Origin of the sequence: Parafrankia sp. Ea1.12, from assembly GCF_900465275.1 — a bacterium.
Taxonomy (GTDB): Bacteria; Actinomycetota; Actinomycetes; order Frankiales; family Frankiaceae; genus Parafrankia; species Parafrankia soli.
The window spans coordinates 57,672-108,493 of sequence record NZ_UBIZ01000613.1 but is presented as its reverse complement, the minus strand read 5'-3'; the positions used below and the strand labels follow the sequence as shown (position 1 = coordinate 108,493).

43 protein-coding genes and 4 pseudogenes are annotated in these 50,822 nt (G+C 70.7%); 28 read left to right on the top strand and 19 right to left on the bottom strand.

Going from position 1 to position 50,822, the window contains the following annotated elements; all coding sequences use genetic code 11:
• Positions 1–47: 47 nt before the first annotated feature.
• From FMEAI12_RS33420 to FMEAI12_RS33405, 4 genes and pseudogenes are all read left to right on the top strand, one after another.
• A complete protein-coding gene (locus FMEAI12_RS33420; protein ID WP_112109107.1) occupies positions 48–1,457 on the top strand; it encodes an IS30 family transposase in 1,410 nt (469 codons plus the stop codon).
• A gap of 13 nt (positions 1,458–1,470) precedes the next feature.
• A pseudogene (locus FMEAI12_RS33415) lies at positions 1,471–1,764 on the top strand (integrase core domain-containing protein); the annotation flags it as partial.
• Between the two features lie 349 nt (positions 1,765–2,113).
• A complete protein-coding gene (locus FMEAI12_RS33410) occupies positions 2,114–2,767 on the top strand; it encodes a TetR/AcrR family transcriptional regulator (RefSeq protein WP_112109106.1) in 654 nt (217 codons plus the stop codon).
• Between the two features lie 50 nt (positions 2,768–2,817).
• Positions 2,818–3,270 (top strand): VOC family protein, encoded by a 453-nt coding sequence (locus FMEAI12_RS33405; RefSeq protein WP_112109105.1) that lies wholly within the window; start codon positions 2,818–2,820, stop codon positions 3,268–3,270.
• A 733-nt stretch (positions 3,271–4,003) separates the two neighbouring features.
• Here FMEAI12_RS33405 and FMEAI12_RS33395 read toward each other — a convergent pair.
• Positions 4,004–4,192 (bottom strand): hypothetical protein, encoded by a 189-nt coding sequence (locus FMEAI12_RS33395; protein ID WP_112109104.1) that lies wholly within the window; start codon positions 4,190–4,192, stop codon positions 4,004–4,006.
• Between the two features lie 80 nt (positions 4,193–4,272).
• Between FMEAI12_RS33395 and FMEAI12_RS33390 the strand changes: the two genes are divergently transcribed.
• From FMEAI12_RS33390 to FMEAI12_RS33375, 4 genes and pseudogenes are all read left to right on the top strand, one after another.
• On the top strand, positions 4,273–5,832 hold the full coding sequence (locus FMEAI12_RS33390; protein WP_112109103.1) for a CYTH and CHAD domain-containing protein: 1,560 nt from the start codon (positions 4,273–4,275) through the stop codon (positions 5,830–5,832).
• Positions 5,833–6,041: 209 nt separating this feature from the next.
• Entirely contained in the window at positions 6,042–7,019 is a 978-nt protein-coding gene (locus FMEAI12_RS33385) for an alpha/beta fold hydrolase (RefSeq protein ID WP_306769281.1), read from the top strand.
• A 30-nt stretch (positions 7,020–7,049) separates the two neighbouring features.
• Positions 7,050–7,136 (top strand): annotated as a pseudogene (locus FMEAI12_RS40385) (DUF72 domain-containing protein); the annotation flags it as partial.
• A gap of 11 nt (positions 7,137–7,147) precedes the next feature.
• Entirely contained in the window at positions 7,148–7,393 is a 246-nt protein-coding gene (locus FMEAI12_RS33375) for a DUF6328 family protein (protein ID WP_235014987.1), read from the top strand.
• On the opposite strand, the gene FMEAI12_RS33370 is transcribed toward FMEAI12_RS33375, so the two are convergent.
• Both FMEAI12_RS33370 and FMEAI12_RS33365 read right to left on the bottom strand, forming a co-directional pair.
• The gene (locus tag FMEAI12_RS33370) at positions 7,390–8,358 is read right to left on the bottom strand and encodes a TIGR03557 family F420-dependent LLM class oxidoreductase (protein WP_112109102.1); all 969 of its coding nucleotides are present in this window, start codon (positions 8,356–8,358) and stop codon (positions 7,390–7,392) included. The two genes, FMEAI12_RS33375 and FMEAI12_RS33370, sit on opposite strands and share 4 nt — an antisense overlap.
• A 178-nt stretch (positions 8,359–8,536) precedes the next feature.
• Positions 8,537–8,707: a CsbD family protein gene (locus tag FMEAI12_RS33365; RefSeq protein WP_071059584.1), complete on the bottom strand. Its 171-nt coding sequence runs from the start codon at positions 8,705–8,707 to the stop codon at positions 8,537–8,539.
• Positions 8,708–8,888: 181 nt separating this feature from the next.
• Here FMEAI12_RS33365 and FMEAI12_RS33360 point away from each other — a divergent pair, with 181 nt between their 5' ends.
• Both FMEAI12_RS33360 and FMEAI12_RS33355 read left to right on the top strand, forming a co-directional pair.
• On the top strand, positions 8,889–9,074 hold the full coding sequence (locus tag FMEAI12_RS33360) for a magnesium transporter accessory protein (protein ID WP_112109101.1): 186 nt from the start codon (positions 8,889–8,891) through the stop codon (positions 9,072–9,074).
• Between the two features lie 348 nt (positions 9,075–9,422).
• Positions 9,423–10,946, top strand: a complete 1,524-nt coding sequence (locus tag FMEAI12_RS33355) for a catalase (protein ID WP_112109100.1) — start codon at positions 9,423–9,425, stop codon at positions 10,944–10,946.
• A gap of 83 nt (positions 10,947–11,029) precedes the next feature.
• On the opposite strand, the gene FMEAI12_RS33350 is transcribed toward FMEAI12_RS33355, so the two are convergent.
• The 3 genes and pseudogenes from FMEAI12_RS33350 to FMEAI12_RS33340 all read right to left on the bottom strand — a co-directional run bounded on the left by FMEAI12_RS33350 (position 11,030) and on the right by FMEAI12_RS33340 (position 14,776).
• Positions 11,030–13,618 carry a SpoIIE family protein phosphatase gene (locus FMEAI12_RS33350; protein WP_235014986.1) on the bottom strand — a complete coding sequence of 863 codons (2,589 nt, stop codon included), beginning with the start codon at positions 13,616–13,618 and terminating at the stop codon, positions 11,030–11,032.
• A gap of 198 nt (positions 13,619–13,816) precedes the next feature.
• A pseudogene (locus FMEAI12_RS40380) lies at positions 13,817–13,961 on the bottom strand (YbhB/YbcL family Raf kinase inhibitor-like protein); the annotation flags it as partial.
• Between the two features lie 5 nt (positions 13,962–13,966).
• A complete protein-coding gene (locus FMEAI12_RS33340) occupies positions 13,967–14,776 on the bottom strand; it encodes an alpha/beta fold hydrolase (protein ID WP_235014985.1) in 810 nt (269 codons plus the stop codon).
• Positions 14,777–14,930: 154 nt separating this feature from the next.
• Here FMEAI12_RS33340 and FMEAI12_RS33335 point away from each other — a divergent pair, with 154 nt between their 5' ends.
• Positions 14,931–15,146, top strand: coding sequence for a 2TM domain-containing protein (locus FMEAI12_RS33335; protein WP_112109098.1), 216 nt, complete (start codon positions 14,931–14,933; stop codon positions 15,144–15,146).
• Here the strand turns inward: FMEAI12_RS33335 and FMEAI12_RS33330 are convergent.
• The 5 genes from FMEAI12_RS33330 to FMEAI12_RS33310 all read right to left on the bottom strand — a co-directional run bounded on the left by FMEAI12_RS33330 (position 15,044) and on the right by FMEAI12_RS33310 (position 26,784).
• A complete protein-coding gene (locus tag FMEAI12_RS33330; protein ID WP_255565773.1) occupies positions 15,044–17,197 on the bottom strand; it encodes a BTAD domain-containing putative transcriptional regulator in 2,154 nt (717 codons plus the stop codon). The two genes, FMEAI12_RS33335 and FMEAI12_RS33330, sit on opposite strands and share 103 nt — an antisense overlap.
• Positions 17,198–17,279: 82 nt before the next feature.
• Positions 17,280–19,946 carry an AAA family ATPase gene (locus tag FMEAI12_RS33325; protein ID WP_112109096.1) on the bottom strand — a complete coding sequence of 889 codons (2,667 nt, stop codon included), beginning with the start codon at positions 19,944–19,946 and terminating at the stop codon, positions 17,280–17,282.
• A 63-nt stretch (positions 19,947–20,009) separates the two neighbouring features.
• Positions 20,010–23,369: an AAA family ATPase gene (locus FMEAI12_RS33320; protein ID WP_235014984.1), complete on the bottom strand. Its 3,360-nt coding sequence runs from the start codon at positions 23,367–23,369 to the stop codon at positions 20,010–20,012.
• A gap of 206 nt (positions 23,370–23,575) precedes the next feature.
• Positions 23,576–25,777, bottom strand: coding sequence for an MMPL family transporter (locus FMEAI12_RS33315; RefSeq protein ID WP_112109094.1), 2,202 nt, complete (start codon positions 25,775–25,777; stop codon positions 23,576–23,578).
• Between the two features lie 782 nt (positions 25,778–26,559).
• Positions 26,560–26,784 carry a hypothetical protein gene (locus tag FMEAI12_RS33310; protein WP_112109093.1) on the bottom strand — a complete coding sequence of 75 codons (225 nt, stop codon included), beginning with the start codon at positions 26,782–26,784 and terminating at the stop codon, positions 26,560–26,562.
• A gap of 284 nt (positions 26,785–27,068) precedes the next feature.
• Here FMEAI12_RS33310 and FMEAI12_RS33305 point away from each other — a divergent pair, with 284 nt between their 5' ends.
• Positions 27,069–27,614: a hypothetical protein gene (locus FMEAI12_RS33305; protein WP_112109092.1), complete on the top strand. Its 546-nt coding sequence runs from the start codon at positions 27,069–27,071 to the stop codon at positions 27,612–27,614.
• A gap of 21 nt (positions 27,615–27,635) precedes the next feature.
• Here the strand turns inward: FMEAI12_RS33305 and FMEAI12_RS33300 are convergent, their stop codons facing one another.
• Positions 27,636–28,040, bottom strand: coding sequence for a hypothetical protein (locus FMEAI12_RS33300; RefSeq protein ID WP_112109091.1), 405 nt, complete (start codon positions 28,038–28,040; stop codon positions 27,636–27,638).
• A 15-nt stretch (positions 28,041–28,055) separates the two neighbouring features.
• Positions 28,056–29,510, bottom strand: a complete 1,455-nt coding sequence (locus FMEAI12_RS33295) for a DUF4331 domain-containing protein (RefSeq protein WP_112109090.1) — start codon at positions 29,508–29,510, stop codon at positions 28,056–28,058.
• 190 nt (positions 29,511–29,700) lie between these two features.
• On the opposite strand from FMEAI12_RS33295, the gene FMEAI12_RS33290 reads away from it, so the two are divergent.
• A complete protein-coding gene (locus FMEAI12_RS33290; RefSeq protein WP_112109089.1) occupies positions 29,701–31,080 on the top strand; it encodes a tetratricopeptide repeat protein in 1,380 nt (459 codons plus the stop codon).
• Complete coding sequence (locus tag FMEAI12_RS33285; RefSeq protein WP_112109088.1) at positions 31,077–32,726, top strand: high frequency lysogenization protein HflD; 1,650 nt, start codon at positions 31,077–31,079, stop codon at positions 32,724–32,726. Before FMEAI12_RS33290 ends, FMEAI12_RS33285 begins: the two co-directional genes overlap by 4 nt.
• Before the next feature lie 28 nt (positions 32,727–32,754).
• Here the strand turns inward: FMEAI12_RS33285 and FMEAI12_RS33280 are convergent, their stop codons facing one another.
• Positions 32,755–33,573 carry an SAM-dependent methyltransferase gene (locus FMEAI12_RS33280; protein WP_368672135.1) on the bottom strand — a complete coding sequence of 273 codons (819 nt, stop codon included), beginning with the start codon at positions 33,571–33,573 and terminating at the stop codon, positions 32,755–32,757.
• 599 nt (positions 33,574–34,172) lie between these two features.
• On the opposite strand from FMEAI12_RS33280, the gene FMEAI12_RS33275 reads away from it, so the two are divergent.
• Entirely contained in the window at positions 34,173–34,520 is a 348-nt protein-coding gene (locus tag FMEAI12_RS33275; RefSeq protein ID WP_235014983.1) for a hypothetical protein, read from the top strand.
• Positions 34,521–34,554: 34 nt separating this feature from the next.
• Here the strand turns inward: FMEAI12_RS33275 and FMEAI12_RS38970 are convergent, their stop codons facing one another.
• The gene (locus FMEAI12_RS38970; protein WP_235014981.1) at positions 34,555–34,758 is read right to left on the bottom strand and encodes a hypothetical protein; all 204 of its coding nucleotides are present in this window, start codon (positions 34,756–34,758) and stop codon (positions 34,555–34,557) included.
• Positions 34,759–34,811: 53 nt separating this feature from the next.
• Positions 34,812–35,114, bottom strand: a pseudogene (locus FMEAI12_RS40375) (esterase-like activity of phytase family protein); the annotation flags it as partial.
• Positions 35,115–35,508: 394 nt separating this feature from the next.
• Between FMEAI12_RS40375 and FMEAI12_RS33265 the strand changes: the two are divergent.
• Positions 35,509–36,801, top strand: coding sequence for an endonuclease/exonuclease/phosphatase family protein (locus FMEAI12_RS33265; protein ID WP_235014979.1), 1,293 nt, complete (start codon positions 35,509–35,511; stop codon positions 36,799–36,801).
• Between the two features lie 110 nt (positions 36,802–36,911).
• Here the strand turns inward: FMEAI12_RS33265 and FMEAI12_RS33260 are convergent, their stop codons facing one another.
• Positions 36,912–37,787 carry a hypothetical protein gene (locus tag FMEAI12_RS33260; RefSeq protein WP_131626288.1) on the bottom strand — a complete coding sequence of 292 codons (876 nt, stop codon included), beginning with the start codon at positions 37,785–37,787 and terminating at the stop codon, positions 36,912–36,914.
• Between the two features lie 308 nt (positions 37,788–38,095).
• On the opposite strand from FMEAI12_RS33260, the gene FMEAI12_RS33255 reads away from it, so the two are divergent.
• Both FMEAI12_RS33255 and FMEAI12_RS33250 read left to right on the top strand, forming a co-directional pair.
• Positions 38,096–38,947, top strand: a complete 852-nt coding sequence (locus FMEAI12_RS33255; RefSeq protein ID WP_112109084.1) for a sugar phosphate isomerase/epimerase — start codon at positions 38,096–38,098, stop codon at positions 38,945–38,947.
• A 238-nt stretch (positions 38,948–39,185) separates the two neighbouring features.
• Positions 39,186–40,040 carry a glycosyltransferase gene (locus FMEAI12_RS33250; protein ID WP_112109083.1) on the top strand — a complete coding sequence of 285 codons (855 nt, stop codon included), beginning with the start codon at positions 39,186–39,188 and terminating at the stop codon, positions 40,038–40,040.
• Between the two features lie 48 nt (positions 40,041–40,088).
• On the opposite strand, the gene FMEAI12_RS33245 is transcribed toward FMEAI12_RS33250, so the two are convergent.
• Positions 40,089–40,991: an LLM class F420-dependent oxidoreductase gene (locus tag FMEAI12_RS33245; protein ID WP_112109082.1), complete on the bottom strand. Its 903-nt coding sequence runs from the start codon at positions 40,989–40,991 to the stop codon at positions 40,089–40,091.
• A 138-nt stretch (positions 40,992–41,129) separates the two neighbouring features.
• A complete protein-coding gene (locus tag FMEAI12_RS39400; RefSeq protein WP_255565772.1) occupies positions 41,130–41,252 on the bottom strand; it encodes a hypothetical protein in 123 nt (40 codons plus the stop codon).
• Positions 41,253–41,535: 283 nt separating this feature from the next.
• On the opposite strand from FMEAI12_RS39400, the gene FMEAI12_RS33240 reads away from it, so the two are divergent.
• The 10 genes from FMEAI12_RS33240 to FMEAI12_RS33200 all read left to right on the top strand — a co-directional run bounded on the left by FMEAI12_RS33240 (position 41,536) and on the right by FMEAI12_RS33200 (position 50,701).
• Entirely contained in the window at positions 41,536–42,207 is a 672-nt protein-coding gene (locus tag FMEAI12_RS33240) for a TetR/AcrR family transcriptional regulator (RefSeq protein WP_112109081.1), read from the top strand.
• Between the two features lie 495 nt (positions 42,208–42,702).
• Positions 42,703–43,479, top strand: coding sequence for an SDR family NAD(P)-dependent oxidoreductase (locus tag FMEAI12_RS33235; protein ID WP_112109080.1), 777 nt, complete (start codon positions 42,703–42,705; stop codon positions 43,477–43,479).
• Between the two features lie 93 nt (positions 43,480–43,572).
• Entirely contained in the window at positions 43,573–44,727 is a 1,155-nt protein-coding gene (locus FMEAI12_RS33230) for an ABC transporter ATP-binding protein (RefSeq protein ID WP_235014977.1), read from the top strand.
• Positions 44,724–45,563: an ABC transporter permease gene (locus FMEAI12_RS33225; protein ID WP_235014975.1), complete on the top strand. Its 840-nt coding sequence runs from the start codon at positions 44,724–44,726 to the stop codon at positions 45,561–45,563. The genes FMEAI12_RS33230 and FMEAI12_RS33225 overlap by 4 nt, the downstream gene beginning before the upstream one ends.
• A 73-nt stretch (positions 45,564–45,636) precedes the next feature.
• A complete protein-coding gene (locus FMEAI12_RS33220; protein WP_235014974.1) occupies positions 45,637–47,040 on the top strand; it encodes a sensor histidine kinase in 1,404 nt (467 codons plus the stop codon).
• A complete protein-coding gene (locus FMEAI12_RS33215) occupies positions 47,037–47,642 on the top strand; it encodes a response regulator transcription factor (protein WP_071059593.1) in 606 nt (201 codons plus the stop codon). The genes FMEAI12_RS33220 and FMEAI12_RS33215 overlap by 4 nt, the downstream gene beginning before the upstream one ends.
• Positions 47,643–48,111: 469 nt before the next feature.
• Complete coding sequence (locus FMEAI12_RS33210) at positions 48,112–49,050, top strand: oxidoreductase (RefSeq protein ID WP_112109079.1); 939 nt, start codon at positions 48,112–48,114, stop codon at positions 49,048–49,050.
• A 114-nt stretch (positions 49,051–49,164) separates the two neighbouring features.
• Positions 49,165–49,731 (top strand): cytochrome P450, encoded by a 567-nt coding sequence (locus FMEAI12_RS38965; RefSeq protein ID WP_235014972.1) that lies wholly within the window; start codon positions 49,165–49,167, stop codon positions 49,729–49,731.
• A complete protein-coding gene (locus FMEAI12_RS38960; protein WP_235014970.1) occupies positions 49,728–50,384 on the top strand; it encodes a cytochrome P450 in 657 nt (218 codons plus the stop codon). The genes FMEAI12_RS38965 and FMEAI12_RS38960 overlap by 4 nt, the downstream gene beginning before the upstream one ends.
• Before the next feature lie 110 nt (positions 50,385–50,494).
• Entirely contained in the window at positions 50,495–50,701 is a 207-nt protein-coding gene (locus FMEAI12_RS33200) for an RNA-binding S4 domain-containing protein (RefSeq protein ID WP_198541142.1), read from the top strand.
• The last annotated feature ends 121 nt before the right edge of the window (positions 50,702–50,822 follow it).

Here is a 50,822-nt window from a genome sequence, read left to right as displayed (position 1 = left end):
GGCGGATTCAACTGGTCGTCGCAACACCTCGATCCGGAGGTGTGGGAATGGGGCGGCCGGCGGATTGGACCGAGACGGTCACGGGGCGGGCGGGGATGTGCTCGCCGGGGCGGCCGCCGGTGGCACGGTGGGAGCATCAGCAGCGGTTCTGGGTGGCGATCGCGCGGGGGCTGAGCAGCGAGGACGCCGGTGTCGCGGCCGGCGTGTCGCCGGCGGTCGGGACCCGGTGGTTCCGCAACTGTGGCGGGATGCCCCCTTCGGACTTCCCCGCCCCGTCGGGGCGGTATCTGTCGTTCGCGGAGCGGGAGGAGATCGCCCTGGGTCGTGCCCGCGGGGACAGCATCCGCCAGATCGCGCGGGGCCTGGGTCGGCCTGCGTCGACGATGTCGCGGGAGCTGCGGCGTAACGCCGGCACCCGCGGCGGGACGCTGGTCTACCGGGCCACGCTCGCGCAGTGGCATCGAGACCGCCGGGCCACCCGGCCCAAGACTGCCAGGCTCGCAGGCAACGAGCGGCTGCGCGGCTACGTGCAGGACCGGCTCGCCGGGCCGGCCGGGCCGGTCCGGCGCGGCGACGGCACGGTGGTGCCCGGCCCGTGGACGGCGCCGTTCACCGGCAGGAACAAGCCGCACCGCCAGGACCGCCGCTGGGTCAGCGCGTGGAGCCCGGAGCAGATCTCGCGGCGGCTGCGGGTCGATTTTCCCGACGACCCGACGATGCGGATCTCGCACGAGGCGATCTACCAGGCCCTTTACATCGAGGGGCGGGGGACGTTGCGCCGTGAGCTGGTCGCGTGTCTGCGCACGGGCCGCGCGCTGCGGGTGCCCCGCGCGCGGGCCGGACGGCGCGGCGACGGCATGGTCACCCCCGAGGTGCGGATCGGGGCCCGGCCGGTCGAGGCCGCGGACCGGGCGGTCGCGGGGCACTGGGAAGGAGATCTGATCATCGGGTTGAACCGGTCCGCGATCGGCACGCTGGTCGAGCGCACCACCCGGCTCACGGTCCTGCTGCACCTGCCCCGCATGGACGGCTACGGCCACCAGCCGCGGGTGAAGAACGGTCCGGCGCTGGCGGGCCGCGGTGCCGACGCTGTCCGGGACGCGATCACCCGGGCGTTCGCCGTGCTACCGGAGCAGCTACGGCGGACCCTGACCTGGGACCGCGGCACGGAGATGGCCGGGCACGCCGCGCTGACCGCCGACACGGGCCTGGGGGTCTACTTCGCCGACCCGCACAGCCCCTGGCAGCGCGGCACGAACGAGAACACCAACGGGCTGCTACGCCAGTACTTCCCCAAAGGCACCGACCTGTCCCGCTGGACCCGCCACGAACTCGCCACCATCGCCGCGACCCTCAACGACCGGCCCCGCAAGACCCTCCGCTGGAAGACCCCCACCGAAGCGATGAACAACCAGCTACTCTCACTCCAACAGGCCGGTGTTGCGACGACCGGTTGAATTCGGTCAAGATACATCGGATGCCTACCATCGCGTCCTGAAAAGCCACGGTGTACGCCCATCGGTCGGGGCCACCGGAGTGTGTTGGGATAATTCCGCCGCGGAGTCGTTCTTCGGAACACTCAAGAACGAACTCGTCCACCGGGAAACCTATCCGACCCGCCGCGCCGCGCGTACGGCGATCGCCGAATACATCGAGGTCTTCTACAACCGGCAACGACTCCACTCTGCTCTCGACTACCGCACCCCAGAACACATCGAGCGCGCATACCACGCAACCCAGACCGAAGGGAAGGAAGCAGCATAAAGCTGATGTAGTCCGACTACACCGGTGTCCGAGAAACGGGCAGCACCTCAAAATATCTGGCCGCCTCTTCGGGATGCGCGGAGTCGTGCCCGCGCCGCTCGTCGACATCCACCGGCCCGGCATCGACCCAGCCTGACCCAGGCCCTGGCCGCCGACGCGGCCCGATTCCACACCCAGCTCCCCAGGAAACCGGCGAAGGCCGGAGGGCGGCACCGGGGGGCGGGGCCGGGGAAGGGACCACGCCTCGCCTCATCCTCGCCATGTGACGGCGCCATGCACCAGCGCGGTGGGGCGACAGTTCCCTGACAGATATTGACAGTGTCACTGCCAACTTGGCAGCATCACTGCCATGAAGTCGTCGCTGCGGGAGGCCCGCTCCGAGGTCGTGCGCGAACGCGTGCTCGACGGTGTGGCCGCCCTGCTTACGGCCGGGGAGGACCTCACCTTCGCGAAGGTGGCGAAGGAGGCCGGCGTTCCCGAACGCACCGTCTACCGGCACTTCGCCACAAGGGAAGCGCTGCTTGCCGCGGTCTTCGCCTGGGCCAACCGACGGATCGGGTTCGACGGTGAGCTGCCGACCGACGGTCGGGGCGCCGTCGCGCTCGTACGGCGGGCCTTTCCAGGGTTCGACGCGGTAGCCCCGGTCATCCGGGAACTCCTACTCACTCCCGAGGGCCTGCTCGCTCGCCTCTCGAGCCGGGAGCAACGCCAGAGCGCCGCCGTCACGCTCGTCCGCGCGGAAGCGCCCGGCCTTGGTGCTGAGGACACCCGCCGCGTCGCCGCGGTCGTCCAGCTCCTCACGACCGCGTCCACCTGGCAGACCCTGCGCGACTTCTGGGAGATGGACGGTACGGAGTCCGCCGAGTCGGCCGCTCTCGCCCTCGAGCTCCTCCTCGAAGGCGCCCGGGCCCGAGGTGTCGCCCTTACCGCCCCCACGACTGCCGCCCACGCAACCGGCGGCATCGCCTCCGAAACAAACGCCTCCGAAACAAACGTCCCCTGAACGAAGACCCTTGAACCTTGCCCTGCCCGGGAATGACCGAAGGATCTCACATGTCTCTGCTCGTCGGCGTCAACCACGTCGCTGTCCTCACCGGGAACCTCGACCGGTTCATCGACTTCTATCACGGGGTCTTCGACCTGGACGTCGTCTTCAGCGAGACGACCCCGGCCTTCCGGCACGCGATACTGCGGACCGGCCCGCATTCCTGGCTGCATCCCGCCGAGGTGGTCGGAAATCCCCACAGCGCCGCGCTGCCCGCGATGTTCGACCGGGGCCACCTCGACCATCTTGCCCTAACGGCCGAATCGCCGGAAGCGTTCGAGACCCTGCGCGCCCGCCTCGTCGCGTGCGGCGCCAGCGACGGCACAGTGGAGGATCTGGGTGCGTTCCATGCCGTCTGGTTCACCGATCCCGACGGCATGCGCGTCGAGCTCATCGTCATCGTGGACGCCGAGCTGCGGGACATCCACGAGCCCCGTCCCCTCGCTGATTCCGCCGCCTGACCCGGGTGGCGAGCCGGCCCACGCCGCACACACCGAGCCGGCGGCGTGTCACGCTGCCTCCGGGAAACGCTGGCCGCCTGGCGCCAAAACCGGGTCTGGGTCATCCGGCAGCCGAGCTGCTCCGAACAGAAGACAACTGACCGCCTTCCGTCCGGAGCTCTCATGCCCCGGCCCCATCCCCATCCCTCCTACAGCCGTTTCCGCCAGGCCGTCTTCGGTCTGCTCGCCCTTGTCGCCCTGGCTGGAGCCGTCCTCATGGGCGCCGGACCGGCAAGTGCGGCGGCTGCGGTGGACTGCTCGCCCCACTGCAACACGCCGCGTCCCACACCGCTGCCGCCGTCAGGTCCGGTGACCCTGCCGCCGGTGGACCCCGACATCCACCCGTACGTTGGACCGGTCCCTGCTCAGGACAACGCCGTCGACACCGCCTGGGCACGCCGGTACGCCGTCCAACTGATGTACGAGAACCCGGCCTGCAACGACCTCATCACTGGAAAATTCACCCAGAAGGCAGTGAGCATTCTACGGACCATATCCATCTTCGACGCCACGGCCCCAACCCAGCCGGCCGTCGGGGAGGGTGGAGGACTGCTTCCCTGGCGCGACGGTGGCCGTTCGCCTCAATCGCGGCGGGACGCACCACGCGGAATGCTGTCGGCATTCGGCAGCGGTCCGTCTATGCCGAACAGGACGCTGGCGCCGCCGTTCCAGTAGCGGCCCCCGTCCCGCGCGATCAGAAGCGGAGGTGGTCGCGTTCGTCCTGGTCGAGGTCGTGCAGCAGGCTGGTCAGCAGGCTCACCGGGTAGCTCCTCGTCGCGTTGGCCTGAGCCGGCGCATGATGTTCGCGGCGTTCGTTCGGGTACCCGGACAGCCCCGTCTCACACCGCGCTGAGCCGCCGTACGCCAGGCAGGCACGTCTCACCCCACCCCGCGGGCGGTGGGTTACCGACATCGGAGGGGGTAGGCCCGAAAGGAGAAGTGAAAGCCGACACGGAGGGTGTTATGCGTACACCGGCCCACGGGCATCGGGAGGTAGAGACCAAGTTCGACGTGAGTTCGACGTTCGTCGTCCCGGCCCTGACCGGTCTTGCCGGGGTCGCCTCGACCGCCGGGCCGACGGAGGAGCATCTCGACGCCGTCTACTACGACACCGAAGATCTGCGGCTTGCCCGCAACCGCATCACGCTGCGACGGCGCCAGGGCGGGCATGACGCCGGCTGGCATCTCAAGCTCCAGAACTCGGGGGCCGGCCGGGACGAGATCAGCCGTCCGCTGGACGCGATCGAGCGGGACCCCTCCGCCGAGGGCACTGTCCCGGGCGAGTTCGCCGACCTCGTGGCCGCCACCACCCGCGGCAGGCCCCTGGCCCCCGTCGCGAGGGTGCGGACCGTCCGCCGCGCGACCACTCTGCGCGCCCCCGACGGACGGGACCTGGCGGAACTAGCCGACGACGAGGTCCACGCCCAGACACTGGGCACGTCGACGACGCTGTCCCGCTGGCGGGAGATCGAGGTCGAGGCCCTCGGCGACGACCTCGACGTCCTGCCGGCGGCCGGCGCGGTGCTGTGTGAGGCCGGGGCCCGGCCGGCCGCCGGGCCGTCCAAGCTCGCCCGGGCACTCGGATCGCGGGCGGCGCGGCCGGAACTCCCCGAGCTCCCCGCCGACGGCGCCCCGGCCGGGGGAACCGCGGGTGAGGCCGTCCGCGGCTATCTGGCGACCCATACCCGGGCCCTGCTGGCCGCTGACGCCCGCGTGCGCCTCGGCGATCCCGAGTCTGTTCATGACATGCGGGTCGCCGCCCGCCGGCTGCGCAGCGCCCTGCGCACGTTCCAGCGGCTGTTCGACCCAGCACCGGCGCGCGCGCTCCAGGCCCGACTGCGGGAACTGAACCTCCTGCTCAATGCCGCCCGCGACGGCGAGGTCCAGCTCGAGCGGTTCACCGCCGGGATCGACGCGCTCGACGAACGGGACCTGCTGGGCCCCGTCGCCGCCCGCGTGCAGGGCCATCTGCGCGCACAGCACCTGCGCGGCCGGGAGCAGGCCCTGACCTGGATGCGCGACGCGCAGTACCTGGATTTCGTCGACGACCTGATCGCCTTCGTCGGCGAACCACCGTATTCCGCCCTTGGTCGCCGCCCGGCAGGGCCGGCCCTGCGCGCCCCGATCCGCAAAACCGACCGCAAGCTGCGCCGCCGGGTCGATCGAGCCCTCCACACCCCCGCCGGCGACAGCCAGGACGTCGCCCTGCACGCCGCGCGGAAGGCCGCGAAGCAGCTGCGCTACGCGAGCGAGGCGGCCACGCCGGTCTACGGGGAACACGCCGCGAAGCACACCAGGCGAGCCAAGAAAATCCAGAACAGCCTGGGTGAGCACCAGGACTGCGTCGTCGCCCAGGGCGTCCTGCGCGAGTTCGCGATCGCCGCCAACCAGGCCGGCGAATCCTCCTTCACCTACGGCCTTCTCCTCGGCGGCGAGCGGGAACAGGCACACCTGACCAGGGATGTCTTCGCCGCCCGCTGGCCGAAGCTCTCCCGCCGGCGCCACCGCCGCTGGCTGCACTGATACACCACCCCAGAACGGGGCACAGATGCTTTTATCGCACTGATGGATGTGGGGACGTGGGCCTGGTGACCCGGAAGGCCCGAACGGCTGTCGCTCCACCCGGCATGCGGCGCTCCCCAGCCCCCGTCCCCGGGGCACGGCGCCCAGAGCGAACGCGGCGAACGGCGGAGCCGACGCGGACCGCCGCGCACGCCCTGCGGGAGACGACGGTGATCGCCTCCGACGGGGTGTCCCTGCATGTCGACGAGATCGGCCCGAGCGACGCGACGCTGACCCTCGTCTTCGTGCACGGCTTCTGCATGACCGCGGACGCCTGGTCCTCCCAGCGCCGGAATCTCGCCGATCTGGGACGCACGGTCTGCTACGACCAACGCGCGCACGGCCGGTCGGGCCCGTCCGACGCGGAGCACTGCACCCTCGCGCAGCTCGCCGATGACCTGCTCCGGGTCCTCGACGACCGGGTGCCGACCGGCCCGATCGCGCTCATCGGTCATTCGATGGGCGGGATGACCATCCTCGGGCTGGCCGAGACGCACCCGGAGCTGTTCGGCGACCGGATCGTCGCCGTGGCCCCGCTGTCCACAAGCGCGGGTGGGCTGGCCAGGTCGGTACTCGGCCTGCCGGCCATGGTCGCCACCGCGGCGCGCCGGACGCTGCCCGGTGTGGCCGCCGCGATGCGCCACTCCCCGTCAGTGCTGGAACGGGCCCGGTGGCGGGGCAGCAGCCTGTCGAGGGCGCTGACCCGACGGCTCGGCTTCGGCACCACTCACGTGCCAGGCGAGGTGGTCGACCGCCTCGAGAGGATGATCGCGGACACCCCGATCCCCGTGGTCGGCGCCTTCCTGCGCACGCTGCTCGACCACGACCGGTTGGCGGCGACGGGTGTGCTGCGGGACGTCCCCACGCTGCTTCTCGTCGGCGACGCCGACCTCATGACTCCCCTGGAACACAGCAGGGCGCTGGCCGAGGCCGTGCCGGCCGCCGAACTCTCCGTCGAGGCAGGTGCCGGGCACGCGGTGATCCTCGAACGCCCGAACGCGGTCAGTGCCCGCCTACGCGAGCTGATCGACAGGACGCTGCCGGGCCGCCGGGTGTGCCGGTGCCCAAGCCTGCGTCCGATGACCCCAAGCCTGCGTCCGATGACGCGGACCCGGCGCATCCCCACCACCGGCGATCGACAGCCCTGAGACCCGAAGAAAGGAAGGACGGTACGGCTGTTGGGCGCGCAGGCGCACATCGGTACGTCCGGCTGGAGCTACGCCCACTGGACCGGCGTGCTGTACCCGCCAGGCACGCCGGCGCGTCGACTCACGACGTGAACCACGAGCAGCGTTCGCTGTACCTGGCCATCGTCCTCCTGCCGGCCGGTGCGACCGGCCTGCTCGTGATGCCGGTCAGCATTCACCGGGCCGTGTTCGGTCACCGGGAGAAGCAGACGCTGGTCCGCGTCGCGAGCCGGGTCGCCCGGGTAGGGCTCGCGCGGCTCGCGCTGCTGGTGGTCCTGTGGGCGATCGTCCCGATGGCCGTCCGGCTGCGCGGCAATCGGGACACCGGCCGTTAGGCGGCCGGGGCCAGGGCTCGCAGCGGCGCCGCCAAGGTCGAGCGGAAGAAGTCGAAGAAGCCGTCCGGGTCAGGGCCGGCGTTCATCAGGACCAGCTGGTCGAAGCCGGCATCGGTGAACTCGCGGGCGGCCGCCAGATGCCGCGCCGGGTCGGGACCACAGGCGAACTGCCCCCTCACGTCGTCCTCGGTGACCGTCGTCGTCGCGGCGGCGAAGTTGACCGGGTTGGGTAGCTCGCTCATCACTTTCCAGCCGGTCAGCGCCCACCGGTTGGTCGCGTGTACAGCCTTGGCCGCCTCGGCCTCGTCCGCCGCGTAGGCCAGCGGAACCTCGGCGTAACGCGCCCCGGTTCCGCCCGCGGCCGCGTAGTCCTCGACGATCCCGGGCTTGGGCTCGGTGGCGAACAGGGCATCGCCGCACTCGGCCGCCAGCCGAACCGACGGCCCACCGCTGGCGGCGACAGCGATCTCCGGCAGCGGATCGGGCAGATCGAACACCCGCGCGTCCTCCAGCTGGAGGTAACGCCCGTCGTAGGACTGGTACCCACCCCGCCACAACAGCCGGATGATCTCGACAGCCTCCCGCAGCATCGCGTGCCGCCTGGCCACAGCGGGGAACCCGCGCCCGACGACATGCTCGTTGAGCCGCTCCCCCGACCCGAGCCCCAGCGTGAAACGCCCGTCGGACACGAGGGCGACGGTCGCCGCCGCCTGCGCGACCACCGCCGGGTGGTACCGGATCGTCGGGCACGTCACGCCGGTCACCAGCCCGACCCGGTCGGTGCGCTCGGCGATCGAGCCGAGCATCGTCCACGTGAACGCCGAATGCCCCTGGTTGTCCAGCCACGGGTGGAAGTGATCGCTCAGCTCCACGAAGTCGAAGCCGGCCTCCTCGGCGGCGACCGCCTGACGGATGATCTCCCGGGGGCCGAACGCCTCGGTTGCCAGCTTGTAGCCGACCCGCATCTCTTCTCCTCTCCCTCGTCCGGATCCCTCGTCCGGTCTCCCTCGTCCGGATCCCTTGCCCGGGCCGCCGGCGAGATCGGAGTTGATGTCATCGGCTCTGTCAATGCGACGGGCCCGGCGGGTCTCGAACTCGGCGGTGCCGTTCTGGAGCCTGATGTCACCCGACACCGCGCATCGGTCAACGCGTGGTGTCCTTCAGGTTCTCGCCGGCCTGCTTGATGTTCCCACCGATCTTCTCCGCGGCACCTCGGGCTTCCAGCCCTCGGTCCCCGCTGGCCCGGCCTGCGGTCCGCTTGCCGCGTCCCGTGAACCGCTGCAGGGCATTCCTCGCCTTGTCCACCATGCTCATCGGAAATTCCTCCGTCGGATGACCGTTCGCGCGTGGTTGCGGTGCGGCTATACCCAGCTCTGGCCCGGTGACCCGTAGGAGCAGGCACGTTCAAACGGTGGGAACTCTGCACGATGGCCACCGATCCGGGTCAGGTCAGGATCCCCCGTTACAACCCGCCGTCGCCGGGTAAGACGGCCATATGACCGATCCGAGCATTATCGGCACCCTTGCCGCGATCACGCTGATTGTGATTGGTGTCCTAATTGCTTTCACCTCCGCCATCTCCTGGGACACACAGACGACGTTCGGGGCGTTCGGGATCCTTCTGGGAGCGATTGGCCTGTTTGGTGGCGGCATAGGTTCGTTGATCCGTCACCGGGCCTGAGTCAGGGCGCCGCACGCAGTCGCCCGCGCGTTCATCGTCGGCCTGGAAGCCACGCCGGTGGGTGCACCGGTCGCCGATCGCGACGACCCGGCACGCAACTCCGGGCGGGATCACCAGCGCTCCGTCGGTCCCGACTGCCGCAGGCCTCGTCCGCATCGGTTTTCCCGGTACGGGGATGGGTAGCCGACGAACAGGGGGTGGCTGTCGCACGGCGCTGCCGTCCGGCATCTGGTGACACGGAGCTCGTGATCGCCGAGGCCGGGATCGCGGTCCGGGACGGGTGCCGCGGCTGTCGACCGGGTGGGCAAGTCCCGCGATGTCAAATCCCGCGATGTAATGGAGTGAGTCGTGACCGTTCAGAAGCCTCGTCCGACGACGACCGATGCCGGAATACCCGTCGCCAGCGATGAGCACTCGCTGTCCGTGGGGCCGGACGGCCCGCTGCTGCTGCAGGATCACTACCTGATCGAGCAGATGGCGAACTTCAACCGGGAACGCATCCCGGAGCGTCAGCCGCACGCGAAGGGCGGCGGCGCGTTCGGCACCTTCCAGGTCACCCAGGACATGAGCGCGTTCACCCGGGCGGCGGTGTTCCAACCGGGCACCGAGACGGATGTGATCATTCGGTTCTCGACGGTGGCCGGGGAGCGCGGCAGCCCCGACACCTGGCGCGACCCACGCGGTTTCGCGGTCAAGTTCTACACCAGCGAGGGCAATCTCGACATCGTCGGGAACAACACGCCGGTCTTCTTCATCAGGGATCCGCTGAAGTTCCAGCACTTCATCCGGTCCCAGAAGCGCCGGGCCGACAACAACCTGCGTGACCACGACATGCAGTGGGACTTCTGGACGCTGTCGCCGGAATCCGCGCACCAGGTCACGTGGCTGATGGGTGACCGCGGCATTCCGCGTACCTGGCGAAACATGAACGGATACTCCAGCCACACGTACATGTGGATCAACGCCGCCGGCGAGCGGTTCTGGGTGAAGTACCACTTCAAGACCGACCAGGGCATCGAGTTCTTCACCCAGGACGAGGGTGACCAGATGGCCTCGGTAGACACCGACTACCACCAGCGCGACCTCTTCGAGCACATCGCCGCCGGGGACTTCCCGAGCTGGACGCTGAAGATGCAGATCATGCCGTTCGAGGAGGCCAAGACCTACCGGTTCAACCCCTTCGACCTGACCAAGGTCTGGCCGCACGGCGACTACCCGCTGCACGAGGTCGGCCGGCTGACGCTCAACCGCAACATCACCGATTTTCACACGGAGATGGAGCAGGCCGCGTTCGAGCCGAACAACATCGTCGCGGGCACCGGGCTGTCGCCGGACAAGATGCTGCTCGCTCGCGGGTTCAGCTACGCCGACGCCCACCGGGCCCGCCTTGGTGTGAACTACAAGCAGATCCCGGTGAACTCCGCGAAGGTGCCCGTCCACAGCTACTCCAAGGACGGCGCGATGCGGGTGCAGAACGTCACCGACCCGGTGTACGCGCCGAACTCCTACAGCGGCCCGGTGGCCCAGCCGGAACTGACCGACGACGGCGGCCACTGGTACTCCGACGGCGAGATGGTTCGCGCCGCCTACACCTCGCGCCCGGAGGACGACGACTGGGGGCAGGCCGGGACGATGGTCCGCGATGTCCTCGACGATGCCGCGCGGCAGCGGCTGGTCGACAACGTCGTCGGGCACCTGCTCGACGGTGTCAGCGAACCCGTGCTGGTCCGCGCCTTCGAGTACTGGCGCAATGTCGACAAGGACCTCGGCACCCAGATCGAGGCAGGCGTACGGGCCAAGCAGGACGAGACCGACCCGAAGGCCGCGCAGCAGGCCAACCCGGCCCGGTCCAGCGCGCAGGCCAAGGCCTGACCGTCCGCCACTACCGCGAGTCCGCCACTACCGCGAGCACGCTGAGATCGCCGGTTGGGCCAATGACCTCCAGCTCGGCGAGATCATGCGGGGCCCAGGGTGTTGACCATGACGGCGAGCAGGGCGGTGTCGTCGTCGTGGCCGGCCAGCCGGCCGAGTGCGGCCAGGGCCTGGTCGCACAGCTGGTCGGGGGAAGCTGCCGCGGTGGCAGCCACCCGCAGGAGCTTCATCCCCTCGTCCACTGGCCGTTTGCGGTCCTCGACCAGCCCGTCGGTGAAGAACAGGAGAATGCTGCCCGACTCGAGCGTGGTCTGCGTCTGCGGGTACTCGGGTAGTCCCGTGCTCAGTGGGGGACCTGGATCGACCGGCAGGTAGTAGGCCTCGCCGCGCGGAGGGACCAGCAGCGGTGGCAGGTGCCCGGCGGATGCCAGGGTGAGCCGCGCGTTCGCGGGGTCCAGCACGGCAAGCGCCGCCGTGGCGATCTGTCCCTGCTCGAGACGATTCGCCGCCTCATCGAGCCGGGCCAGTACGGCCGACGGACTGGGATCGGTGGTGATGTGTGCGCGGGCGGAGGCTCGCAGCTGGCCCATGGTCGCGGCGGCCTGGATGCCGTGCCCCATGACGTCCCCGATGACAAGCGCCACCCGACCGTCGTCCAGGGGAAGGACGTCGTACCAGTCGCCGCCGACCAGGGCGCCGGCGCTGCCAGGAAGGTAGCGCCAGGCGAACGACAGCCCACCGATCGTCGGCAGTCGCTGCGGGAGAAGGCTGCGTTGCAGGGTGAGAGCGGTGCGCCGTTCCTGTTCGTACAGCTGAGCGTTGCCCACCGCGACGGCCGCCCGCCGGGCGACCTCCTCGATGGCATCCTGCTCGTCGCGGGCGCGTGGGCTGTCCTCGCGACAGAGCACAGCGAGGACGGCGACCGCACGGCCGCCGACGGTGAGCGGAACAGCCAGTACGGTCTCGTCGCCGTCGGTAGTGGTGGTCGTGGTCGTGGTTCCGGTCTGGGTAACCGCCCTCATCAGGGCAAGTTCCCTCGGGGAGGGATCGCCGATGGAGGTCATCGGCTCGTCCGTCAGGACCGCGACGGCCCGTTCGGCGTACCGGGGCACCAACAGGTCGGTGGTCTGCTCGAGGACGCGCCGTGGGTCCAGCGTGGTGGTGATCCGGTCGGCGAGCGTCGCGAGGAAAGCGCTGCGTTCGAGCGCACGGCGCTCGGCGGCGAACAGCCGGGCCCGTTCCACGGCCAGCGCGGTCTGCACCGCCAGCGCCAGGACAAAGTCACGTTCGTCAGCGTCGAAAAGCCGGGGGTGGTCGAAGGAGAACCGCAACGCCCCGAGCACACGGTCACCGACGAGCAGCGGCAACGCACACATCGACACCACATTCGGTTCCCGCTCGGCCAGCTCCGGGTAGCGCGAGTCGCGGTCCTGGCGGGATTCCAACCAGACCGGCATACCGCCGCGGATCGCATCGGCGGCCGGCAGGCGGTCGTCGAGCCGTTCCGCACGCAGCATCGAGACCACCTCCTCGCGGTACCCGACGGTGCCGGGGACCGCGAGCCGCCCAGCGTCCCGCGCGACCAGCAGGCCGCCCCCGAACGCGCCCAGGGCGGTCACCCCCTCGGAAACCACCACCTCAGCGACTTTCTCCGGCGTCGTCGCCAGAGCGAGGGCCGCGGTGACCCCCTGCAGCCGCGCGGCCCGTTCGGCCGTGCGTTGGGTTCTGACCACCTCGTCGAGAGTGTCCAGCAGATACTGCTCGAAGGTACGCACCGGCTCGGGCACGCCGCCCCGGGCAGCGATCCGGAGCTGTGTCACCAGCGATCCCACATACCAGCGGCGGAAAGCCACATGCTGCGGCGGCGATTCCAGGGTGAGCAGGCGGGCGGCACGGGCGTAGCTCTCGATCTCCTCCAACGCCGCCAGGTACTCCTCGCCGGCGTCCGCGGCATCCAGGGGCAACGCCAGCTGGAGATGGGTTCGCGGCTCCCCGGCCGCGACGGCGGCCAACGCCTGACGCTTGATCGCCTCCCGCGGCCGGGCGAAACGGTTCGTCACCAGCTCCAGTAGTTCCGCCAGCCGCTGCGGCACGGTGCCGCTCGCGCCGGTGGCCGCGCCGCCCGCGGCGAGGGCGAACTCCCGGATGAGGCCGTCCACGTGGTGCTTCGCCGCGAGCAGTAGATCTGTCGGGACATCCCCGAGAGTGATCAGATACTCGCCCCGGTCAGCCCTCGGCGCGCTGGGTGACGGCGCGTCGGACACAGCCCCGTGGTGGTTCCCCGCCTCGCCGAGCTCCGCCCACACGGTCTTTCCACCATGATCGGGTTCGACCCCCCACCGTGTCGCGGTGAAGGCGACCAGCGCCATACCACGCCCGGTCAGACCGCCGCCGTCCGGCGGCGGCCGGACGGGCTCCACCCGACTTCCGTCACTGACCTCGACCCGGATCGCCGAGGCGCCGGAACGGAGCCGGACATGCACCGGAACGCTTCCGTGTAGAACGGCATTTGTCGCGAGCTCGCTGACGACGAGCGCGACATCGGACGCGATCGCCTGCCAGCGGGTACCGGAGAGAGCCCTGGTGGCCGCCCGACGCGCGTGCGCGACCGCGTCGGGGGTGGCGTCGAGACGCAGCTCGGCAAGGGTGTCAGCCCGGCCCCCCACAGTCACCGCCGCCCACCCCGCTCCAGTCCAGGTGGACATGCCACCCCAGCCGGCGCACAAACGCAACCGTGCTACCTGGATTATCAGCACATCCCCTGGCCACAGGGTCGCCCAAGCAGACGACAGCCGCAGCCCCGATACGCGAACGCAGAAGGCACCGGTCGGATCACACCAAGCCGGAGATCATCCTGGCTCCCGCAGCCTGTAGCGGTGCGGGCCGTCGTCAGCCGGCGGGGGCACCGACGAAACGGGCGACCCGAGCGTCATCGGGTAGCTGGAACGCGCCCTGGGGCAGGCCGGAACCGGTCTCGTCGCCCGCGTCCTCCGGCAGGTCGGTGACGGTGGCGGGCTTCGTCAGAGCGTGGCGCGCCTGATGAGATCGGCCGTCGCCGCGGGCTGAACGATCATCGCGACGTGCGAGGCACCGACCTCGACGGTGCGCGCGCCGGCCCGCCGCGCCATGAACCGCTGCGCCGCGGCGGGAAGCACGTTGTCGTTGCGGGCAACGAGGTACCAGGAAGGAACGGTCTTCCAGGCCGGGGCGCCGGACGGCTCCTGCAGCGTGCGCACGTCACTCGGCCGCTGGCCGGCCCACATCAGGTCGGTGGTCGCCCTCGGCACATCGCCGGCGAACACGTCGCGGAAGACCTCTTTCTTGATATATCCGTCGACGCCCGCACCGTGGGGACGGAGGTCCAGCGCCGTCTCGTTGAGCTTGCTTCCCGGGTACTTCGTCTGCAGGCCCAGCAGCGTCTCGCCCTGATCTGGTACGAACGCGGCCACGTAGACCAGCGCCTTCACGTTGGCGTTGCCGGTCGCGGCGTTCGTGACGACGATCCCGCCGTAGGAGTGGGCCGCGAGGACGAGCGGGCCGCTGAGGGTGGCGAGGATGCTGGCCAGGTAGGAGGAGTCGGCGGCAACGCCGCGCAGCGGGTTCGCCGGGGCGATGACCGGGTAGCCGTCGCGGATGAGCCGGGCGGCGACGTCGTTCCAGCCGGAGGCGTCGGCGAACGCGCCGTGCACGAGTACCACGGTGGGTTTCTGCCTGCCGTCGGGCTGGGTGCGTGCCTGCGCGGCGGACGCTCCGAGCACTGCGCCGGCCGTGGTGCCGGTCGCGACCGCGGCTGATCCGGCCAGCAGCGTTCGGCGAGTTGTCGTAGTCAATGTAGACCTTTCGATATCCGTTGCGCTCTAAGCCGCGATCGAGGGTCAGCGTAGAGTCAGATACTTGACGAGCACTGAACGAATTCGGACGCACACGACGGCGGATCCACAAAGAGTTCGCGCCCCGTCAAGTACGTCGACCTAGGCTGCTGGAATGAAATCGAAGAAAAGTGAGACCGCCGAGAAGTGGGGCCTGAGGATCCATCTTCTGTGCTATGTCCTGGCCAATCTTGTCCAGGTCGTACTGTGGGCGGTTCTCACCCCGGATCATTTCTTCTGGCCCCTGTGGTCGATACTGGCGTGGGGCATCGGGCTGGCGTTCCACGTCTGGGCTGTCCGCTCGCCGTCCACGTTGAACTCCAGGCACTGAGCCGTATCGTTCATCCGCTCCAGCGCGTCCGGGACCAGCAGGTGCAGTCGGGCCAACCGCCACAACGGTGTGGTGTCGGCGACCGACTCGCGGACGAGGTCGTGCGCGAAGCGGTAGGAGAACGGCTTCCCCGGCCGGGGTTCGAGCAGGCCGAGTGCTTCCAGGGGTTCAAGGTGGTCGATGCAGGTCCGGACGTCGAGCTCGGAGACGTGGGCGAGCAGGGCGAGGTCGACGTCCCGGCCGATCAGCGCGGCAATCTGTAACAGGTCTGTGGTGTCGTTGTCGAGGCCGGCCATCCGGTCACGGACGACGTCGCGGACGGTGGAGGGCACCCCGGCCTGTGCGGCGGCGGCGTCGGTGAGATCGCCGCTGTCGGCGAGATGCCGGGCCAGTTCCCGGATCAGGAAGGGGTTGCCGGCGGTGCGGGCGTGGATGCTGCGGGCGACGCCGGGGCTGGGAATCTGGCCGGTGTCGCGGCGGACGAGTTCAGCTGCCTCTGCCGGGTTGAGCGGGCCGAGCCGGATCCGGCGGTGCCGGGGTTGCCGGCTCGCGGCGGCGAGCATCCGGGCCAGCTCCGAGCCGGGTGCGGGTAGCCGGTCGCGGATCGCACCGATGACCACGGTGCTGACCGGCAGGCGGGCGGCCAGGTGGCTGAACATCTGCAGCGAGGCGACGTCGGCCCACTGGAGATCGTCGACGACGATCACCACCGGGCGTCCCACCGAGATGTGGCTGATGAGGGCGACAGCTCGTTCGAACAGCCGGAACCGGGTGCCGCTGTCCGACAGCACCGGCGTGTCCGACAGCACCGGTCTGTCCGACAGCACTGGTCTGTCCCGCGGTGCCGGAGCCGCGGGGGTGACGCCGCGGGGCTCCACGAGGCGGCCGAGCTCACCGGCGTGCCAGTCCTCCCGCGCCGCGGCGGACAGGTTGTCGAGGAGCAGGGCGACCGCCTGTTCCCATGGCCACATCGCCGGTGTGCCGTCGCCTTCGAGGCAGCGGCCCCAGACCACGAGCGCGCCGCGCCTGTCCGCCTCCGCGCCGGCCTCCTCCAGCAGGCGCGTCTTGCCCACCCCCGACTCACCCTCTACGACGACGAGTCCCGCGCCGCCGGCGAACGCCGAGTCCACCGCGCGGCGCAGCACCGCGAGTTTCTCGGCCCGACCGATCAGGCCGTCTACGGACGGCGTCCCGAGGGCAGGCGCCCGCAGAGGCACCCGCAGCCGCTCGGAAGGCCTTCCCTCGGCCGATGCCGGCTCCAGCACACGCCGGTGTGCGGCCACCAGCGCCGGTCCGGGATCGATGCCGAGCTCCTCGGCGAGCCGGGCACGGACTGCCCGCAGGACGGACAGCGCTTCCGCCTGCTGACCGGCGGCGGCCAGGGCGATGACGAGACTCGCCTGCACGGTCTCGTGCAGCGGCGCCATCCCCGCGGCCAGGCGCAGCGGCGCGAGCACGCGCGCAGGCCGGCCCCGGGCCACCGCGAGCTCGGCCGCCGCCACGCACGTGTCAAGGAACTCACCATCCAGTGCGGAGAACACGGACATCGCACTCGATCCGTGAGCCAGGCCGTCACCTGCGGGGCCGTGCCAGAGCCCGAGTGCCTGCACGTACCAGTCGAGTGCCGCGTCGGGGCGCTGCTCCGCGACGCCGGCCCTGGCCACCTCGACCAGTTCCCGGAAGGTGACGACGTCCAGCATGACGGGGCCGGCGGCGAACAGGTAACTGTCACCGCGGCGCTGCAGGTACGACCCGGTCGCACGCGCGGGCAGCGTGGGCTCCAGCAGCCGCCGCAGCGCACCGACGTACTTCTGGAGAATGTTGACAGCCGAGGCCGGGACGTCGTCGCCCCAGATCAGATCGATCAACTGGCTCATGCTGGTCGGCCTGCCCGCACGGGCGAGCAGCAGAGCGAGCAGGTACGCCTGCTGGCGAGGCCCGGCCTCCAGCTCGACGCCGCCCCGCCAGATCCGCAACGGGCCGAGAATCCGAAGACACAGCTGTCCGCCGGAGGAGGCCGTGCCTGCTCCGGGGGTGGCGGTGGTACTCACTGCGGGCTCCTCCGTGCGGGCGATGCGCGCAGCATCGCCGAGCAGTCGGTGCCCGCTGATCTGTCAGATGACCTACGTCGTGTCAGCCGCTCTGGAGCGCGTCACGTAGCGAGGCCCGCGACGTGATGCCGAGCTTCGGGAAGACCTTGTACAGATGCGCACCGACCGTGCGCGGTGACAGGAACAGCCGGGCACCGATCTCCCGATTGCTCAGCCCGGTCGCGGCCAGCTCGGCGATCTGCCGTTCCTGCGGGGTCAGCGCGGCCACCGCGGCGCGGTCCGCGCGGGTCGGCCTGCCGGCGGCGCGTAGTTCGGCTCGGGCCCGTTCGGCCCAGGTCGCGGCGCCGAGCAGGTCGAACGCGCCGAGTGCCTCGGTCAGCGTCTGGCGCGCCAAAGTCAGCTCGCGGGCGCGCCGCAGCCACGCACCGTACGCCAGACGGATCCGCGCCAGCTCGAACGGGAACGCCCGACCGGCGGGATGCGCGACCGCGGCGACGAACAGCGCACCGGCCTCCTCCCGCGGCGCGGTGATCGCCAGTGCCCCGGCGGTGAGCAGCGCCAGACGCGGCGACAGCGCCGGCAGGCCCGCATCCCGGGCGGCTTCGGCGTGCGCGAGGGCTGCGTCGTGCCGGCCGGTGTGCGCGGCGGCCTCGACCAGGTCGAGCAGCGTGCGGGTGGCCTGCTGCGAGTAGCGGGAGAACGTGCCCGGGGCGGTGATTCCAGCGGCGTAGGCGTACGCGGTCTCGTACTCGCCTTCGCTCAGTGCCGCGGCAGCGCCGATCGCCTCCGCGTACTCGGTCAGGAACCCCAGCCCGCGCGGCCGCCCCCAGGCGTCCACGGCCGCCTGCAGGTCACGGGCTCGGGCCAGATCACCGCGGTAGGCGGCCAGCAGGCCGAGGAACGCCCGGAACGACTGAGCGAACAGCGTGTACCCGTGCCCGGCGGTCAGGTCCAGGCCGCGACGGCCGGTGCGCTCAGCCTCCGCCCACGCGCCGGCGCCGATCTGGTCAAGCATGACCATCTGGAGCAGCACCATCACGCTGGTGACCGCGCCGGCCTCCGTCTCCCGGTCGACCGTCCGCAGCAGCAGCTCCCGGTGGTCGCCGAGAACGCCCACATAGTAGGCGGAGACGGTCAGCCTCATCACGTCCCACGGCGCGCGAGCGGCGGGATCGGCGAGGGCGTCAGCGATCCGTTCCGGTATGCCGTGACCGCGCTTCACCAGGTCGCCCCACGCGTCCCGGGCAATCGCCGTCGACGGGCCCATCCGGTCGCCGAACCGGTCGAACAGCGCGTCGGTACGCTCCCAGCGGACCGGGTCGGCAGCGAACTGGCTGATCGCCAGCATCAGGCTCAGCGCACGTTCGGTCAGCTGTTCGTCGGCGACTCCGAACTCCAGCAGCGCGGTGATCCGCCGGTGATTCGCGACGACCTCACCCTCGCGGTAAAGCGCCACGTACCCTGCGGTGATCTCTGCGGCCGGGCCGTCCAACGCGGCGTCCTCCGCGAGGCCCTGTGCGGTGTCGAGCAGACCGGCCTGCCCGGCGACGTACGCGGCGTCGGCCAGCCGCCGGGACCGGTCGGCGGGTCGGCGGCTGAGTTCCGCTGCGCGGGTCAGCCAGGTGATCGCGGTCGCCGCACCGCCGCGCCGCGAAGCCGAGACGGCCGCCTCTTCGAGGGCCGCGGCGACGTCGTCGTCCGGGTCGACGGTAGCGGCGGCCAGGTGCACGGCCCGCCGTTCCGGGCTGTCGCGGTGCAGCTCGGCGAGGTCAGCGTGGGCGGCCCGGCGTTCGTGCGGGGTCGCGGCCTGCACGACGGCCGAGCGGACGAGGGGATGCCGGAACACCGGCTCCCCGGTGGCCGGGTCCGGGGCCAGCAGGCCCGCCTCGACCGCCCGGCCGACGCCGCGCATCCGGTACCGGGCCGCGCCGACCCTGCGCGCCGATCCGGCACCGGTGCCGTCCAGCGCCGCCAGCAGCAGCTCGCCGCGCTCGGTCGCCGGCAGGCCGCGCAGCCGCGTGCCGTAGATCTTCTCCAGCCGCCGCGGCAGCGCGATCGCGCCGGTGTCCAGCAGTTCCGCCCGGGGCAGCTCGATCAGCGCCAACGGGTTGCCGGCCGCGGTCTTCAGAATCATGTTCCGGTGGTACGGGCTGAGCCCGGTCTGCTGCAGGTCCAGCAACCGGGTGGAAACCTGCTCGGTCAGCGGCTCCAGGTTCAGCTCCGGCAGCCCAGCCCCGTCGAGCGGTGACGACGCCTCGGGGCGCACCGCGACTGCCACCCGCACGGCCGTACCCGCGAGGCGCCGCGCGGTGAACGCGAGGACCTGTGTGCTGGGTACGTCCAGCCACTGGCCGTCGTCGACGGCCAGCAGCAGCGGGCTGGCCGCCGAGACGAGGGTCAGCAGGTCCAGCACGGCGATGCCGAGCGCCATCACCTGCGGGGCGGCGGCCGTACCGGTGAACGCCGCGTCGATCACCGCCCGGTGCGCGGGATCCAGGCCTGCCGCGTCGGGCAGCAACGGAAAGACCAGCTGATGCAGCCCGGCGAACGCCAGGTCCCGCTCCGCCTCCGCCCCCGCGCAGCGCACGACCCGGAACCCGGCCGCCGCCGCGGCCAGCTCGTCCAGCAACGCCGTCTTGCCGAGGCCGGCCTCCCCCCGGAGCACCAGGACCGGCCCGGCCGCGTCGCCGAGCAACGCCAGGAGCCGGGACCGTTCCTCGTCCCGCCCGATGAGCTTCCCTTGGCCCACGCGGGAACCTTATCCGGCGACAAATCCCCAGACGGCCCTACCGGACACCGGGTGATGTGACGATCAGTGGCCGGCCGGCTCCGTCGCCAGCCCGGCCGACAATTCCTCGGCGCGGTGGGCGAACAGGTGAGCCTCGCGCTCGGCGGACAGCGCGCGAGCCCGCTCGGCGGCGGCCTGGACGACGGCGGTGGGCTCGCCGCGTGCCTGCATCATCCGTGCCCGCAGCAGGAGTATCAGGCCTTCGGGGTAGCGCTGGCCGTAGGTGTCGAGGAACGAGTCGGCCCGGTCGAGGGTGGCGGTGGCCTCGGCCGGCATCCCGGCCGCCAGCCACATCTCGGCGAGCAGTCCGTACCAGGTGGCCAGGCCCGAGCGTGGCGGGTCGAGCAGGGTCGCCGCGATGATCATTTTGGCCTCTGTCGCGGCGCCGGCCGGGTCTTCGCCGGTCACGGCCCGCGCCCAGCACCGGGCCAGTCGCTGGTAGCTGCCGAGGAAGACGAAGGAATGTTCCGGGTCCACCGCGATTCCCCGTTCCGCTGCGCGTAGTGCCCAGGCGGGGTCGCCGGCCAGCGCCGCTACCGTGACGGCGAAGGCGGCCCAGACCGTGATCGCGTAGGAGTCGCCACACGCGGCGGCCTCCAGCCTGTCGAGCAGCACCCGCGCCCCGTCGACGTCACCGTGCAGCGCGGTGTTCAACGCGAGCATCACGGGCGAGAGCAGCTGCAGGTCGTGCCGGAGCGGATCATCCTCGCGCTGGGCCAGGCCATCGAACATGATCGAGTTGGACTGGCTCAGATACCGGAACGCCTCGCCGATGTTGCCGACGTCCCACTGGTGGATGCCCCAGGCGTGCCGGCCGTAGGCACGCACGACCGGGTCGGCGGACGCCTCGCCCTGATCGAGCAGCCGGCGCGCCAGCCGGCCGGCGCGGTCGAGCTGGATGCCCTGGGAGCACGCGGCCCAGCGGGAGAAGAGGAAGTCGGCTGCCTCCCGTTCCCGGCCGAGGTCACGAGCCAGCTCCTCGGCGCGCTCCAGCAGGTCGACCGCGGAGCCGACGTACCCGGACCGCATCCCGACGACCGCGGTGAGCTGCGACAGGGCGGACAGCTCCCGCTCCGACATGCCCGCTGCCCTCGCCACCTGCGCGGCCGACACCAGCTGCCGTGCGGCGGCCTCGAACGCGGACTTGGCCGCGGCCCGGCGCCCGGCGCGCTCCAGCGCGCTCGAGGTCCGGGCCGGGTCCGCGAGTGGGCCGGCGGCCCACAGGTGGTGGGCGAGGCGCTCGGCGACGGACTCGCCGTCGGTGTCGGAGCGCTCCAGCGCGTCCGCGACGCGCAGGTGCAGCCGGGTGGCGCGCAGCGGCGGCGTCGTCCGGACGACCGACTCCCGGACCAGGTCGTGCGCGAAGCGGAACGAGAACGGGTCCCCGGGCGTGGGCTCGAGCAGACCGAGCGCCTCCAGGGGCTCGAGGCGGTCGATGCAGGTCTGTGCGTCAAGGTCGGCCGCGCGTGCGAGCAGGCCGAGGTCGATCTCCCGGCCGATGAGCGCGGCGATCTGCAACAGGCCGCCGGTGTCGTCGTCAAGGCCCGCCATCCGGTCGCGGACGACATCCCGCACGGTGGACGGCACACCGGCCCGCGCCGCGGCATCCTCAGTGAGAACCCCGCCGTCGGCGAGGAGCCGGGACAACTCCCGCACGAAGAAGGGGTTGCCGGCAGTGCGGGCATGGATGCTTTGGGTAACACCGACGTCGGGGGTCTGACCGGTCTCGCGGCGGACGAGCTCGGCCACCTCGGCCGCGTCGAGCGGGCCGAGCCGGATCCGGCGGTGCCGGGGCAGCCGGCTCGCGGCGGCGAGCATCCGCGCCAGCTCCGAGCCGGGCACGGGCACACGGTCGCGGAGCGCGCCGGTGATCACAGCGCCGCCCGGCGGGCGGGCCGCCAGGTGACTGAACATCTGCAGCGAGGCGACGTCCGCCCACTGGAGATCGTCGATCACGAGTACCACCGGCCGCCGCGCCGAGACCTGGCCGACGAGGGCGACAACCCGTTCGAACAGGCGGAACTGGGCGCCGCTGTCCGGCAGCACCGGCGTGGCGGGAACGCCGCCGCGCGGCTCCACGAGGCGGCCGAGTTCGCCGGCGTGCCACTCCTCCCGCGCCGCGGCGGGCAGGCTGTCGAGGACCGTGCCGACCGCCTGCACCCACGGCCACATCGACGGCGTCCCGTCGCCCTCCAGGCAGCGGCCCCAGACAACGAGCGCGCCGCGCCTGTCCGCCTCCGCGCCGGCCTCCTCCAGCAGGCGCGTCTTGCCCACCCCCGGCTCACCCTCGACGACGACGAGCCCCGCGCCGCCGGCAAACACCGAGTCCACCGCGTGCCGCAGCACCGCGAGCTCCTCGGCTCGGCCGATCATGCCGTCGGCGGTCGGTGTCTCGAGGGAAGGAGCCCGCGGCTGCTCGGCGGACGGCTTCCCGGCGCTGCCGACGAGCGTGGGCAACTCGGTCGGTGGTTGCCCTGACAGCGGCCCGCCTGCGTGCCCGCCCGCCGTTCCCGCCGGCGCGCACGCCGTTCCCGCCGGCCCGTCGTCGTCCGCGCCGGCCGATGCCGCCGAGGTCGGTGGCTGGCCAAGGACCCGCAGGTGCGCGGCCCGCAGCGCGGGCCCGGGATCGATGCCGAGCTCCTCGGCGAGCCGGGCGCGGACCGTCCCGAACACTGACAGCGCCTCAGCCTGCTGACCGGCTGCGGCCAGGGTGAAGACGAGGCTTGCCTGCACGGTTTCGTGCAACGGCGCCATCCAGGCGGCCAGACGCAGGGGCTGGAGCACGAGCTCGGGTTGGCCCAGCGTCACCGCGAGCTCGGCCGCCGGTACGCATGCGTCGAAGAACTCGTCGTTGATCGCGGCGAAGAGCGACACGGCGGTCGATCCGTGGGTCAGCCCGCCACCCGCGGGGCCGTGCCAGAGCGCCAGCGCCTGTACATAGCAGTCGAGCGCCGCATCGAGGCGCTGCTCCGCGAGGCATGTCCTGGCCTTTCCGGCGATTTCCCGGAAGGTGACGACGTCCAGCATGCCGGGGTCGGCCGAAAACAGGTAACCGTTGCCGCGGCGCTGCAGGTACGAGCCGGTTCCGCGGGCCGGCAGCGCGGGCTCCAGCAACCGCCGCAGCGTGCCGATGTATTTCTGGAGGATGTTGACAGCCGATGCCGGGACGTCGTCCTCCCAGATCAGGTCGATCAGCTCGCTCGTGCTGATCGGCCGGCCCGCCCGGATGAGGAGCAGCGCGAGCAGGCAGGCCTGTTGCCGGGGCCCGGCACCCAGCTCGACGCCGCCCCGCCAGATCCGCAACGGACCGAGAATCTGGAGGCAAAGATTCCTGCCGGGAGACGGCTGTTCAGGGCTACCGGCACGGACAGGACGCAATGACATGGCCACGCCTGTTGCTACTCCCGAATCGATGAGGACAGATTGCCAGTCGCGCGGGTCCCGTTTGCTCGCAATGTCTGCAGGGCAAAGTTTACGTCCGGAACCAGCCCGCCGAGATCTGTTACTCGAGGTGGCCGCGGACCCGGTACCCAAAGACACCGGCCCTGCGTACCGACCCGCGTCCCGGCGCTGGCACGGCTGACCATCCATCAGTCGGATTGCGTGTGGGCTGGTGCGGGACGGAGATCAGGCGCCGATGGGGGCGGGTCCGCGCCTTCGCGCAGGCCGTGACGGGCGTAGAAGCGCCGCAGTGGCGACGGCGCCCACCAGTTCGTGTTCCCGAGCAGGCGCATCGTGGCCGGTACGAGCAGCGCCCGGACGATCGTCGCGTCCACCAGGACGGCAATGATCATCGCTACCCCGATCAGCTTGATGAAGGTGATGCCGGAGGTCGAGAACAGCCCGATCACGACCAGGATGAGTAGCGCGGCACTGGTGATGATCCGGCCGCTGCGCTGCAGTCCGACCGCGACCGCCGTGGTGTTGTCGCCGGTCCGGTCGTACACCTCGCGGATCCGGGACATCAGGAAGACCTCGTAGTCCGTCGACAGCCCGAACACGATCGCGAGCACGAGGATCGGCTGCGTCGCCTCCAGCGTCCCGGTGGGTGTGAAGTTCAGCGGACCGGACAGGTGGCCGTCCTGGAAGATCAGGACCAGTGCGCCGAACGAGGCGCCGAGCGACAGGATGTTCATCACGATCGCCTTGATCGGCAGCACGACCGAGCCGAAGGCGAGGAACAGCAGGACGAACGTCGCGCCGACGATGATCAACGCCATCCAGGGCAGCAGGTCGGCGGTGGTGTCGAGCTGGTCGGTCAGCTCCGCGGTGAAGCCACCCACCAGTACCTCGCCGCCAGGCGGTGCGGGGACGTTCCGGATCCGGCGCACCAGGTCCCGCGCCTGCGCCGAGATCGGGTCGTCCTGGTAACTGACGGCGACCCGGGTGACACTCCCGGACTGGCCGGTGACCTCGGCTCCGGTCACGCCGTCGACGTCCCGGACCGCGGTGACGTATCGCTCCAGCCCGGCCTGTCGTTCCAGCCCGGCGCGGTCGGATGAGGTCACGATCGCCTCGATCGGCAACTGGCTGTTGCGGACGAAGTCCCGGTCGACGGTCTCGGAGACGACGCGGCTCTCGGTACCCGCCGGGAGCACCCTGGGGTCGACACCGCCGAACTCCACCCGGAGAAACGGCGAACCGGCCAGCAGCAGGACCGCGAGCACCCCGACCGCGTAGATGACCGGGCGCCGCATGATGCTGTGCGCGAGGCGGTACCAGAACCCGTGCTCGACCTCGCCCGCTGTGGGAGCCGGGCGCGGAATGCGACGGAACCGCCGCACGGAGAGCGCGTCCACCCGGTGGCCCAGGACCCCGAGCAGGGCGGGCAGCACGGTCAGCGCCGCCACCATCGCGACCACGACCGCGGACAGCCCACCGAATCCCATCGAGCGGAGAAAGGGCATCGGGAAGATCAGCAGCCCGGACAACGAGACCGCGACGGTGACGCCGGAGACCGCGACGGTGTGGCCGGCGGTGGCCATCGTCCGAACGATCGCGTCCTCGACGCCCAGCCCACGGGCGATCTCCTCCCGGAACCGTCCGGTCATGAACAGGCCGTAGTCGATCGCCAGACCCAGCCCGAGGATCGTCACCACGTTGATCGAGAAGACCGAGACGTCGGTCAGGTAGCTCAGCCCACGTAGCGCGGTGAAGGCCCCGAGGATGGCCAGACCACCGATCACGAGCGGCAGGCTCGCCGCGGCCACGCCGCCGAAGACGACCACCAGCAGGACGAGCAGCACCGGTATGGAGATCGTCTCGGCACGGCCGATGTCTGCCGCCACCCGCTCGCCGATGTCGCGACTGACCGCGGTGTAGCCGCCGACCTGGGTCTGAAGGCCGGGAGCGGCCAGCCCGTCCTCGATCTCCTTCAGCCCGTCGACGCGCTGCACCTCGTCGCCGGCCACGGTCAGCACGGCGTAGGTGGAGCGCCGATCGTCGCTGACCAGCGCCGGGCTGTTCGTGCCCCAGTAGGTGATCGTCCTGGTCACCACGTCGTCCGGGAGCGCGTCCAGTGTCCCGGTCACGGCCCGCCGGAACGCTGGGTCGTCGACCGTCGCGCTCGGGCTGCTGTAGAGAACGACCAGGTCATTGCCTGTTCGGCCAAGTGTCGCCTCGGCACGGTCGAGCGCACGGGCACTCTCGCTGGCCGGATCGTCGAACCCACCGGTGGTCAGCGCGCCGAACACCTGCGTACCCCAGATGCCCCCGAACGCGGCGAAGGCCACGGCCAGGCTGATGACCCATCGCCGCCGACGGAACATCGCCCGTCCCAGTCGCTCGAACATTGCTGCTCCCTGGACATTCTGCGCGACCTCTGGTCGCAGTACGGGCACAGGCGGCAACCTGCCGCGCGCGGGACGGGCGTCACAGGCCTCGATGGGCGAGCCAGGTTAGGGCCTCGTCAGCGAGCTGGCGCCAACCGCGGATAGAGCCGGCGAACCGCCCTGACGGACCCTGGCGGGCACGGTATTGGGCCTTGCCCTCGACGATGAGCGGCGGAAACGGCATGTATCCACAGGCAGTGGATGAAGACCACGGGCTTCCTGATGGTGAGACCTCGCCTCCAGAGCCATGGCTGGACGAACCCACAACAGCCGTGCCCGACCGCATGCACCTGCCTTTGATCACACTAGGTCGACTCTCTTGATGACAACTGGACGCTTAGTGGATTCGGCGCCGCCTCCACCCGGCCCACCGGTCGCCGGACAGGGTTGGTGCGTGGTGGTCGCGGGGCTACGGCCACCGACGGGACGAAGCCGGGGACGACGGAACGCGGACGCGGCCCGGAATACACCGAGGTAGCGGCGCCCGGCGTGAAGGTGGAAGGCCCGGGGCCCCAGACACGGAAGCGATGCACAGATCGTCAACAGCCCGGTGGTGTGCGCGGGCCGCGCCGGGTGTCGGCCGCGCGCGCCGCGTCCATCCCCCACTCGCAGTAGCGCACGCGGTAGCCCACCTCCCCCAGCCCCAACGGCCAATGTGCCTCGCCAGCCCACTCACCAGCTCTGTCGAGGGCGAGCCGGGCGTGAACGAGGCCTCGACCGCCTCCTCCCAGTCACCGGCCAACTCAGTCACCGGCCAACTCAGTCACGGATTCATGAACCTGCACGGTGAACCCGACCCGGCCGGCATGCAGGCCGGTAACCAGGTGAAGCCAGCCCGGCAACGCGGCGCCGCACAACCCGTTCACCTGACCGGGAAAGGCCGACTCCGGGCCGGCGACATCCGGACCGCTCTGGACATATATCTGGCGGCAGTGAACGTACACGTCCCCATCGAATACCGTCCGCACGGTCAAACACCTCTCCCGACTGACATCACTACCGCCCGAACCGGCGCTGCTTCATTCGGAGGATTCGGCATACGCCAGAGGACCCGGCGGCCGGCGATCAGACGGCCGCTTCGAGTGGCTCTGTTACGTCCGGTCGGGCGGGGCCTGGGTGGGGCCGCCGGCACGGTCGAGGACGGATCGAGGTCGTCAGCTGTCGGTTCGCACGGACCGTGGACCGCGGGCTCTCAACACTGGCTCCAGCCATGCGACGCGGCCACACAACACGTGGGCCGCACCGTGGGGACATGTCAGCATCACAGGTCCAACGGATTCGTCCCGAGCGTCCGCGCCACGACCCGCGTCCTGCCCGCGGACGAGGTCCGGTCATCGTCCGGTCCGACCCGCCCGCGAAGGTCGACGGGCCGCCGCGGCCGACAGAGGCGGTCGCCGCACCGGCCACCCCCGTCGTCGGCTGGCGGCGGCTGTGGGCCGCGGCGCTGCTCGCAGGGTTCGTGACCGTCGCGGCGATCCAGCCGCCCCGCGAGGCACGACCACCGACGCAACCGCCGTGGGTGGACGTCGTCAGCGCCGGCGCCCTCGTCCTCCTGGCAGCCGCGTTCGTCGCCCTGCTGGCCGACCACCGATGGGGCTTCACCCTCGCCGTGTACGGCAGCGCCGGCTTCCTCCTCGTCTCAGCTGTGTGCCCGGCGTGGAACCACCACCAGGCGGGAACGTCGTGGATCGGTCAGACCGGAGTCGCCACAGCGATGCTCCTCGGCTCGCTGGTCGGGCGGGAGCGGACCGGCTCGGCCGGCCGAGCCGGTCCGCTCAGATCGGCAGGGGCCCGGTAGACGGCGGCCGGGCGCCTGCGGTCAGGTGCAGCGGTCCGCCAGCATCCGGGCGGTGGTCCTCACCTCCGTCAGCAGAGCGGGGTCGTAGGTCCCGGAATCGACCCGCAGCCGGAGGAAGCCGACGGCCGTGGTGACCCGTTCGAGGTCGCCGGCGTACTCCCCGGCCGTACCGATCCGGCCGTAGAGCTTCTCCTGGGGCGGTGTGAGGTCGCGGGCGAGCGCCTTGATCTCGTCCGGTGCGCCGGGGTCCGCCTGGGTCAGCCGCAGGGTCGCTATCAGGTCCGGGGCCATCGTCTGGCAGGCACCGGGGGCGAACGACCCGGCTTCGGGCAGTGGCGGAGGTCCCTCCCCGCCGCAGGAGGCCGCCACGCCGACAATGACGGCGACCGTAATGGCGGCCGAGGCGGCTCGCCGGAGTCTGGTCATGGTCGTGCCGCCCTGTCAGCTCGAACCCGAGGTGGGCAGGCCGACGTACGGGAACCATCCGCGGAACCGCACGTCGGGCCCGTCGACGCCGTCACCGAGGCCGGTGACCGCCGCCGGCGGGTTGGGCAGCAGGGCGCCTTCGACAGCCTGGAGCGAGATGTCGACGACGTCATCGCCCAGCCGTCGGCCGTTCGGGTACCCGCCGGTGTCGCCCCCGAGGACGCCGAGCCGGTTCGGTTCCGCGGTCGGCGGGATCGACATGTTCAGCCGAAGCTGCTCGGAGGGCGCGATCTTCGCCGGGTCGACGTCGGCGTTGAGCGCGTGTGCGTTCAGGTCGACACCGAGGTTGGCCTTGTTCACACCGGTCAGGTACACCGCGACGAGGTCGTTGCGCGGTGTCGCCGGCGCGGGGATCTTGTAGATCGCCTCGATCAGCTTCGGCAGTTCGGGCTTGGTGACGAAGTTCAGGAACTGGGCGTCCCGGGCGGGAGTGGAGGCGTTGAACCGGTCCTTCTGGCCGACCGGCACGACCACCTCGTTGACGAGCGGCGAGCCGAGGCGCGAGACCTGCGACCAGTTACCGAAGGACATCCGCATGCCGGAGCCGTCGGTCGGCCCGTAGATCGAGGCGCTGCGCCGCTGGGTGCTGCTCCACACCCCGATCACCGGGTTGCGCGCCGGGTCGCCCTTGAGAGCCAGCTCGGTCTTGGGGACCTGCAGCACGACCGAGTTCACGTTGAACCCGGCGAGGCTGTCCTGCCCGACCTCGGACAGGTCACCGCCATAGAGCAGGTCGAACACCCTCAGGTCGAGGAAGAACGGGTCGTCGGCCTGTCCGGCGAACGTCTTGGCGCCGCCGGGCAGTTCCTTCAGGGACGCCGTGCGCAGCGCCAGGTAGTCCGGCATGGACGCGTCGCCCACGAACGAGGGCGCGACGGGCACCTTGTCCGCCAGCACGGTGGTCTTGCCACCGGCTATCCGCTCCAGCTTGTAGGTCTGCCGGAAATTCAGGTCCGGGTCGTCGAGCGAGGTGACAGGCCCGGTGTTGTAGAGGAACGTGTTCTGGTTCTGATAGGTGCTGGCGAACGTCCAGCGGTAGGTGATGTCGGGCTTCGCGTCGCCGTTGCTGTCGACATTGATGTCGTACTGGGCGTCGGTCGCGAACGGGTAGAAGTTCGGTCCGCCGGCAGGTTCCTGGAAGGGCAGCCAGTTGGCGACGAGCGTCACCGAATCCGGGTCGTCCGGGCTGACGAAGGCGTAGGTGTCGGTGTTGTCGACCGTCGGGTCGCTGCTGATCAGCGGGGCCTCCCGGTGGCTGGACGCGTCAGCGGCCGTCGGTGCGAGGGTCACCGCGGCGCCCGTCGCACCGAAGAGCAGGGCGGTCGCGCCAGCCAGAGCGCGCCGTCGGGGCAGCCGTCCCCGCCGTCGGCGGCCGGGCGTGCCGTCGCGTGCGGATGTCAGTCGGCTCATGGTTCTCCCTCACGGATCGACGGACCGGACGGATGCGCCTGTCCGGTGAACGTCCGTGGTTCGGTGATGAGAGGAGCACGGATCGTGTCGGCTACCTGACATCATTTCTGCGTCCCAGGTGCAGTCCGCGACCGCCGCGGATCCGAATCGCTGGCGAACGACCGGCGGGACGGAAGCGGGGAGGACACGCATGAAGCGGCGACTGGGCGGCGGGGCGAGTCGAGCGCGGGTGCTCGCCGGCCTGGTCTGCGCGGCCGGCCTGACAGGCGCGGCTGTGCTGGCCATGGTCGGCCCGCCGCTCGTCCGGGATGACTCGGGCCACGGTGTCGCGCCGACGCCGACCGGAGCGGCGGCCGTGGACGAGGCGTGGTCCTCCGCGGGCAGGGCGGCGGCCGCACCCGTCGCGAGTCTGCGTGACCGGCTCGACCAGGTGCCGGGGGACTGGCCGGCCTGGGCCGAGCTCGGCCTCGCCTACGTCGAGCAGGCCAGAGTGACCGGTGATCCGACGTCCTACCCACGGGCCGACGGGGCGTTCGCCCGCTCGCTGGAACTGCGTCCGGTGGACAACGACGCCGCCCTCGCCGGGCAGGCGGCGCTCGCCGCCGCACGTCACGACTTCCCCGGTGCGCTGCGCGCCGCGAATGCCGCGGTCGCCGTCAACCCGTTCAACGCGACCGCGCACGGGGTGCGCTTCGACGCGCTCGTCGAACTCGGGCGCTATCCCGAAGCGTGGCAGGCGGCGCAGACCGCGGTCGACCTGCGTCCCGACGTCGCGTCGCTGGCCCGGGTCGCCTACGCGTTCGAGCTGCGCGGCGAGATCGACCAGGCGGCCGCGATGCTGCGGCGGGTAGCAGACGACGCGACGTCGGCAGCCGATGCCGCGTTCGCCTACTTCCATCTCGGCGAACTGGCGCGGCACTCGGGCGACCTCGTCGGGGCGGACGAGGCCTACCGGCGCGGGCAGGCGAGCGACCCGTCATCGGTGTCGCTGCTCGTCGGTCGTGCCCGCGTGGCCGCCGCCCGGGGCGAGAGCGAGGCGGCCCTGGCGGACTACGCCGTCGCGGCCACTCGGAGCCCACAGCCGTGGATCGTCGCCGAGTACGGAGAACTGCTCGAATCGTTGGGCCGGCCCGACGAGGCGAAGCGGCAGTACTCCCTGGTGCGTTCCACCGCGGAGCTGATGCGCGCGCAGGGAGTCGAGGTCGACGTCGAGCTGGCGCTGTTCGAGGCGGACCACGGCGACCCCGCCGCCGCGCTGGCCGCGCTGTCCCCGGCGCCGGGCGGCGAACCGCACCGGGCCGGGGTCTTCGTGGACGACGCTCGCGCCTGGGTGCTGCACCAGCTCGGCAGAGACGACGAGGCGCTGCCGTCCGCCGAGTCGGCGCTCGGCCTCGGCACCCGCCGAGCACTGTTCTCCTACCACCGGGGCGTCGTGCACGCCGCACTCGGCCGGACCGACGCCGCGGTCGCGGACCTCCGGGCGGCGCTGGACACCGACCCGCACTTCTCACCGTTGCACGCGCCCCGGGCACAGGCCCTTCTCGCGTCCCTCGACGCGAGTGCCCGGTGACCTCGCTGCGTCGGGCAGCCGTCCTGGCCGTGACGGTGGCCGCGTTCGTCCTGACGGCGGGCGGATCCGCGTCGGCACATCCCCTCGGGAGTTTCACCGTCAACAGCGCGAGCGTGCTGCGGGTGGGCATCGAGGAGGTTCTCGTCGACGTGGTCGCCGACTTCGCCGAGATACCGGCGGCGCAGGTCCGGCCGGACGTCGACGCGCTGGGAGCCGCCCGCTGGCGGGAAGCGGAGTGCGCCCGCACGGCCGGACGGGCGACGCTGGCGGTCGACGGCCGGGCCCGCCCGCTCGTCCCGATCGGCGGCTCGCTGTCGTTCCCACCGGGCGACGGCGGGCTGTCGACGATGCGGCTGGTCTGCCGATACTCCGCCGAGACCGCCGGGGCAGCGGACACGACCACGACCACGACCACGACGATTCGGTACACGCTGGCCGCGTACGCCGACCGGGTCGGCTGGCGGGAGACGGTCGCGGTCGGGGACGGCACCACGGTGGTCTCCTCGGGCGTACCGTCCCGCTCACCGACGAACCTGTTGACCCGGTACCCCGACGACCCACTGGGCGGCGGTTCCGACGTCACTCGCGCGACGCTGACCGTTCGTCCGGGCGGACCCGCCGCGGCCGACCCGTTGTCGCAGGCGGGCGCCATCGGCACTGGAACGCCTGGTAGCGGTGCGTCAGACGAGGCCCGGCAGGCGGCCGGCGGCCTCGCCGGTTGGGTGAACGGCCTGGTCGAGCGGGACTCCTTCTCACTCGGCCTGGGCGTGCTCGCACTGCTCGCCGCGGTCGTGTTGGGGACAGCGCACGCGTTCGCCCCCGGGCACGGCAAGACGGTGATGGCGGCCCGGATCGTCGGCGGCTCGGCGACAGGACGGCAACTCGCCGCCACCGCCGGAGCGGTCACCCTCACCCACACCCTCGGCGTTCTCGCCCTCGCGGTCGTGCTGTCGGCGTCGAGCGGCTTCGCTCCGGAGAAGATCTATCCGTGGCTCGGTGTCGCGAGCGGGCTGCTGATGATCGGTCTCGGTACCAGTCTGCTGCGGTCAAGGCTGATCATGTCGCCGTATCGCGACCTACTGACCGCGGGCCACGACCACTCGAATAACCACCGCCATGAACACGACCGTGGACACAGCCACGCCCGTCCTCACCGCGACGACAGCCATCACCACCACCACGGCAGCGGCGTTCACAGCCATGGACACCACGACCACGGCCCTTCGCACGGTCATGGTCATGGTCATGGTCATGCGCACCAGCACGGTCACTCGCATGGCGGGCGCTGGCACGTGCACCCGCCCGTCACCGATCAGCCGAGGCTACGCGGCCTGCTCGCCGCGGGACTCGTCGGCGGCATGGTGCCGACGCCGTCGGCCGTCGTCGTGCTGCTTGGAGCGGTCGCACTGGGGCGGGCGTGGTTCGGGGTCCTGCTGGTTCTCGCCTACGGCGTGGGAATGGCGGCGACGCTGGTCGGCGTCGGGTTCCTGCTCGACCGCACACTCATCCCGCTGCTCCAGCGCACCCAGACGCTGGTGCCGGGATTCGCCGCGGGCCTGCGCTGGACGCCGGTGGCGACAGCCGCCCTGGTCGTGCTCGTCGGCGCCGTCGTGGCGCTGCGTGCCGGCAGCCAGGTCACGATATGACTCCAGGCGGATCACAGGGTGACAGGGTCTACGGCTTGCGTCCGATACCGCCCGCCACCAGCCTGACAGCCAGTGGGTACGGCTCGACGACCGGTACGGCGGGCCGCCACAGCGGGTTGTAGACCACGCCTGGCTCGACGAGGTTCAGTCCGTCGAAGTAGGAGGTGATCTCGTCGACCGAGCGGAAGCGCCCCCTGGTCAGTTCGTTGAGAAGCACCTGCTCGATGGGCGCGGTCTCCGCTCCGTGGTCGACGAAGTGGGTCAGGAACAGGTAGCTGCCCGACGCCATCCGATCGACGTATGCGCGGACCAGGCCGGCCGGGTCCTCGTCGTCGTGGACGTGGTGAACGACCGCGAGCATCAGAAGCCCGACCGGCTTCGACAGATCGATCAGAGCAGCCACGTCCGGGTTGCTCAGAATCTCGTCGGGACGTCGGAAGTCCGCGGTGACGACCGTGGTGTTGTCGTTCTCTGCCAGCAACGCCCGGCCGTGCGCCAGCACGATTGGATCGATGTCGACGTAGGCTACCTTCGAATCGGGTGCGATTCGCTGGGCGACCTGATGGGTGTTCTCCGCGGTCGGAAGACCGGACCCCAGGTCGATGAACTGGCTGACACCCTGCTCCACCATGAACTCGACGCCACGCCGGAGCATCTGCCGGTTGTACTGCGCGGACGTCTTGCCATCCGGAATCACCTGGATGAGCTGGTCGTGGACGACGCGATCAGCAGGGAAGTTGTCCTTGCCGTCAAGCAACGCGTCATAGACCCGGGCGATGCTGGGCACCGAGATGTCGATCCCAGACTCGATCCAGGTCGAGATGTGTGCCTCGTCACGCACCTTCAGCGGCGTCGAGTCTGGTATGCCATGCCGACTCTTACTGTCAGGCAACGCTCCCCCTCTGGATCAGGACGGGTCACCTCCGCACCCGGCCCGGGCCTCACGAGAAGCGGAAGTGACGTAGCGCGTTCGATCCTAGTAAGGCGGGCTCGTTGGCCGGGTCGAGGCGTCTCCCTTCTACCCTGGCTCCGGCGTCGATGCTCGAGGTGGAGCAGGTACTACCAGCCATCTTCGTGGCGCTGTACATCGTGGGCTGCGCGCTGGCGATCGCAGGCGCCCCGGCTTCCTGACAGCCGTCCCGTGGTCCGCCCTTACCTGTCAGTCAGTGCCCGGCGCGCCGAGTAACAAATCGTGGTCGCAGAGTCTGGCAGCGGACGGCGTGGGCCCCACAATCAGTTCAGGAATCCCGCCCGGTCCATGGTTGCCCTCGACTGGTGGGTGCCGTCAGCGACGCCGACAGCGACAGATCCTGCCATGATGATCCAGTGAGCCTCGTCGCCGTGGGAATCCGCATGTGGTGCGAACTCGATTCGGCCGGCCCGGTGGCTTCTCTCCTCCGGCGTCCGGATGGCCACATCGACGCCTACAGTGGGCTTTCTTTCACGGTGCACGAGTTCGCCGAGCTCTCGGACGGCCGTGAGGTCACCCTCCTGGATGACCGGGGCTGGGGCATGTCAGGCAGGGGCAGGACCCCCGACGAGCGCCTGTCCGAGCTGACGATCGAAGAGATCGAGCGCACGGTGTACATGGTCCTGCTGCCGGACTGGGCCGACGTTGACCACCCGCTGCCGCCGGACCTCGCGGCGGTCGAGGACAGCGGCGGGGCGCAGGACTGGGACCTGTTCGCGGAACGGCTCCGCGCGTTCGGGGTGGTCGTCACGCCGGCCGAGCTCATGCGGGTACCGCGCCGTCTCGACCTCGGCGACCGGCTTCGGGCGAGAATGATCGGATAGGGCGTGCGACGTCCGACGACATTCGTCGCCGGGGTCAGGGCAGCCGCACCGCGACCCGGAGCACGCGGGTCACCTGGGTGGCACCGAAGTTGTCGTCGCTGAGCACGTTGACGATCGCCGTGCCGCGCCCGGGCCCCCGGGGGTCGATCGCGAGTGCTTCGTAGTTGTCCAACAGCGGGTTGACCTGGGTGCCCAGGGTGGGGCAGGCGGTGAGGTCCGCGACGAGCCGCTTACCCACCAGCGCACGCTCCGGGAGCGCCGAAGGTCGGGCACGGTGGTGACGTCCGCGCCACGGCCGGCGGCCGGCACCGAGTACAGGGCGTTCCGGTTACCCACACCGGCGGTGAACGAGGCCTCCAGGACGAGGAGCCCGTCCTCGCCGTAGGCGGCGACCTCGGAGATCCGCTGCCCGGGTTCGACCTGGTAGCCGAGCTGCCTGCTCAGCTCGTACCAACCGGTGGAGCTGAGCCGGTACACGAGGATCCGCCGGGTCCGCGCCTCGCCGGTCACGGGAGCGTCCCACGACTCCTCCTCCGGTCGATTCCACTCTGCCGAACTCGCGGAACATCGACGGGCCCCGGCGGTGTCCTCCATGGGTCTGCTCCATGAACGCATCCCGGCTGACCGCGGGTACCCGCCACGGGCGGGCATTGGACGGATCATCGGCGCGCCCGACGCATACTCCGTATCGTCATCTCCGGCCTGCTCGTGCCGCCACCGTGTTGCGGTCGCGCCACAACCGCGACAGCAATCCGACCACCCGCCGGTGCCCGGAAATAGCACCTCGGTTAACCGTATGGCTCGTCGAGAGTTTTCCGTGTCGAAAGACACCTGTACACGGAGCGTGCCGAAGACTTCAATTGCCTGTAGTTCTCCGTACGCCCTGGCTTCCTACACTGCGTGACGACGGGTTACGAACGGGGCAGTTCTCGTTGGCGACCGGTCCACGATGCCGTGTACCACAACCGGAACGTACGGAGATGGATCAATGGCCCGACACCATCGAAGAATCACTCGTGCCGCGGCCGTCGCCGCAGCCGGAGCACTCGTGCTCACCGGGATGGCCACCGCCGCGCACGCCGCTTCGTCCCCGGAGACCAACACCGTTGCCGGGGCCGACGAGCGATCGGGTGGTTCGACGGTGCGTTTCGCCACCTTCAATGCCTCGCTCAACCGAGCCACGGCGGGAGAGCTGCGGACGGACCTGTCAACACCCGATGACGTCCAGGCGCAGACAGTCGCCCAGATCATCCAGCGGGCCCACCCCGACGTACTTCTGATCAACGAGTTCGACCACGACCCGCTGGCCGTAAAGCTGTTCGCGGACAACTACCTGGCCAGGAGTCAGGAAGGCGCTCAGCCGGTCAGGTATCCCTTCCGGTACATCGCGCCGAGCAACACCGGAATCGCCTCCGGTTTCGACCTCAACAACGACGGCCAGGTGGTCACCGTCCCCGGAGCGCCGGGCTACGGCGACGACGCGCTGGGTTTCGGAGCCTTCCCCGGGCAGTACGGTCTGGTCGTCTACTCCCGGTTCCCGATCGACGTCCGGCAGGTCCGGACCTTCCGGGACTTCCGCTGGAAGGACATGCCGGGCGCACTGCTGCCGGACGACCCGGCGACGGCGGCGCCCGCGGACTGGTACTCGCCGAAGGAGCTGGCGGCCGTCCGGCTTTCGTCGAAAAGCCACTGGGACGTGCCGGTCCAGGTCGGGCGGGACACGGTTCACCTGCTGGTGAGCCACCCGACACCGCCGACCTTCGACGGGACGGAGGACCGAAACGGGCGGCGCAATCACGACGAGATCCGCTTCTGGGCCGACTACGTCCGGCCGGGCGGCGGTTCCTACATCTACGACGACCAGAGCAGGCGCGGCGGGCTGCGGCCGGGCTCGCGGTTCGTCATCGCCGGTGACATGAACGCCGACCCAGTCGATGGCGACAGCGTCTCCTCGGCCGCCAACCAGCTGCTCCAGAGCCGCCAGGTGAACGCCTCGGTCATCCCGTCGAGCGCGGGCGCCGCCGAGGCGGCGGTACTGCAGGGCGGCGCCAACGCCACGCACCGTGGCGACCCGGCCCACGACACGGCCGACTTCGCCGACACCGCGCCGGGCAACCTGCGGGTCGACTACGTGCTGCCCTCCCGCGATCTGGCCCCGGCGGGAGCGGGCGTGTTCTGGCCGGAGACCGCCGATCCGCTCTCGCGGCTGACCGGGAAGTACCCGTTCCCCAGCTCCGACCACCGGCTCGTCTGGCTCGACATCAGGCCCCGTCGCGCCTGAGCCGAGTGGCGGTTCTGCCGGTCATCGCGGACTGCCGGAGCGGGATCGACCCGTTCCGGCACGTCCTCGCAGCGGGCGGATCGTGGCAGGCGCGGCACGCGGATCCGGCGCTACAGCGTCGAATAACGGAACACCGTCGTGGGGAGGAGCAGGAAGTTCAGCTCCCCCCGGCCGAGAACGAAGCCGCCGAGGGTGCCCCACAGCGACAGCACCTCGATCTGCAGGAAATTCGCCGGGTCGGCGGTCAGAACCACCATGACATGGTGCAGCGGCTGACCCGCGTGTTCGACCATGATGACGTCGCCGGCCTGGATGTTGTTCGCGGGGGCGGCATTCGCGCAGTTGATCTGCTGCACGCCGCCTGCCGTCAACAGGTTGTACACGGCGGTGTCGGGGTCCACGGCTCCGTACGCGTGGGTCAGTTGGGCGACCGTGACCAGACCGGCTTCTGCCGCGGCTACCAGTACCGCCTCCCAGCAGTTGATGGTCGCGTTGTCGCCGATGGGATTCGCCAGTGGCGCCGCGCCGTTGATCCATGCGTTGAAGGCCACACTGCGGCCTTCTCTCCAGGTGTACGCGCCGCGCCGGGCTTGCATCCGTGCCCGCAGGGCCGCCCGCCGCGCTCCCGCCGGTGCTCCTGCGGCCACTGCCGCGACCGGCGCGGCGGCCGGAGCCGTGTTGGGGATGGCCAGGGCGGCTTCCTCATTACTGATCTCGATCCGGACGACGCTGGGCGTGATACGCGGATGGGCGTTGATCGCCGCGATCGACGGGTTGATGAGGTTCGCGGGCGGCCCGGCGGGATACCTCGGCAGAAGCTCCGCCAGAAACATGTTCGTGTGCTCACGGTCCTGGATCTGCTGGCTGGTCACCCTGGCCGGAACGAACCAGCTGACCGGCTGACCATAATTGAGAACGATCTCAACGTCGTCTCCTATGATTGTCACGCGCGCCCCTTTGGTCACCAAGGAATGAATGCCGTCCACGACTTCACCCCGATAGTCGGGGAAGGTGCCATACGGCGGCCTTCGCCACCTTCGCCGATCTGGGATTCCCTACGTAACGAAAGCGCGACTCAGGTTCACCTGGGTAAGCAGATGTCCATTTTGACTGGAATAACCTATCTTGCCGATGGAGACCGCGAAGACCAGGGACCGCACAGCGCCGACTCGGCGCCCGCAACGGGGCCGCCCCCAACAACACAACATCGCCACAACTCACACATGACGTAGGCGTCAGAGATCTAGCCTGGACTCGCGCTCCGCAGCATTCTTCCCGATGAGAGGTTCGTCCGATGAGGGCCATTTCGGCTCCGACTCTTCTACCGCTCGGCCATCCGGTCGACGCTGCCGACGTCCGGACACTCGTCGACGCCGTCGCGGACGCGGGGTTCGACGGGGCGCAGCTGACGAGTTCGCACCTCGCTGGCGCCGTCGCTGACGGTATGACTCCGGAGGAGTTCTTCGGTTACCACCGGGACAGGGGGCTGGCGATCCCCACTGTCGAGGTTCTGATGGAATGGGTCACCGCCGACCGACAGGAGATAGCCGAGCAGGCCCGACCACTTCTCGACATCGCGCAGTGGGCCGGCTCCCCGACGGTTATCGCGACGACGCTGGAGGCCGAGGTACCGTCGATCGCCGGCGTGGCGGAGCGGCTGGCGTACCTGTGCGATCTCGCGGCGGAGCGGGGTCTGCGGATCAGTTTCGAGTTCCTGCCGTGGTCGGTGGTGCCGAACATCAGGGCGGTGATGCGGCTCCTGGATGCGGTGGACCGCGACAACCTCGGCCTGGTAGTCGACATGTGGCATTGGTTCCGCCAGCCTGGTGGGCCCGATTACGACACCCTGCGTGACGTGCCGGCGGAGCGGATCCATGTCCTTCAGCTGTGTGACGCGCCTGCGCGGCCGGCCGACGACCTGAGGACGGAGACGATCACCGCCCGCCTGCTGCCCGGGGACGGCGACGCCGACATCGAGGCTGTCCTGGATGTTCTCGTCGCGACCGGAGCCGATCCCGTCGTGGCGACAGAGGTGTACTCCGCCTCGCTCGCGGGCCTGGGGCCAGCCGAGATGGCGCGGCGCGCGTTCGCCGCCACGGAGACAGTTCTCGGTGGACGTTTTCCGTCCCACGGCACGAGTGGTTGAAGGCGCGGCGCACGGCGCGCGCGGGTTGGGATCGTCGATCGTTGATCGGGTGACAGCGCGGTCGGGTTGCCGGCCGTGCTCGCGGCCCGGCGTTCCCGTGTCCCCGCGTCCCGGTGCCGAGCGGATCACCTGATGGAACGCTGACCGGCCGCGGGCAATCCGGCACAGCCGGTCCGTCATGGCCCGGCTTCACCCTATTTCGCACGCTGGCCCACTGATCTGATGTAGCACTGGGTTTGTGCAGCCTCTTTCGGTCGTAATCGTTCACCGTGACCAGCCGAAGCGACTCGTCGACACCATCGACGCGTTCCGCGCGCAGGACGTTCCCGTCTCGATCACGATCGTCGACAACGGATCGGCGGTCATGCCGCCGGTCGAGGCCGCCGATGTCACGGTGGTGCTCGCTGGCAGCAACCTGGGGTTCGGACCGGCGGCCAACGTCGGCTACCGTGCGTTCCTCGCCGACGCGGACGCGGGAGAGTGGGTGGTGCTCGCGCCGCACGACGCGCTGCCCGAGCCCACCTGCCTGAGTCACATGCTGGGCGTGCTGGCGCAGCAGCCGCGAGCGGGTCTGGCCTGTGCGGACGTCGGCGACGGAGCGACGCCGGTCATCGACCCCTACTTCGGCGGGATCCTCATGCCCGCGAGCGTGGACGAGGGCTGGGAGCCCGCCGGGCACCCGCACGGCACGCTGATGTTCGCCCGCCGTGCCTGCCTCGACGAGATCGGGATCTTCGACGAACGCTACTTCGCGTACTGCGAGGAGGCGGACCTCGCGCTGCGGGCGAGGTCCGCCGGCTGGGAGTCCGGACTCGTGCGGGGCGCGATGGTCAAGAACCCGAACATCGGCTCCACCGCCGCGGCGATCGACTACCTGCAGCTCCGCAACACCCTGCTGCTCGTGCGGGACCACTCCGGCCGCTACCACGCGTTCATCCGGTTCTGCATCGCACTGTGGCATCTCGCCTCGGGCGCGGTCGTCCCGGCCCGGCGCGGCCCCTACTGGAACCTCGAAGGACGTGTCCGCGGGCTCCTGGACTTCGTCCGCGGGCGTTTCGGCCCTCCCCCGCCGCATCTACTCGTCAAGCGCTGACTCGCGCGATACGGGCCCGTTCGCCAGACGCGGTCAGGACAGGCGCGGTCAGGACAGGTAGGTCGCGCCGAACGCCTCGAGGAACTCGAGCGTGGCCGCGGACGACACCGATGGGCTCGACACCACCACGGCGGTCACCCCGGCCTTCTCGATCTCGGCGATCGCCTCACGGTGGCGGTCGGGCTCGACGGTCGGCGTCGCGATGGAGCGGTCCTTGTAGGAGTACTGCACATCGATCGTGTCCGACCGCCCGGCGGCCGCGGCGGCGTCCCGGATCTCGTTGATCATGACAGCCAGCTCCCCCAGCGAACCGATGGAGGTCGTCCGCACCGCCGCGCTGAGCTCCGGCGGGCCCACCAGCGGCATCCAGCCCTGCGCCCGCTGCGCGATGCGGCGCCGGCTCAGCTTCGAGTTACCGCCGATCCAGATGGGAATCGGGTCCTGCACCGGTCGGGGCCGGGCGATGACGTTCCGGGCGTCGAAGTGCAGGCCCTTGTAACTGAACGGCTCACCGCTCCAGTGCATCGGCAGCACGTCAAGGATCTCGTCGAACAGCGTGTTGCGCTCGTCCATGTCGACTCCGAGCGCGAAGAACTCGGTCTTCATGTACCCGGTGCCGAGCCCGAGCACGATCCGTCCACCGGAGAGCTTGTCGACGGTCGCCGCCGCCTTGGCGAGCAGGAACGGGTTCCGGTAGGGCGCGACGGAAAGGTTCGTGTGCAGCCGCAACCGCTGGGTCGCGGCGGCGACATGGCCGAGCGCGACGAACGGATCGAGGCTCTGGTGCCCGCCGGAGGCCAGCCATCGGGCACTCGGGGCCGGGTGCTCGCTGAGGCAGAATCCGTAGAATCCCGCCCGCTCGGCTGCTGCCGCGACCTCGGCCAGCGCGCCGGCGTCGAGCATGTCGCGGTCGGTGCCGTTGGTCTCGGGGTAATGGTAGATGAAGCGCATTTTCACCTCGTCGAGAGAAACTGTCGGGAGCAGGTGACTCGGGAGATCCACCGGGGAGGATTCAAACACACCGATTGACCCGACATGGGAGAGCACGATCGCCCGGGGCCGGGCGCGAGCCTACTCAGGTCGCTCGGCCTAGATGCTGAGGAGGAACTTGACGGTCGCCGTGGCGTTCGGGAACGACTCGGTGATTCCGGTGGCACCCCCGACCACGAGCACGCGCCTGCCGTCGTACCTGAATGCGTCGAACAAGGTCATCCGCATTTTCCCTTCGCGCATTCTCAGCTGTGATTGTTGGCATGCCGAACGGCGTGGAACTCTGACGTGATTGACGGCGGAGGGGTAGTGGGCCTGTATGGCCGCGGATGACGGCCGTCGCCCTGGAATCGGCGGGGCCCATGGGGATCAGGGCCGCGTTGCGGTGGCCAGACCCACACTGTGCGCGCCACCCTGTATCACCACAGTGGCACCGACCAAGCCAAGATCCACAGCCACTCCCCCTTAACTCGAGCCGCCTTCGCGGCAGTAGGATGTCACCAATATGAGCGCCGCGGCAACACCCAGCCCAGACCGAAGCGCGGCGACACCGCCTCGCCGGCGCTACGACAGCCCGCGCCGGCGGGAGCTGGCGGCCCAGACGCGCGAGCGGATCGTCGACGCCGGCTCGGCCCTGGTCCACAGCTTCCCCGCGTGGGACTGGCGTGATCTGACGTTCCGTGCGGTCGCCGAGCGGGCCGGCGTCGGTGAACGCACGGTCTACCGGCACTTCCCCACCGAGGCTGATCTCCACGACGCCGTCCTGCGCCGCCTCGAGGACGAGGCGGGTGTGAGCTACGAGGGCCTCGACCTCGATCGCCTCCCCGAGGTCACCGCACGCGCCTTCGCGACGCTGTCGTCCTACGCGGTTCCACGGTGGACCCCCACGAACCCCGCGCAGGCGGCGTCGATACCCAAGGACCAGCGCCGCCGCGAGGCGCTTGTCGCCGCCGTCGCTCAACACACGGCCGACTGGCCCGAGGCCCAACGCGTGATGGCCACCGGCGTGCTGGACGTCCTGTGGCACATTCCGTCCTACGAGCGGCTGACCACGATGTGGAACCTCGACGGCGATCAGGCGACCCAGGCCATCGCCTGGGCCATCGGCCTGCTGGTGGACGCGATCCACGACGATCACCTTCCCGGCTCCGCCGGCCCGGGCTCCAACCAGGGCTGATCACTTCCGCCAGAAGCGACGGCCTGGGTTTGCTCCCGAACCCTGACCTCGGCCGGGTTCACCGCAACGTCTACATTAGTGACATCGTTCTGTCGCGAAGCGGACCTGCACCGGGAGGATCCCTGTGGATCCGGGCTTGGCGCCCACCACCGCGGTGGCGCACGGACGGCTCCCGGGGCATCGGCCCGACCACGGCCACCCGCTTCATCGTCGACGGAACCAATAGCGGATCCGAGATGCGAGACGTCCCGCCTGCACGGGCCAGCTGATCCGGTCGACCTGAGTTCTTGAGCACAGGCGCGTCAGAGCAGGACGGATCGACTCGCCCGGAAGCGCGCCATCACTCTCGTTCATGACCGTCCAATCCGACCGGTAGCGCCTACCAGGTCGCCCATGAGCGTCTCTGTGGGGACGGCAGCGGCGCCTGATACCCGCGACGGGTCTCGGCGATTCTGGACTTGCGGGTCCAAAAATTGCTGCCTAGCCTCCCCGGGCATGGCTCAACGACTCCAGAACAGGACCGCGCTCGTCACCGGTTCCACGAGCAACATCGGCCGGGCCATCGCCGTGGCGTTCGCCGCCGAAGGGGCCCATGTCGTCGTCTCCGGTCGGGACGGCGCCCGTGGCGAGGCCGTCATCTCCACGATCCGGGAGAGCGGCGGCCGGGCGGACTTCGTTCACGCCGACCTCGACGGGACCCCGGCCCGCAGTCGAACGCTGGCCGAGGAGGCGACCCGCCGCCTCGGCGGCCGTCTCGACATTCTCGTCAACAACGCCGGCATCTTTCCCCCGAACACCACGCTGACCACCGACGATCGCACCTTCGACCGGGTTTACGCCGTCAACGTCAAGGCTCCGTTCTTCCTAACCCAGGCCGTGGCCCCCGCCATGGTCGCCGCGGGCGAGGGCGTGATCATCAACCTCGGTTCCTGGGTCGCACGGCTGGGCCTGCCGGTGGGCTCGCTCTACAGCTCCACGAAAGGGGCGCTGGAGACGCTCACCCGGGCCTGGGCCGCCGAGTTCGGACCGCTGGGTGTGCGCGTCAACGCCGTCTCGCCCGGCGTTATCCGCACCCCTGACCTGGACGCCGCCGTCGAGCATCCGGCCGAGGCCATGATGCGGGGTACTCCCGCCGGCGGCTCCGGTCATCCCGACGCGATCGCGGCCGCGGCCGTCTACCTCGCCTCGGACGACGCGGCGTTCATCCACGGAACGGTCCTCGACGTGGACGGCGGCCGGATGGCGGTAGCCGTCATCGACAGCGCTGCCTGAGCATCGGCGACGCTGACATTTGTCATGGGCGAGCCGTGCGCGCCGCACGGAAACCGATGACACCGTCACCATCGGTGACACGGATGGTGACGGATGCTCGAGGTCATGAACAAGTACGTGGACGAAAACGCCGGCGTCATCACCGCCGGGAATCTCTGGCGTCGCTACGGTCCGGTGGGGCGGCGCGGCCACGACGCGGTCCGGGGGGTGGCCTTCGTGGTGCCTCGCGGCTGCCTGTTCGCTCTGCTGGGCACCAACGGCGCGGGGAAGACCTCCCTCCTGGAGGTGCTCGAGGGCCTGGCCCGGCCGAGCGCCGGCACCGTCCGGGTACTCGGGCGTGACCCGTTCCGGGACAGGCGCCTGGTGCGGCCCCGGATCGGGATCATGCTCCAGTCCGGGGCTTTCCCCGCCGACCTGACAGTCGCGGAGGCGATCAGGGCGTGGGCCGGCACGCTGACATCGCCGCGCCCGGTGGACGAGGCACTCGAGCTGGCCGGCATGCGCGATCGGGCGGGGATTCGCGTCCGGCAGCTGTCCGGCGGCGAGCGGCGCCGGCTCGACTTCGCGGCGGCCGTCCTCGGCCGGCCCGAGGTGCTGTTCCTCGACGAGCCGACGACCGGTCTGGATCCGCAGAGCCGCCGGGCGACCTGGGACGGGGTCGAGGGCCTGGTCACGGCGGGAACGACCGTGCTGCTCACCACCCACTATCTCGAGGAGGCCGAGACGCTGGCGGACCAGCTGGCGATCATGCATCGGGGCCGGATCGTGCGGACGGGCACACCGGCCGAGGTCGTCGCGGCGCAACCCGCCCGTATCACGTTCGAGCTCGACGCCGGACTCCCCGTCGAGCTGCCGGAGTTCCCCGGCGCGCGGCTGCACCTGACCGAGGCGTGGTTCGGCGGCCGCAAGGGCAAAGGCAAGGGCAAGGGCGGGAGCGGCGACGGAGGCGGCAGTGACAGCGACGGGAGTGGGAGCGGCGACGGAGGCGGGGGTGGCGGCTGTGGAAGCGGGGTCCTGCTGACCACCGCGGATCTCCAGCGGACCCTCACGATGCTGCTGGCCTGGGGCGACCGGAACGGGGTGCGGTTGCGCAACCTCAATGCCCGGTCGGCGTCGCTCGAGGAGGCGTTTCTCGCCGTGGCCCGTTCCGAGGTCGCTGTGGACGGTTCCGGCGGTTCGCTCCCCGGCGAGGTCGACCAGCCCGGCCGCCAGGCCCGACCGGATGCGGCGGCGGAGCGAGCGGCGTGAGCGGAGCGAGCGAGGGTGCCGCGCCGGCACGCCCGCTCCCGGGGACGAGCGGCTCCGGTGCGGCGCGTCGGGTCAGGTCGCTGGGCCGCGCCGAGATGGTGCTGCTACGCCGGAACGCCGTTGCGCTGCTCATCGCACTCGGAACACCGGTGAGCCTGATTCCGGTGGTCATGTCGGTCCCGGTCGAGGGCGGCCGATCGACCCGTGCCGGGGCGGCCGCCCTCACCGCGATCACGGCGGTCGTGCTCCTGGCCGCCGTGTACTACAACCTGGTCACCGCGCTGGTGGCCCGGCGCGAGGACCTGGTGCTCAAACGGTTGCGCGCCGGTGAGGTCGGTGACCTCGAGATCCTGGCCGGGACGGCGGCTCCGGCCGTCGCGGTGGCCTGGGCGCAGATCTTCGTGGCGGCCGCGGTCACGGCGGCGCTGTCCGATCTGGCCGCGCCGGTGAACCCGCTGCTCGTGGTGGTCGCCATCGTCCTTGGCACGGCCGTCTTCGTCGCGCTGGCCGCGTTCAGCACCACGGTGACCCGCAGCGTCGAGATGGCCCAGGTGACGACGATGCCGGTGCTGGTCGTGCCGCTCGTCCTGTCCGGGCTGCTCGTCCCGCTCGACGCGCTGGCCGCGCCGTGGGAGCTGGCCGCCCGGATGCTGCCGCTGACCCCGGTGGTCGATCTGATGCGACTCGGCCTGACCGGCGCGGCGGGCGACGGCCGCACCGTCGACTTCACCGGCTCGTTCGAAGCGGCGGTGCCGCCGGCCCTGGTGCTGGTGGCGTGGGTGGTCGCCGCCGGTTGGGCGGCGCGGCGGTGGTTCCGGTGGGAGCCGCGCCGTTGACCGGTTCGCCCGCCGCCGGCTGTCGGGTGTCCGATGGCCCACCCGGCGGGCGGGGCATGACACGGTGGGTTCCATGACCGGGTGGTGGCGCTGGTGGCGCGAGCGCGGCAGCGCCGAGCGCATGGACGCCATCACCCGGTGGCCGCTGTACCTGTTCTCCGCCACCGAGCCGGGGCTGGTGCTGCTGGCGATCAGCTCCCGGCCGGGTGCCTGGGGGCTGGCCGCCGGTGGGCTCCTCGTCGTGTCCGCGCTGCACGCCGTGGCCTGTGTGGTGCTGCTGCGCGCCGGGCTCGCGGCCCATCTGGGCGGGCGGCGGGCGGCGGCCCCGCTGATCGCCGGGGTGGCCGCGGGCGCGGTCGTCCTGGCCGCGATGGGCACCGCCATCCCCGGGTTCGACGCCGATCCCGGCGGCGGTGGCATGTCGGTCACGCTCATCGTGACGATGATCGCCGGTGGCGCGTCGACCGCGGCGGTCACGCCACTGCTGCGGACACCGTCGCTGCTCGCCTGCGTGGTGGTGGGGGCCGCCGGCTGCGCCCTGATCCAGGCCATGGTGGACGCCGTGGCGCCGGCGGCCGACGTGGGCCCCGAAGTCACACCGCTCCAGGCGGCCGGGTACTACGCGTACCCGATTGTGCTGGTGGCGCTGACCTACCGGGTCTCGACCTGGATGCTCGGCGTGGTGTGGGAGATAGACCGGTCCCGGGCGGTCCACACCAGCCTCGCCGTGGCCGAGGAGCGGCTGCGGTTCGCCCGGGACCTGCACGACGTGCTGGGCCGGAACCTGTCGCTGATGGCCGTCCAGAGCGAGCTCGCCGCACGCCTGGCCGAGCACGGAGACGCTGCCGCGGCGGAACGCATGCTGGAGGTTCGCCAGGTCGCCCACGACTCGCTGCGCGAGATGCGCGCGGTTGTCGACGGCTACCGCCGGGCCGACCTGGGCGCGGAGCTCGCCGGCGCCCGGGCGCTGTTGCGCTCGGCGGGGGTGGCCTGTCAGATCACCGGAGGTGTCAGCCGGGAGACCCTCGACCGGGCGTTGCCCCCCTCCGCGCAGACCGCGTTGGGCTGGGTCGTCCGCGAGGCCACCACCAACGTGATCCGGCACAGCGCGGCCACCACCTGCACCGTCGACCTCGATGTGCGCCTCGGGCCCGGGCGCGCACGCACCGCGGTACTGCGGATCACCAACGACGGTGTGCCGCCGGCCGCGCCGGGCACCGCCAGCCAGCACGCCCCGCGACCCGGCGCGGCCCCGAGCCCAGGGCCTGTCGCGGGGCCTGGGCCCGGGCCCACGGCGGGCAGCGGCCTGGCCGGTCTGGGCGAGCGGCTCGCCGGCCTGGGCGGCGTTCTCAGCGTGGCCCGGGAATCCGGGGGCTGCTTCGTCCTGGAGGTTCGGCTCGCCGTCCCGGACGATGTCTCGGAGGGCCCGGTCACGGCACCGCGACCCGCACCCACCGCGGCCGAGGCGCAGCCGTGATCCGGGTTCTGCTCGCCGACGACGAGAACCTCATCCGCGGCGCGCTGGCGGCACTGCTGGCCATGGAGGACGACATGGCGGTTGTCGCCCAGGCCGCGTCCGGGCCCGAGGCGCTGGCCATGGGGCGGCTGCACCGCCCCGACGTCGCGCTGTTGGACCTGCAGATGCCGGGCATGGACGGCATCGCCGTCACCCAGGCGATGCGTGCCGAGGTCCCCGGGTGCGCCAACGTGATCGTGACCAGCCACGGACGTCCCGGTTATCTCAAGCAGGCGCTCGCGGCGGGGGCGCGCGGCTTCCTTCCGAAGACCGTCTCCGCGCAGGTCCTCGCCGACGTGGTCCGGGCGGTGCACGGCGGCGGCCGCTACGTGGACCCGGAGCTGGCCGCGGAGGCGATCGCGGCCGGAGAGAGCCCGTTGACCTCGCGTGAGGCCGAGGTCCTCGAGCTGGCCGCCGGCGGCGCACCGGTCGAGGAGATCGCGGCCCGGGCCGCTCTGTCGAGGGGCACGGTACGCAATTACCTGTCATCGGCTGCCGCGAAGCTGGGCGCCGTCAACCGGCACGAGGCCGTCCAGCTCGCCCGCGCCCGCGGCTGGATCTGACCCGAGGCATCCCCGGCCGGCCGGGGATGAGCATCGAGGGAGCGGGTGGCCTGCCACCTACGGGGCCACAACGGGGCCACAACGGGGCCCGCTCGGCCAGCGGCTATTTCGGCGCCAATCTCCAGGCCAGTCGTTCGACGCGCGCCTAATGGCAAGGATACCGCGACGCCGGTATACGGGCAGCGGGTCCGAGAACGCGCCGGGCGGACGTCCACCGGGCTCGCACAGTTGCCCCTCGTGCCAATGGCAAAGGCGCCGGGTTCCACGTGATCCCGGTGGCGGATGTCCGCCACCGAAGCAGGACGGCGACGGTCTGTCTGGTGCTGGGCCTGGCATGCGCGAGCGCGTGGGCTACGGGAATCACACGCGGACCAGTGCCTGTAGTGTGCTGCCAGTGGTCTCGATATGGCCACGGGTTTCACATCAGATGGGCGGAGATCCTCGCCCTGTATCGATCGCGGAGGTCGTCATGGCGGAAGCGCCTGAGCGGCGGCGTTGGAGTGCGGCCGACGTTCCCGACCTGAACGGCCGGACGGCCGTCGTCACCGGCGCGAACTCCGGAATCGGCTTCGAGGCCGCCAAGCTGCTCGCCGGGCGCGGCGCGACAGTGGTGATGGCCTGCCGTAACCCGGTCAAGGCACAGGACGCCCTGGACACCATCCGGATCGCCGTACCCGAGGCGGACGTCTCAGTACTGCAGATGGATCTCAGCTCGCTCACCTCGGTCCGCAAGGCCGCCGACGCGCTGGTCACGGAGCGCCCCGTCATCGACCTGCTCATCAACAACGCGGGCGTCATGTTACTGCCCCAGGGCAGGACCGAGGACGGCTTCGAACAGCACTTCGGCATCAACCACCTCGGCCACTTCGCCTTTACCGGGCTCGTCCTGGAAGCCGTGACGGCCTCCGACGCCGGTCGCATAGTGACGGTCAGCAGCAACGGGCACCGGATGGGAAAGATCGACTTCGACGACCTCGACCTGGCCCAGAAGTACCGGCCGTTCCGGGCCTACGCCCGGTCGAAACTCGCGAACCTGCTGTTCACCTATGAGCTGCAGCGCCGACTGACGGCGGCGGGAGGATCGGCACGGTCCGTCGCCGCGCATCCTGGTGGCGCGAACACGGAGGTCGGGGGCAACCCCAGCCCGATCCAGCGGAAACTCAAGAAGGTCGTCGACCACATCCCCAACCCCATCGTCCACTCCGCGTTCAAAGGCTCCCTGCCCCTTCTGCGCGCGGCGGTTGATCCATCGACGAGGGGTGGCGAGTACTACGGGCCGTCCGGGCTGCTGAAGATGACCGGCCACCCGGTCCTGGTCACCTCCAACGCCGCGTCGCGGGACACCGGGACCGCCGAACGTCTGTGGGAACTGTCCGAGCGGCTGACCACGGTGACCTACCCGCTCTGAGTGGCGCCGCGGCACCCACCGGCAGCGGGCGACGGCGCGGCGGGCCCACTTCGCCAGGTTGCGACGTTTTTATACTTGGTATAAATTCGTCGCAGCCTACGGCGAGGAGCTCACATGTCGACTGACAGTGCGGCGTCGGGTACGGCACCCGAGTCGGGAAATCCCATGGAGAACCCTGCGTTCCTGACGGCTCCACAGGCCGTCTTCCCCGGGTTACGCGCCCAGCGCGCGATTTCGCTGGGCGAAAGGAGGGTACTGGTCACCCGGAGCGCGGACATCGCAACACTTCTCACAAACCCCGAGGTCTTCTCCTCCGGAGTCGGCGTGGCCCAGACGGGCACCGAGCGGCCGTTGATCCCCCTGCAGATCGACCCGCCGAAACACCGTGAGTACCGCAGGATCCTTGACCCGCTCTTCTCCCCGCAGCGCATGAAGGAGATGGAAGGGCCGATCACCGAGCTGGCCCGCGGCCTCGTCGATGCGATCGCCACCGAGAGCGAGGTGGACTTCGTCCAGCAGTTCTCGCTGCGGTTCCCGTCGCAGGTCTTCCTCGCCCTGCTGGGGCTTCCGCTCGGCGAGCTCCCCACCTTCCTTGAAATGAAGGACGGCTTCATCCGGCCCGAGTCGATCACCGGGCGGCCCCGAGGCCACGAGGCCACGAGGACTCGGTTGCCCTGTTGAAGACGACCGCCGCGTCGATCTACGAGTATTTCGACGCCGTCATCGCCGACCGGCGCTCCACCCCGGGCGAGGACATCGTCAGCCGCTTCCTGCAGACCGAGGTCGAGGGCGCACGCCTCAGCCACGAGGACATCCTCGACATCTGTTTCCTTTTCCTCGTCGCCGGCCTGGACACCGTCTCGGCCTCGCTGGACTGCATGATGCTGCACCTCGCGCTCCACCCCGACCGGCGGCATGCGCTGGTGAACGACCCGACGCTGATTCCGAACGCCGTGGAGGAGCTGCTCCGCTGGGAGTCGCCGGTGATGATGGTGGCGCGATTCGCGACCCAGGACACCGAGATCGCCGGCTGCCCGGTACGCAAGGGCCAGGTGGTGACCGGTCTGCTCGGCGCCGCCAACACCGACGAGCGGGAGATCCCCGAGCCTGAGGCCGTCCGGTTCAACCGCGACGCGAACCGGCACATCGCGTTCGGGCGGGGGCCGCATCGCTGCCTGGGCTCACACCTGGCTCGGCTGGAGCTGCGCATCGCCCTGCGCGAATGGCACGCCCGCATCCCCGACTACCGCGTTCCGGACGGCTTCCAGCCAGCCTTCACGACGACGATCCGCTCGCTTGTCGCACTCCCGCTCCAGCTCGACCCGTCCGCCTGAACCGGCGGCCCTGATCGTTACGACCCCAGCCGCGGGCCCCGCCCGGTCGTCGACCGCGGCGTCCCGCCAGCCGGTCCGGTCGGCGGTCGGCGGTCGGGCATGCTGAGGGAATGCGTGAAGTGAGCATCGACGGCGACGTCATCCGGCTCGGCCAGTTCCTCAAGCTCGCCGACGTCGTCGAGGCGGGTTCGGAGGTCAAGGCGGTGCTGGCCAGCGGGAGCGTCAGCGTCAACGGCGAGGTCGAGACCCGCCGGGGCCGCCAGCTGCGGCCAGGCGACGAGGTGACGCTGCCCGGCGAGCAGCTGCGCGTCGGCTGATCCATCCCCGGCGTGACCTCGGCGCGGCCTGTCCGGATCGGCTGGCGCGCCCCGCCGATGCCGGCCGTCAGGGCCCCGCGCCGCCGACAGACCCTCGCGGGCAACGGGCTCCACTGCCCGC

Coding starts and splice junctions, on each gene's coding strand:
- FMEAI12_RS33405 (WP_112109105.1), top strand. CDS start 2,818: ATGTCTCTGCTCGTCGGCGTCAACCACGTCGCTGTCCTCACCGGGAAC.
- FMEAI12_RS33365 (WP_071059584.1), bottom strand. CDS start 8,707: ATGAGCATGGTGGACAAGGCGAGGAATGCCCTGCAGCGGTTCACGGGA.
- FMEAI12_RS33290 (WP_112109089.1), top strand. CDS start 29,701: ATGAAGCGGCGACTGGGCGGCGGGGCGAGTCGAGCGCGGGTGCTCGCC.
- FMEAI12_RS33315 (WP_112109094.1), bottom strand. CDS start 25,777: ATGTTCGAGCGACTGGGACGGGCGATGTTCCGTCGGCGGCGATGGGTC.
- FMEAI12_RS33295 (WP_112109090.1), bottom strand. CDS start 29,510: ATGAGCCGACTGACATCCGCACGCGACGGCACGCCCGGCCGCCGACGG.
- FMEAI12_RS33240 (WP_112109081.1), top strand. CDS start 41,536: ATGAGCGCCGCGGCAACACCCAGCCCAGACCGAAGCGCGGCGACACCG.
- FMEAI12_RS33390 (WP_112109103.1), top strand. CDS start 4,273: ATGCGTACACCGGCCCACGGGCATCGGGAGGTAGAGACCAAGTTCGAC.
- FMEAI12_RS33255 (WP_112109084.1), top strand. CDS start 38,096: ATGAGGGCCATTTCGGCTCCGACTCTTCTACCGCTCGGCCATCCGGTC.
- FMEAI12_RS33410 (WP_112109106.1), top strand. CDS start 2,114: ATGAAGTCGTCGCTGCGGGAGGCCCGCTCCGAGGTCGTGCGCGAACGC.
- FMEAI12_RS33420 (WP_112109107.1), top strand. CDS start 48: ATGGGGCGGCCGGCGGATTGGACCGAGACGGTCACGGGGCGGGCGGGG.
- FMEAI12_RS33200 (WP_198541142.1), top strand. CDS start 50,495: ATGCGTGAAGTGAGCATCGACGGCGACGTCATCCGGCTCGGCCAGTTC.
- FMEAI12_RS33265 (WP_235014979.1), top strand. CDS start 35,509: ATGGCCCGACACCATCGAAGAATCACTCGTGCCGCGGCCGTCGCCGCA.
- FMEAI12_RS33300 (WP_112109091.1), bottom strand. CDS start 28,040: ATGACCAGACTCCGGCGAGCCGCCTCGGCCGCCATTACGGTCGCCGTC.
- FMEAI12_RS39400 (WP_255565772.1), bottom strand. CDS start 41,252: ATGACCTTGTTCGACGCATTCAGGTACGACGGCAGGCGCGTGCTCGTG.
- FMEAI12_RS38965 (WP_235014972.1), top strand. CDS start 49,165: ATGTCGACTGACAGTGCGGCGTCGGGTACGGCACCCGAGTCGGGAAAT.
- FMEAI12_RS33370 (WP_112109102.1), bottom strand. CDS start 8,358: ATGCGGGTCGGCTACAAGCTGGCAACCGAGGCGTTCGGCCCCCGGGAG.
- FMEAI12_RS33210 (WP_112109079.1), top strand. CDS start 48,112: ATGGCGGAAGCGCCTGAGCGGCGGCGTTGGAGTGCGGCCGACGTTCCC.
- FMEAI12_RS33220 (WP_235014974.1), top strand. CDS start 45,637: ATGACCGGGTGGTGGCGCTGGTGGCGCGAGCGCGGCAGCGCCGAGCGC.
- FMEAI12_RS33360 (WP_112109101.1), top strand. CDS start 8,889: ATGACCGATCCGAGCATTATCGGCACCCTTGCCGCGATCACGCTGATT.
- FMEAI12_RS33335 (WP_112109098.1), top strand. CDS start 14,931: ATGAAATCGAAGAAAAGTGAGACCGCCGAGAAGTGGGGCCTGAGGATC.
- FMEAI12_RS33245 (WP_112109082.1), bottom strand. CDS start 40,991: ATGCGCTTCATCTACCATTACCCCGAGACCAACGGCACCGACCGCGAC.
- FMEAI12_RS33235 (WP_112109080.1), top strand. CDS start 42,703: ATGGCTCAACGACTCCAGAACAGGACCGCGCTCGTCACCGGTTCCACG.
- FMEAI12_RS33230 (WP_235014977.1), top strand. CDS start 43,573: ATGCTCGAGGTCATGAACAAGTACGTGGACGAAAACGCCGGCGTCATC.
- FMEAI12_RS33320 (WP_235014984.1), bottom strand. CDS start 23,369: ATGTCATTGCGTCCTGTCCGTGCCGGTAGCCCTGAACAGCCGTCTCCC.
- FMEAI12_RS33305 (WP_112109092.1), top strand. CDS start 27,069: ATGTCAGCATCACAGGTCCAACGGATTCGTCCCGAGCGTCCGCGCCAC.